The organism is Bacillus sp. SKDU12, assembly GCF_010093085.1.
Classification (GTDB): domain Bacteria; phylum Bacillota; class Bacilli; order Bacillales; family Bacillaceae; genus Bacillus; species Bacillus mexicanus.
Window position 1 is genome coordinate 115,343 of the sequence record NZ_MSRC01000011.1, and the last position, 57,204, is coordinate 172,546.

At 42.0% G+C, this 57,204-nt stretch carries 53 protein-coding genes, 5 tRNA genes, 1 rRNA gene and 3 pseudogenes (1 of these 62 running past the window's edge); 19 read left to right on the forward strand and 43 right to left on the reverse strand.

Annotated elements, in window-relative coordinates; translation table 11 throughout:
- Both BTW01_RS11480 and BTW01_RS11485 read left to right on the forward strand, forming a co-directional pair.
- A pseudogene (locus BTW01_RS11480) lies at positions 1–383 on the forward strand (hypothetical protein) (it extends 530 nt beyond the left edge of the window).
- Positions 384–428: 45 nt separating this feature from the next.
- Positions 429–863 (forward strand): hypothetical protein, encoded by a 435-nt coding sequence (locus tag BTW01_RS11485; RefSeq protein WP_419724067.1) that lies wholly within the window; start codon positions 429–431, stop codon positions 861–863.
- A gap of 28 nt (positions 864–891) precedes the next feature.
- Here the strand turns inward: BTW01_RS11485 and BTW01_RS11490 are convergent, their stop codons facing one another.
- The 3 genes from BTW01_RS11490 to BTW01_RS11500 form a co-directional block, all read right to left on the reverse strand.
- Positions 892–2,145 carry an MFS transporter gene (locus tag BTW01_RS11490; RefSeq protein ID WP_162103167.1) on the reverse strand — a complete coding sequence of 418 codons (1,254 nt, stop codon included), beginning with the start codon at positions 2,143–2,145 and terminating at the stop codon, positions 892–894.
- The gene (locus tag BTW01_RS11495; protein WP_162103112.1) at positions 2,142–3,059 is read right to left on the reverse strand and encodes a bifunctional helix-turn-helix transcriptional regulator/GNAT family N-acetyltransferase; all 918 of its coding nucleotides are present in this window, start codon (positions 3,057–3,059) and stop codon (positions 2,142–2,144) included. Before BTW01_RS11495 ends, BTW01_RS11490 begins: the two co-directional genes overlap by 4 nt.
- Before the next feature lie 92 nt (positions 3,060–3,151).
- On the reverse strand, positions 3,152–3,400 hold the full coding sequence (locus BTW01_RS11500) for a YbeF family protein (protein ID WP_162103113.1): 249 nt from the start codon (positions 3,398–3,400) through the stop codon (positions 3,152–3,154).
- Between the two features lie 272 nt (positions 3,401–3,672).
- On the opposite strand from BTW01_RS11500, the pseudogene BTW01_RS18720 reads away from it, so the two are divergent.
- Positions 3,673–3,795 (forward strand): annotated as a pseudogene (locus BTW01_RS18720) (glycerophosphodiester phosphodiesterase); the annotation flags it as partial.
- A gap of 13 nt (positions 3,796–3,808) precedes the next feature.
- Here the strand turns inward: BTW01_RS18720 and BTW01_RS11505 are convergent.
- Positions 3,809–5,437 (reverse strand): Na/Pi cotransporter family protein, encoded by a 1,629-nt coding sequence (locus BTW01_RS11505; protein ID WP_202923602.1) that lies wholly within the window; start codon positions 5,435–5,437, stop codon positions 3,809–3,811.
- Between the two features lie 357 nt (positions 5,438–5,794).
- On the opposite strand from BTW01_RS11505, the gene BTW01_RS11510 reads away from it, so the two are divergent.
- Entirely contained in the window at positions 5,795–6,055 is a 261-nt protein-coding gene (locus BTW01_RS11510) for a hypothetical protein (protein ID WP_162103115.1), read from the forward strand.
- 41 nt (positions 6,056–6,096) lie between these two features.
- Here BTW01_RS11510 and BTW01_RS11515 read toward each other — a convergent pair whose 3' ends face one another.
- The 17 genes from BTW01_RS11515 to thrC form a co-directional block, all read right to left on the reverse strand.
- Positions 6,097–7,350, reverse strand: a complete 1,254-nt coding sequence (locus BTW01_RS11515) for a cytochrome P450 (RefSeq protein WP_162103116.1) — start codon at positions 7,348–7,350, stop codon at positions 6,097–6,099.
- A 229-nt stretch (positions 7,351–7,579) separates the two neighbouring features.
- Positions 7,580–7,771 (reverse strand): DUF5370 family protein, encoded by a 192-nt coding sequence (locus BTW01_RS11520; protein ID WP_162103117.1) that lies wholly within the window; start codon positions 7,769–7,771, stop codon positions 7,580–7,582.
- Positions 7,772–7,788: 17 nt separating this feature from the next.
- Positions 7,789–8,037: a sigma-G-dependent sporulation-specific acid-soluble spore protein CsgA gene (csgA, locus tag BTW01_RS11525; protein ID WP_003241413.1), complete on the reverse strand. Its 249-nt coding sequence runs from the start codon at positions 8,035–8,037 to the stop codon at positions 7,789–7,791.
- Positions 8,038–8,146: 109 nt separating this feature from the next.
- Positions 8,147–9,535 carry an amino acid permease gene (locus BTW01_RS11530; protein ID WP_162103118.1) on the reverse strand — a complete coding sequence of 463 codons (1,389 nt, stop codon included), beginning with the start codon at positions 9,533–9,535 and terminating at the stop codon, positions 8,147–8,149.
- A 461-nt stretch (positions 9,536–9,996) separates the two neighbouring features.
- Positions 9,997–11,241, reverse strand: a complete 1,245-nt coding sequence (locus BTW01_RS11535) for an ATP-grasp domain-containing protein (protein ID WP_162103119.1) — start codon at positions 11,239–11,241, stop codon at positions 9,997–9,999.
- Between the two features lie 16 nt (positions 11,242–11,257).
- Positions 11,258–11,905: a metallophosphoesterase family protein gene (locus BTW01_RS11540; protein ID WP_162103120.1), complete on the reverse strand. Its 648-nt coding sequence runs from the start codon at positions 11,903–11,905 to the stop codon at positions 11,258–11,260.
- Between the two features lie 15 nt (positions 11,906–11,920).
- The gene (locus BTW01_RS11545) at positions 11,921–12,178 is read right to left on the reverse strand and encodes a glutaredoxin domain-containing protein (RefSeq protein ID WP_162103121.1); all 258 of its coding nucleotides are present in this window, start codon (positions 12,176–12,178) and stop codon (positions 11,921–11,923) included.
- Complete coding sequence (locus BTW01_RS11550; RefSeq protein WP_238391413.1) at positions 12,171–13,325, reverse strand: pyridoxal-phosphate-dependent aminotransferase family protein; 1,155 nt, start codon at positions 13,323–13,325, stop codon at positions 12,171–12,173. Before BTW01_RS11550 ends, BTW01_RS11545 begins: the two co-directional genes overlap by 8 nt.
- Positions 13,326–13,351: 26 nt before the next feature.
- A complete protein-coding gene (locus BTW01_RS11555; protein ID WP_162103123.1) occupies positions 13,352–13,750 on the reverse strand; it encodes a YjbQ family protein in 399 nt (132 codons plus the stop codon).
- 35 nt (positions 13,751–13,785) lie between these two features.
- Positions 13,786–14,874 carry a hypothetical protein gene (locus tag BTW01_RS11560; protein ID WP_162103124.1) on the reverse strand — a complete coding sequence of 363 codons (1,089 nt, stop codon included), beginning with the start codon at positions 14,872–14,874 and terminating at the stop codon, positions 13,786–13,788.
- A 23-nt stretch (positions 14,875–14,897) separates the two neighbouring features.
- Positions 14,898–15,788, reverse strand: coding sequence for a phosphoenolpyruvate mutase (aepX, locus tag BTW01_RS11565; protein ID WP_162103125.1), 891 nt, complete (start codon positions 15,786–15,788; stop codon positions 14,898–14,900).
- Positions 15,785–16,795 (reverse strand): aldolase, encoded by a 1,011-nt coding sequence (locus BTW01_RS11570; protein ID WP_162103126.1) that lies wholly within the window; start codon positions 16,793–16,795, stop codon positions 15,785–15,787. The genes aepX and BTW01_RS11570 overlap by 4 nt, the downstream gene beginning before the upstream one ends.
- Entirely contained in the window at positions 16,792–17,352 is a 561-nt protein-coding gene (locus BTW01_RS11575; RefSeq protein ID WP_162103127.1) for a thiamine pyrophosphate-dependent enzyme, read from the reverse strand. The genes BTW01_RS11570 and BTW01_RS11575 overlap by 4 nt, the downstream gene beginning before the upstream one ends.
- Before the next feature lie 11 nt (positions 17,353–17,363).
- Complete coding sequence (locus BTW01_RS11580; protein ID WP_162103128.1) at positions 17,364–17,867, reverse strand: thiamine pyrophosphate-binding protein; 504 nt, start codon at positions 17,865–17,867, stop codon at positions 17,364–17,366.
- A gap of 38 nt (positions 17,868–17,905) precedes the next feature.
- Positions 17,906–19,129 carry an MDR family MFS transporter gene (locus BTW01_RS11585; RefSeq protein ID WP_162103129.1) on the reverse strand — a complete coding sequence of 408 codons (1,224 nt, stop codon included), beginning with the start codon at positions 19,127–19,129 and terminating at the stop codon, positions 17,906–17,908.
- Entirely contained in the window at positions 19,114–20,376 is a 1,263-nt protein-coding gene (locus BTW01_RS11590) for an ATP-grasp domain-containing protein (protein WP_238391414.1), read from the reverse strand. Before BTW01_RS11590 ends, BTW01_RS11585 begins: the two co-directional genes overlap by 16 nt.
- A complete protein-coding gene (gene thrC / locus BTW01_RS11595) occupies positions 20,376–21,677 on the reverse strand; it encodes a threonine synthase (RefSeq protein WP_162103130.1) in 1,302 nt (433 codons plus the stop codon). The genes BTW01_RS11590 and thrC overlap by 1 nt, the downstream gene beginning before the upstream one ends.
- A gap of 140 nt (positions 21,678–21,817) precedes the next feature.
- On the opposite strand from thrC, the gene BTW01_RS11600 reads away from it, so the two are divergent.
- On the forward strand, positions 21,818–22,708 hold the full coding sequence (locus BTW01_RS11600; protein WP_162103131.1) for a LysR family transcriptional regulator: 891 nt from the start codon (positions 21,818–21,820) through the stop codon (positions 22,706–22,708).
- 178 nt (positions 22,709–22,886) lie between these two features.
- On the opposite strand, the gene BTW01_RS11605 is transcribed toward BTW01_RS11600, so the two are convergent.
- Positions 22,887–23,228 carry a hypothetical protein gene (locus BTW01_RS11605; RefSeq protein ID WP_162103132.1) on the reverse strand — a complete coding sequence of 114 codons (342 nt, stop codon included), beginning with the start codon at positions 23,226–23,228 and terminating at the stop codon, positions 22,887–22,889.
- A gap of 185 nt (positions 23,229–23,413) precedes the next feature.
- Here BTW01_RS11605 and BTW01_RS11610 point away from each other — a divergent pair, with 185 nt between their 5' ends.
- A complete protein-coding gene (locus BTW01_RS11610; protein ID WP_162103133.1) occupies positions 23,414–23,572 on the forward strand; it encodes a hypothetical protein in 159 nt (52 codons plus the stop codon).
- 105 nt (positions 23,573–23,677) lie between these two features.
- Here the strand turns inward: BTW01_RS11610 and BTW01_RS11615 are convergent, their stop codons facing one another.
- From BTW01_RS11615 to BTW01_RS11700, 18 genes and pseudogenes are all read right to left on the reverse strand, one after another.
- Positions 23,678–24,847 (reverse strand): MFS transporter, encoded by a 1,170-nt coding sequence (locus BTW01_RS11615; RefSeq protein ID WP_162103134.1) that lies wholly within the window; start codon positions 24,845–24,847, stop codon positions 23,678–23,680.
- 130 nt (positions 24,848–24,977) lie between these two features.
- Positions 24,978–25,280, reverse strand: coding sequence for an ArsR/SmtB family transcription factor (locus tag BTW01_RS11620; protein WP_162103135.1), 303 nt, complete (start codon positions 25,278–25,280; stop codon positions 24,978–24,980).
- A 298-nt stretch (positions 25,281–25,578) separates the two neighbouring features.
- Positions 25,579–25,941, reverse strand: a complete 363-nt coding sequence (locus BTW01_RS11625; protein WP_162103136.1) for a DUF2294 domain-containing protein — start codon at positions 25,939–25,941, stop codon at positions 25,579–25,581.
- 45 nt (positions 25,942–25,986) lie between these two features.
- Positions 25,987–26,277: a DUF6407 family protein gene (locus BTW01_RS11630; RefSeq protein ID WP_162103137.1), complete on the reverse strand. Its 291-nt coding sequence runs from the start codon at positions 26,275–26,277 to the stop codon at positions 25,987–25,989.
- A pseudogene (locus BTW01_RS11635) lies at positions 26,262–26,811 on the reverse strand (carbonic anhydrase). Before BTW01_RS11635 ends, BTW01_RS11630 begins: the two are co-directional and overlap by 16 nt.
- A 76-nt stretch (positions 26,812–26,887) precedes the next feature.
- Positions 26,888–29,503, reverse strand: coding sequence for a DUF2309 domain-containing protein (locus BTW01_RS11640; protein ID WP_162103138.1), 2,616 nt, complete (start codon positions 29,501–29,503; stop codon positions 26,888–26,890).
- A 14-nt stretch (positions 29,504–29,517) separates the two neighbouring features.
- Entirely contained in the window at positions 29,518–31,026 is a 1,509-nt protein-coding gene (locus tag BTW01_RS11645) for an NADH dehydrogenase subunit 5 (protein ID WP_162103139.1), read from the reverse strand.
- Between the two features lie 534 nt (positions 31,027–31,560).
- The gene (glmS, locus tag BTW01_RS11650; RefSeq protein ID WP_162103140.1) at positions 31,561–33,363 is read right to left on the reverse strand and encodes a glutamine--fructose-6-phosphate transaminase (isomerizing); all 1,803 of its coding nucleotides are present in this window, start codon (positions 33,361–33,363) and stop codon (positions 31,561–31,563) included.
- Between the two features lie 418 nt (positions 33,364–33,781).
- The gene (gene glmM / locus BTW01_RS11655; protein WP_162103141.1) at positions 33,782–35,128 is read right to left on the reverse strand and encodes a phosphoglucosamine mutase; all 1,347 of its coding nucleotides are present in this window, start codon (positions 35,126–35,128) and stop codon (positions 33,782–33,784) included.
- A gap of 18 nt (positions 35,129–35,146) precedes the next feature.
- On the reverse strand, positions 35,147–36,580 hold the full coding sequence (locus tag BTW01_RS11660) for a YbbR-like domain-containing protein (protein ID WP_162103142.1): 1,434 nt from the start codon (positions 36,578–36,580) through the stop codon (positions 35,147–35,149).
- Entirely contained in the window at positions 36,573–37,394 is an 822-nt protein-coding gene (gene cdaA / locus BTW01_RS11665; RefSeq protein WP_162103143.1) for a diadenylate cyclase CdaA, read from the reverse strand. Before cdaA ends, BTW01_RS11660 begins: the two co-directional genes overlap by 8 nt.
- Positions 37,395–37,554: 160 nt before the next feature.
- The gene (gene rsiW, locus BTW01_RS11670; RefSeq protein WP_162103144.1) at positions 37,555–38,181 is read right to left on the reverse strand and encodes an anti-sigma-W factor RsiW; all 627 of its coding nucleotides are present in this window, start codon (positions 38,179–38,181) and stop codon (positions 37,555–37,557) included.
- A gap of 13 nt (positions 38,182–38,194) precedes the next feature.
- Entirely contained in the window at positions 38,195–38,758 is a 564-nt protein-coding gene (gene sigW, locus BTW01_RS11675) for an RNA polymerase sigma factor SigW (RefSeq protein WP_162103145.1), read from the reverse strand.
- 227 nt (positions 38,759–38,985) lie between these two features.
- Positions 38,986–39,057 (reverse strand) — tRNA-Gln (locus BTW01_RS11680).
- 4 nt (positions 39,058–39,061) lie between these two features.
- Positions 39,062–39,146, reverse strand: a tRNA-Tyr gene (locus BTW01_RS11685).
- A 20-nt stretch (positions 39,147–39,166) separates the two neighbouring features.
- A tRNA-Thr gene (locus BTW01_RS11690) sits at positions 39,167–39,239 on the reverse strand.
- Between the two features lie 4 nt (positions 39,240–39,243).
- Positions 39,244–39,319, reverse strand: a tRNA-Val gene (locus BTW01_RS11695).
- Between the two features lie 3 nt (positions 39,320–39,322).
- Positions 39,323–39,397, reverse strand: a tRNA-Glu gene (locus BTW01_RS11700).
- A 181-nt stretch (positions 39,398–39,578) separates the two neighbouring features.
- Between BTW01_RS11700 and BTW01_RS11705 the strand changes: the two genes are divergently transcribed.
- From BTW01_RS11705 to BTW01_RS11765, 13 genes are all read left to right on the forward strand, one after another.
- Positions 39,579–40,034 (forward strand): DUF523 domain-containing protein, encoded by a 456-nt coding sequence (locus BTW01_RS11705; RefSeq protein WP_162103146.1) that lies wholly within the window; start codon positions 39,579–39,581, stop codon positions 40,032–40,034.
- Between the two features lie 12 nt (positions 40,035–40,046).
- Positions 40,047–40,529: a GNAT family N-acetyltransferase gene (locus BTW01_RS11710; RefSeq protein ID WP_162103147.1), complete on the forward strand. Its 483-nt coding sequence runs from the start codon at positions 40,047–40,049 to the stop codon at positions 40,527–40,529.
- A 104-nt stretch (positions 40,530–40,633) separates the two neighbouring features.
- On the forward strand, positions 40,634–41,548 hold the full coding sequence (gene murQ, locus BTW01_RS11715) for an N-acetylmuramic acid 6-phosphate etherase (RefSeq protein ID WP_162103148.1): 915 nt from the start codon (positions 40,634–40,636) through the stop codon (positions 41,546–41,548).
- Between the two features lie 16 nt (positions 41,549–41,564).
- On the forward strand, positions 41,565–42,416 hold the full coding sequence (locus BTW01_RS11720; RefSeq protein ID WP_162103149.1) for a MurR/RpiR family transcriptional regulator: 852 nt from the start codon (positions 41,565–41,567) through the stop codon (positions 42,414–42,416).
- A gap of 25 nt (positions 42,417–42,441) precedes the next feature.
- Entirely contained in the window at positions 42,442–43,806 is a 1,365-nt protein-coding gene (locus tag BTW01_RS11725; RefSeq protein ID WP_162103150.1) for a PTS transporter subunit EIIC, read from the forward strand.
- Between the two features lie 56 nt (positions 43,807–43,862).
- The gene (gene pbp4b / locus BTW01_RS11730; RefSeq protein WP_162103151.1) at positions 43,863–45,191 is read left to right on the forward strand and encodes a penicillin binding protein PBP4B; all 1,329 of its coding nucleotides are present in this window, start codon (positions 43,863–43,865) and stop codon (positions 45,189–45,191) included.
- 27 nt (positions 45,192–45,218) lie between these two features.
- Positions 45,219–47,147, forward strand: a complete 1,929-nt coding sequence (locus tag BTW01_RS11735; protein ID WP_162103152.1) for a glycoside hydrolase family 3 protein — start codon at positions 45,219–45,221, stop codon at positions 47,145–47,147.
- Positions 47,148–47,160: 13 nt separating this feature from the next.
- The gene (locus BTW01_RS11740) at positions 47,161–48,405 is read left to right on the forward strand and encodes an exo-beta-N-acetylmuramidase NamZ domain-containing protein (protein WP_162103153.1); all 1,245 of its coding nucleotides are present in this window, start codon (positions 47,161–47,163) and stop codon (positions 48,403–48,405) included.
- Positions 48,406–48,583: 178 nt separating this feature from the next.
- A complete protein-coding gene (locus BTW01_RS11745) occupies positions 48,584–50,173 on the forward strand; it encodes an AraC family transcriptional regulator (RefSeq protein ID WP_162103154.1) in 1,590 nt (529 codons plus the stop codon).
- Positions 50,174–50,263: 90 nt separating this feature from the next.
- A complete protein-coding gene (gene feuA / locus BTW01_RS11750; protein WP_162103155.1) occupies positions 50,264–51,217 on the forward strand; it encodes an iron ABC transporter substrate-binding protein FeuA in 954 nt (317 codons plus the stop codon).
- Between the two features lie 18 nt (positions 51,218–51,235).
- On the forward strand, positions 51,236–52,240 hold the full coding sequence (locus BTW01_RS11755) for a FecCD family ABC transporter permease (protein WP_162103156.1): 1,005 nt from the start codon (positions 51,236–51,238) through the stop codon (positions 52,238–52,240).
- Positions 52,233–53,243, forward strand: coding sequence for an iron ABC transporter permease FeuC (feuC, locus tag BTW01_RS11760; RefSeq protein ID WP_162103157.1), 1,011 nt, complete (start codon positions 52,233–52,235; stop codon positions 53,241–53,243). Before BTW01_RS11755 ends, feuC begins: the two co-directional genes overlap by 8 nt.
- Positions 53,240–53,992 (forward strand): alpha/beta hydrolase, encoded by a 753-nt coding sequence (locus BTW01_RS11765; protein WP_162103158.1) that lies wholly within the window; start codon positions 53,240–53,242, stop codon positions 53,990–53,992. Before feuC ends, BTW01_RS11765 begins: the two co-directional genes overlap by 4 nt.
- Positions 53,993–54,001: 9 nt before the next feature.
- Here the strand turns inward: BTW01_RS11765 and BTW01_RS11770 are convergent, their stop codons facing one another.
- From BTW01_RS11770 to rrf, 3 genes are all read right to left on the reverse strand, one after another.
- Positions 54,002–54,922 (reverse strand): bile acid:sodium symporter family protein, encoded by a 921-nt coding sequence (locus BTW01_RS11770; protein WP_162103169.1) that lies wholly within the window; start codon positions 54,920–54,922, stop codon positions 54,002–54,004.
- Positions 54,923–55,067: 145 nt separating this feature from the next.
- A complete protein-coding gene (locus tag BTW01_RS11775) occupies positions 55,068–56,504 on the reverse strand; it encodes a SulP family inorganic anion transporter (protein ID WP_162103159.1) in 1,437 nt (478 codons plus the stop codon).
- Positions 56,505–56,991: 487 nt separating this feature from the next.
- Positions 56,992–57,107: ribosomal RNA gene (gene rrf, locus BTW01_RS11780) — 5S ribosomal RNA — on the reverse strand.
- Between the last annotated feature and the right edge of the window lie 97 nt (positions 57,108–57,204).

Consider the following 57,204-nt stretch of genomic DNA (forward strand, 5'->3'; position numbering starts at 1 on the left):
TAAGTAAAAATGATAAAGAGCTTTTGGGATACTTAGATACAAAAAATGATGCTGTGCTAAGTCAATTAAAAGCATATTTTTCTCATCATCCATTTACACTTTCACATTATATGAGTTTCATGTTTTGCGGAAGCATCGTTGTTGTCTATGTAACTAGTTTATTTTCAGGACAAATTAATTACATTGATATACCAGACATGTTTAAGTTTCTCTTATTGATTATTTTTTTGAAAATCCTTATTGATTTGATAAAGCTTTTAACTATATCTAGAAAAGGGCAATTACATACTGTTCTGGATTTTGCACAAAGAGCCGAATATTTGCGGATGAAAGGAGTTATAGATTTTATTCTTACAGAAAGATATAACAAAAAAATACGATAGATTTGTTACCCTAACTAAAAAATACGTAATTATTATACCTAGGAGATGTATGTATTGAATATACACCTACAAACATATAAAGAAACAGAAACAGCAGCAAAGTTCGTTTTAGAACATAAAAAAGATGATAAAGAGCTTTTGCTTTTCCTAAACAAACAGGATTCTATCATGCTGAATCAATTAAAAGTATTCTTTAGCGAACCGCAGCTCACATTCAAACACACCGTCAAAATCGTTTGTTTCGTGACATTCGTAACTTTATATATTTATTTTTTCAGCACTCGTTTCAATGAGTTAATTGAAGTAACTGTACAAATGTTTTTTGCCTTGATCGGTCTTATCTGGGTATTTGGTGTTTTCCCATTCTCAAGAAAAGTTCAAATTTCTGATCGCTTCAAACAAAAATCCGAAAACGCCCGTATTGTCGGAATGATTGATTTCGTATTAGAACAAAAATACAAAAAAAGCATCTCTGAATAATTCCCCAGAGATGCTCTTCAGCCCTCTCTCACACCTTCTCCGCCATAGCCGAACTGTCACGAGCATCCGCCGCAGGCTCCCTCAATATCACATTCATCACACTCGCCAGCACAAGCATCCCGATCGACAAATAAAAAGCCAATGTATATTCACCTGTAACAGTATAGATGACGCCTGGCACATATGCGCCGAGTGCCGAGCCGATTTGATGGGCAAGCGACAGCCAGCCGATCATGAGACCGATCGAGTAGTTTTGAAAGTACTGAGTGGCGAGCATTTGAGTCGGCGCTACGGTAGCGAAGTCCACTAGTCCAAACAGAATTGCAAAACCTAGAAGCAAGTAGGGTTCGTGGCTGTAAATCAGAATCACAATCGAAAGCGCGCGTATCGCATATAAAAAGCACAGGATTTTCCGGCTGCTCCATCGGTCCGCTACAATTCCGGACAGTAAGATGCCAGCGATATTAAAGCCGGCCAACAGACTGACAGCGGCGCTTGTGACTGTCGTTGAAAAGCCGTGATCATGGGAAAACGGAATCAAATGGGTATCCATCAGCCCCACGGTCGTAAATCCGCAGATCAAAAATGGCAACATTAAAAACCAGAATGGCTTCATGCGAAACATCCCCATTACTGAAAGAGCTGTTGTTTTGGGTGCTGTTTCTTTTTCTGATTCAGCCAGCCCGCCGATCGGCTCTTCATTTTTTTCTGAAGGATTGTTTCTCAGCATCAGCAGTGCAGCAGGAAAGACAATCACCATTAACAGCAGTCCCAACACTATAACCGTCAGCTTCCAGCTGAACCAATGAATCAGCATGAGTGAGCCTGGAACGAGAAGCATTTGCCCCGCACCAAAGCCTGCTTCCATGATCCCAAAGGCTAGTCCTCGCTTTTTGCTGAACCAATTGACGACCAGCACACTTGCAGCCACATTCGACGCGCCGCCCACTCCAAGCGAGACACCCAATCCGTAAAGCAGAAACAGCTGCCAAGGCGAAGTGACAAAGCATGTTAAGAAAATGCTGATCCCTGTCAGCAGGGCACTCCATGACAAAACAGCCCGGGCACCCCATTTGTCCACAAGCCGCCCAATCACAGGCTGAGATATGCCATAGACAATAAAACTTATTGTAGAAATCAGTGAAATGGTGCCTCTATCCATTGAAAATTGCTGTTCCCACGGCTCCACAAACGCTCCAAAGGACAGCCGCACCCCCTGAACAGCCAACAAGATCAAAAAAGTGACGGAGACAATGATCCAAGCATAGTGCAATCGTTTCATGACAGCTCCAAATCCCATCGTTCTTCTGTCAGCCGCTGTCCCCATAATGGTGCTTCTTGTTTCACTTCACTTACCCTGAACCCTAATTTTTTATAGAGCGGACGGGCCTCAGCCATGGTGCTTACCGTCCAAAGAAAAATACGTTTAAACCCCATATCTCGGCAGTATGCAACAAGATGCTCAAGCAATTGCGTGCCAAGCCCCCTGCCTCGAAAAGCGGCATCAACCAGGAACCATCTGAGCTGCACTGTCTTTTCATCATGCTTGACCAGCCCGACAGAGCCGGCAAATTTCCCGCCGCTTTCCGCAATCCATATTTTTTCAATGTCGGCATCAAATGTCTCCTGAAGATAAGCTAGAAACGTGTCGTCCCACCCATGGGTCTCAGCATAAAATTGTTGCTGTTTTTCGATGAGAAGCTGAAGATCATCCGATATAAAATAATCTCTAATTGATATCTCTGACGTTTTGGAAGAAAGAGACTGTGAAAGGATTGCCTCAATCTCCGCCATCGCTTCTGCAAGTTTGTGCTGGTCTTTTTGATTGATTTCCCCTAACATCAGTTCCACTTGTTCGTTCGCTTTTTCCTCCAGCTTTTTATAAATCGTTTTCCCCGTTTCCGTAACATAAATATAATGATGGCGGGCGTCATCTTTGCTCTTCTGTTTATAGATCAAATCTTCTTTTTCAAACTGCTTCAATATCCTACTGACATATCCCCGATCAAGCCCTAGGTTCTCCTGAAGGGCTTTTGCCGTACAATTCGGCGTATGATAAATTTCAAATAAAATCCGTGTTTCTGTTAAGGAAAACGGACTGTCATAAATGTGCTCATCAAGGAAGCCAAGAACATTCGTATAAAATCGATTGAACTTTCTGAATCTTAAACCAACAGTTGATTCAAAGGTTTTCAAACCCATCCCCACTTTCTTATATCATTGATTAAGGCAATTATAATCAAATATAGTTGCCAAAGTCAACGATACGTTAAGAAAGCGGGGCCTCTTTATTTTCCAGATGCTTTCCTCTTCCTGATTACCATCAACGTGATGCAAGATAAAGCTAGTGACATCAGACTATAGACAGCAACCCACCCTAAAAATGATTTGTTAAGAATAGTAAAGGTGAGCACTAACGAAATGATCAAACTAAGCATTGGCATTAGATATAGGTTTTTACATATACAAGTACCTGTAATTGACAACACCATAATCCCTAACGGCAAAATAACGAATGCAATATCTAATTCATCCACCCGCAACAGCCTCCCTCCAAATTTTATGTTGTTTGCAAAAAAACATAACTGCAACATAGAAAAGGAGTACATTTAACTTCCATTTTAAAATTGCCCGTTCACATTCACTCCTGATCATGACGGTTTAAAAAAGCGTTAACATACCAGATTAGATGCAGAAAGGCACCCCCTCCTTTTTGATCAAAGGTTGATTTCCAGCTCTTTTTTCAGAAAGAGGGAAACTGCTCCACACTTTCAGCACACATAGAAATTTGTTTCAGGTCCTCACATAGCTGACTGCTGATAATGTCCGGTTGATCCGCAGCCATGGCCGTCTGCTTGACTGGGGAGTGACAGGAATCTTCACAAATTACCCCAATGTCTTTCAGCACGTAAAAAACTGCAAAAAAAACTGAGAACTTAAGATTCTCAGCTTTTTTCCCCAATCACTGCTTCTGCTATATTGACCGCATGATCGCCAATTCGCTCCAAGTTGCTGATCATATCGACAAAGACGATTCCCGCTTGTCCAGTACACAGTCCTTCATTCAAACGGATAATATGTTTTTTACGAAACTTCCGCTCCATTTTGTCAATTTCATCTTCTTTTTCAATGACTTGTTCAGCGATCTTCACATTCTTATGATGCAATGAGTCCAAGGACGCCTTCACAGTAGAAATCGTCAAATCCATCATTTCCATTAAATCCGCCATGGCAGGTTCAGTGACAACCACACGATGCGCTTGCTGGTACTCAATCAGTTCAATCACATTTTCGAAGTGGTCACCGATTCTTTCAATGTCTCTGACTGTGTCCATCAGCATATGATGCTCCTCAGACTCATGCTCAGAAAGAGATTGTGACGAAAGCTCGATCAAATAATCGGTGATTTTCCGGTCAAGATTGTTAACCGCATCCTCTATCTGATAAGCATTTGCCGCATACTTTGGCTGTTTTGTCACTAAAAACTGCTTTGTCACTTCCAGACCCTGCACCGCAAAATTCCCCATTTGCAGCACTTCTTCTTTTGCTTGTCCGAGAGCAATAGATGGAGATTGCTCGATAAAAATTGGATCAAGATGCGACTTGTATTCGATCATTGTATCCTTGCCTGGAATCAGTTTTGTTACAATCAAAGCCAATATCCCGACAAAAGGAAGCTGGATGATCGTATTGGTCGTATTAAAGATGCCATGTGCAAATGCAATCGTCATTTTCGGATCAAGCCCTATCGATGCCTGAAGCGACATGATTAGTGCTGTGAAAGGCTTAAGCAAAATCAGAAAAATCACTGTCCCGATAAGATTAAACAGCACATGAGTGGCCGCAGCACGTCTCGCTGCAACAGATGCACCTAAAGACGCAAGAATAGCGGTAATCGTCGTTCCGATATTGTCACCGAATAACACTGGAAGCGCACCGTTAATATCAATCAAACCATCTGAAAATAAACCTTGCAGGATACCAATCGTGGCACTGGAGCTCTGCACGAGAACCGTAAACAAAGTCCCTATGACCACACCTAAAACCGGACTGGAGCTCATGCTAACTGTTAAATCATGAAAGGCTTCAAGTGAACGGAGCGGCTTCATCCCGCCGCTCATTAACTCCAATCCATAAAACAGAGCTCCGAATCCAAACACAATTTGGCCCGCATTTTGTACAACTTTATGTTTAAAGAAAAACAGTAAAAATCCGCCAATAGCAATTATCGGCAACGCATAAGCCCCTATGTCGATTCCAATAATAAACGCAGTAACCGTTGTTCCAATATTGGCTCCCATAATGACGCCAATGGCCTGACGGAGCGTCATAAAGCCTGCACTGACAAGCCCAACGGTGATAACCGTAGTTCCAGAACTGCTCTGAATTAAAACCGTTACAATGATCCCCGCCAATACGCCCATCAGCGGATTGCTTGTAAAACGGTCTAAAATATTTCTTAATCTATCTCCAGCCGATTTCTGAAGCCCGTCTCCCATGAACTTAATCCCAATCAGGAAAATTCCGAGACCCCCGAGAAATTCGAACAGTAATGTTTGTAAATCAATCGCCAACATGTTCACCTCTGTTTAGACATTATTCAGCAAACTCTCTTCGATTATGTTTCAAGTTCAGATGATTGTAAATAAAACAGCCGTTTAATTTACAATAACTTAACAATCAGTCTCATGACTCTATTAAATGTTTACAATTGTGTAACATTCCAACGGTGAACATGGCAATCGGCTAAACCTTACGCAAAAGCACCGGATTTCCACACTACAGTTATTCTTTCCCACAGGTCTTTCAGTATACTCAACCGCAAAGAATATCAGACACGAACTCCCTAAGAAAATCGGTAAAGGTTTAGCCATAACCAAAACGGGAATGATACAGGAAACACTATTCTTAAAATAGAAAGGAGTATCACCATGAAACAAAAGCTGCTACTTTCAGGTCTCGCTGTTTCAACCGTCGGCATCACTTCTTATCTATTAAAAGACCCGTCAAATCGCCAAAAGGCTAGAGAATTCATTCACAGCATAAAAATGAAAATGACAAAACAGCCGGATATGGAAACGTTCCCAGTAGATAAAGCAGGGCACCCGCATCCTCAAGATATTGAGGACAACAAAATGGTATCCGAAGGCTCTATGTATCCCGTCCAATATTATGATGAAAAAAAGAAGTAAACAAAAAGCTCTCTTCAATATAAGGAAGAGAGCTTTCATATTTACTTTTTCCGTCTGATTCCGCTCATCACAAAACCGCTTTCAGGCAATGACGGCATTCTCGCGAGACTATAATGCAGCGATTGATCTGGAACATTGTATTCAATATGATTGACAAGAAAATCCAAGCTTGCTTTCATAACTTCAATCGTAATGCCTTCCCCCGGACAGCGATGTCCTTTCTCAGCATGCCCTCCGCCTTGAGGAATCAAAGCAAACGGATTTTCTTCCCATTTTTCAAACCGCTCCGGCCGGAATTCATTAGGATGGTCCCAGAGGCGAGGGTCATGATTCGTCCCATATACATCAAGCAGCACCGAGGTGCCCTTCTTAAACTCACAGTGATTCCATTCAAAATCCTTTTTGACAATCGCCCCTAAAAACGGGCCGAACGGGTAATATCTCCGGACCTCCTGCACAAATATTTCTCTTTCCCGGCTGCTTCCTGAACGCAGCCATTCCTTATACTTTGGATGCTGATGAAGCGCTAAAGCTGAAAAGACAAGAAAATAAGAAATGGCAACAATCGGCCGTAGTACATTGATCAATTCAATGGCTGCCATCCGAGAATCCAGCTGTTCTCCATCTTCTTGTGTGTGAAACGCCATTTCATGCAGCGCTGTTCCATCAGAGATTTTCAGCAGACCAGCGCGAACATCTTCAATCATTCTTTCAATCCACTCTTCCGCACGCGGCCTCGCTCTTCTTCCCTTCCAATGCCGCGGGCCCACAGCACCGAACGCGTCCACCATATCAATGAAATCATCCGCTCTCTCTTTGACTTCCGTTTCCTTCAGCGGAACGCCAGCCCAATAGCACGCCACCCGGCATAGAATTTCCTTTGCTTCCTCTAACAATACAACCTGTTCTGCCTTCTCCCATCTCGTAACTGCCGCTTTCCATTCCTCTGTGATCAGCTCAGCCAAACGCTTTTGATGCGGAGGCGTCATTAATGACAGAAAAAGCAGCTTCCGATGGAGATGTGCGTCGCCATCCATCGTCTGAATCGCATTCACGCCAAACAGCGTTTTCTGCACCCGCTTCGGCAAAGCATTCTGCCGCTGAAACCGCTCCGTATCGTAAAATAGCTTCGCCGCCTCTGCGCCAGTCATGCAAATGAAGGTTTTTCCCAATAAACGAGCCTGAAACAGATCAGATTGATACCGTTCTGTTCTGTTTTTAACAAACATATATCCTTCCTGCATCAGCGTCAGGCTATTGTCGAGACTTTTATCATGTGGAATCCGCTCATTCATCCGCTAAGCCGCCTTCCTTTTTACCGTCTTTTTTCAAGTTATTTGATATGTATAAACCCTATATCAGTATTTGTTTACGAAACCCGATTCAAATGCTTTTCAGCAGTCCATCTTTATCGAGCGGAATACGAGATTAGGGTGAACCTGTTCGGCATTCCGGCACAAAAAACAAAAATACCACATAGACGGCCTGATCATATATCCTAATGAGAAGCCCTGCAGCAGGGCTCTAAATCTCATGCTCAAAACAATAATGATTCACAAGCTCTTCAATCAAATCATGATTGGGATATGCCCCATTAAACTCAAATTCAATTTCTTCCACAAATTCCCCTTGATGGTACACATGGATGGCTCCGTTTTGACGGATCACACTAAACTCCGGCTGAAATGTAAATCCGCTTCGCTCAATTGCTCCCATTTCTTACCCCGCCTTTCTCAAAGCAGTAATTCATACACCTCGTTTAATTCCTTGGCCCGTTTTTGATCCTGTTCATTTTGCGCATACTTTATTTCTTTTTCTAATACATGATTCAAAAAAGACATTTCATTATCATCCAGGTCTTTTACAAATTCCTCTTCATTCACATACCGCTTCGCCAGCATCTTCTTGCAAATCCGCTGACAGACTTCATTTTCAAGATGGTTTGAAAGTGATTCACGCAAATACCCCAGTGTAACATCCATTTTATGAACACCATTCCTTCCGCTGTCTTCACCCTATAGCTTGCTGAAATAGGGAAAATCCATACGTGAAAAATAAAAAAGAGACATCCGTAAATGTCTCTTTTTATGGTTATTCAGCTGCTTGTTCGCTTTTTGTCAAATTCGCCTGCGTTCGTTTGCCAATCCTAAATGCATAATAACTAATGACAACAAGCGCTAAGAAAATCACACCTACAACTAAAGAAATGCGAGTGTCATCGTTAAACCACATGCCGACCAGAACCATCAGCAAGAAAGCAATCGTCAAATAGTTTGTAAATGGCGCAAACGGCATTTTGAACGGATGTTTATCTATTGAAGCACCCTTCGCTTTTCTGAATCCGATATGGCTGATCAAAATGATAAACCAAGGAATCATGCCAGGCAGCACGCTTGCGCTGTATACATATACAAAAATCTTCGGCGGCGCGATATAGTTCAGCACAACACCGACAGCCAAACCGATCAGCACCGCAATTGTGCCATACAACGGCACACCATTGCGTGAAATCTTCTTAAAAAATTTCGGGGCTTGTCCATTGACGCCTAATGTGTAAAGCATGCGGCCCGCGCTGAAAATACCGCTGTTACAGCCGGACATTGCCGCGGTAATGACGACAAAGTTAATAATGCCGGCTGCTGCCGTAATTCCGATTTTCGAGAACGTTGACACGAACGGGCTTCCGAGTGAACTAAGCTCATCCCAAGGATACACTGTCACGATCACAAAGATAGCGCCAATATAGAAAATCAAAATGCGCCAAATAATATTTTGAATCGCACTTCTAAGCGTGTTTTGCGGATCTTTCGCTTCTCCCGCCGTAATCCCGATCAGCTCAACCCCTTGATAGGCCGCAATGACAAGAGACAGCGCAAAGAAGAAACCTGAAAAACCGCCTGCAAAGAAGCCTCCGTGAGACCACAGGTTCGACAATCCGATCGCGTCTCCGCCGTTGCCAAATCCGAAGAAAATAATGCCGAATCCCGCAATGATCATTAAGATAATCGTCACAATTTTAATCATCGCAAACCAAAACTCAAACTCGCCAAATGATTTAACAGAAATTAAGTTCGCCGCACCAAGAATCACCATTGCCACAATACCAGGTATCCAAGCAGGTAAATCAGGAAACCAGTATTTCATATACGAACCGACAGCGATAATCTCTGACATGCCGACGATAATCCATTGGAACCAGTTGCTCCATGCTGTTATATAACCTGCCAGCGGATGAATATATTGATGGCCGAATGTCGCAAAAGAACCTGTGCTCGGTTCGACATACAGCATTTCACCCATCGCACGCATAATAAAAAAGATAAAAATTCCGCATATTGCATAAGCCAGAAGGACAGACGGGCCAGTCCATGAAATCGTGCTGGCAGAACCCATAAACAAGCCAACACCGATCGTGCCGCCCAAGGCGATCATCTGAATGTGACGCGCCCCCAGGCCCCTCTTCAATTCTTTATTTGCCATTCCTCTTCCCCCTCTTACAAAATACTCGAAAATGAAAAAGCAGCAGGCCTGCTTGCCTCCGCATCTTCCTCACCAATCAGTTATAACAATCAGAAAATTCAAACTCAAAATTGTTATATAATCTCCTAAATTACTTATTTCATCATAATAAATTTCTCTGGAAAATACAATTGTTTTTTTCAGAGAAACACCTATATTCGTAGTTTCGAATTGTGAACTTTATTTACATTCTTTTATATAGATATAATGTAATTGTGTATATTTCGTCGTTTCTCATAAAAAAAATAAGCTGTTCATCAAGAACAGCTTGCCTACTTAATAATGTACACCCGTTTGACGCTGTCAAAAACCACTCAGTATCTCCGGTGCCATAATTCCATGAATGGAGCTGTAACTTTGCAATAGCTGCTTGACCGTTTTGCTATATGGAGCAGAGTTTATACTTAAACAACAGAATGAATTTATTGATTCATCATATGATCCTCTGTTACGTGAAGATAATATGTTTGTTTGACTAAAGCTAATAGATGCTGGACTTCATTCTCATTTTCTAAACAAAAATAAAGTCTGGCCAGATCAAAACTTGAACTTTGCTTTTCATCAACAACATCACCTTCTTGGTATAACAATTCAACCTCCATTATGCCATCGAGCTTTTCCCAGTCCTCAACGGGAGTAAATTCTTTTATTGTTCCGTTTCGGCAAGGCAGGCTAAAGTATCCGACAGTCCCCTCTATTGGATTGACTAGGAGATTTGGATCTTTACCTATGGAAGCGTTAAGAGAACTTTCCCATAAAGAAATATTGAATTTTTTTTCTATCATGTGGCTGATCCCTCCGCCCCCAATACGCATTGCAATCTCACCGACGATCAATTCACCTGAAGGAGTTCTGTATATTTCAAGATGCCCGGGACCGTCTGTGATACGAAATGCTTGAGCAACAGACTTCTGAAGTTCTAATATGTCAGCATAAAGCGGATCATCTTGACTTAAAATGAATGATCCTTGAATTTTAGCCATTCCTTTTAGCAAAGGCACTGTATATTTTGATATTGATACAAAAAGAAGCTCTCCGTCAGCGTATAAAGTATCGCAATGAAACTCTTCCATTTCTATACATTTTTCAGCAATCATAAGAGAGTTATTCTTCTTTAGTTCACCTAAACCGCCCGATGTTGAATACAGGCTTTCATACTGATGTAAGGAATCGATTATAAAAGTATTTAGGGCACCCGAACCAAGAGCCGGCTTTACAATTATAGGCCAGCCTAATTTCTCGCCTGCTGCAGGGATGTCTTCTACCTGACTTAAGCACAAAAAATCTGCAACAGGAATCCCTTCCGTTTTAAGTTTTGTCTTCATCGCCAATTTGTTCGTCATATAAAGAGATGTTTCAAATCCAGGACCGGCTATTCCGAAATAAGAGCGAAGAAACCCACCTGGTAATATACTTTTTTCGGTTGTGGTAACAATATGATCAATCGGTCCGGCTTTTAATATTTCAAGCATCAAACTCTTCATAACCGTTACATCTGTTATATCCTCAACGATGTATACATGATCCGCCCAATGTGAATAAAGAGGGGCATAACACGATCTCGTAATGACAGATATATTGATCGTATCATCATTTGTTTCCTTATCTTTTTGAAAAAACTGAATGGGCTCTGGTTTATCGGAATTAATGAGTAGAATACGAAGCATCAGAATAAACTCCTTTTCAATACAATATATTGTAAGTAATCTGATTTTCCAATGTATCCAAAAGCATCCAACTAGGGTGATCATATTTCATATCACCTATATTGATCAAATAACGAGATGCAGTGTCTAATGTGATAGGCTTACCGTTTATAATGCGTTTTCGTTCGTAATAAGGATGATTCTCTTTCTCCTGAACTTCAAACAGTACATTTTGATGGTTATGCCCATAAAAAATCCACGGTCTGCTCCAATATTGAATATGGCTGGGCCTCCAATAGTCTTCTTCCTCCATCCAGTCAAATGTATGACCGTGCGTTAATCTGACTATTGGAGTTAAATAAATGTCTAAAGGCATGTGAGTCAAAAAGTTATAAAAGTCTATCGGAATTTCTTTCTCAGGGATCAGACTTAATATCCTCTCCTCTTGATTGCCTTTTATCACTCGTATACCTTTTAACAAATCAATTAACTCCCAATCCAAATCTAACACTTGTTCTATGGACTGAAATTGAAAATCTTTCAAATCCTTTTTAGGAACCTTAACTTCAAAAACATCTCCCAAACAAATGATCTCATCTATAGAAGAAAAGGTTTGGATATGCTCCAAAACCTTTTCAAGATTATTACGTTTCCCATGTATATCTGTTATGAAGGCATAGCGCAAGAAGCAGAATCCCCCTTAACGATTTTGGCCAAACTTTTTTTCTATATAATCCAAGACATGCTGGTTGTATTCCAGTTTGCCTGGAATGACCACATTATCTTCTTCATCAATTAAAGCGGGTATATAAGGAACGCCTGTTTTTTCTATTAATTCTGTCCGCAAAGCCCGATCCTTCGGAAGGTTTACATTGATATACGTTACATTCAGCTCAGTTAACTTCTCTCTTACCGGTTTGCAATAAGGACATGGCTCCCTCTGATATAATTTAAGCATTTTGTATGACCTCCGCTCCTAATGCATCACTCAAAGCCGTCATGCTGGTCCCAGGCTGAACCTGATAACCCATTTCTGTTAACACCAACTCTATTATCCCGAATATGCCGAACAAATCGATTTCATCAACAGCTCCAATATGCCCAATCCTGATCATTTTTCCTTTAAATTCACCTTGGCCGCCTGTTATCGTAAGCCCATAATCTTTATTTAGTTTTTGTAATAATAGAGTTGCGTCAATTCCCGATGGAGCCAACGCTGCTGTCACTGTATGACTTCTCACATGAGGAGATTGTACAAAAAGGTGAAAACCTAATGCTTCCAATCCTTTTTGCGTTGCTCTGGCGATACGGGCATGCCTCCTCGTCGCATTCGAAAGGCCTTCTGCTTTCAATAAATCTAGTGACTTTTTCAATGCTAATAATAAAGATACACCCGGACTTGATGGCGCCATAGGATAAAACTTTTTAAATCTTTTAAATGAAAAATAGTAAGTGGAAGGCTGAACATCATCAATCAACTTCCAAGCTTTCGGCGAAATAGCAACAAAAGCGAGGCCCGGCGGCATCATAAATCCTTTATGAGAGGCTGCTAATACGATGTCTAATCCCCAATCATCCATAGATAGCTCATGAGAAATGAGCCCGCTTATGGCATCAACAATTACCAGCACATCTGTATCTCTGAACAATGCCCCGATGGCTTTTACATCATTAACTGCTCCTGTTGAGGTTTCACTATAAACAGCGAGCACTCCCTTTATATTCGGATGCTGCTTATACGCTCTTTCAACTTCTTCAATATTTACAGAAGTTCCCCAAGGAGCGTTTACAGTGACCACCTCTAACCCGAAGACTGTACAGATATCTGTAAAACGCTCTCCAAAGTAACCATTAGAAACGACTAAGACTTTATCTCCCCTGTTAAAGGAGTTTGATACAGCTGCCTCCATCGCCCCCGTACCTGAAGATAACAAAATATAAATATCTTGTTTTGTCAAAAAAAGTTCTGGGAGTTCGCGATTAATTTCATTGATAATATCTTCCATTTGCCGAGATCTGTGATGAATCATTTCCTGTGCTCCCGCCAATAAAATGTCCTGCGGAACTTGCGTAGGTCCCGGCGTAGCCATCCGTAACTTCCTCATCTCAAACAACTCCCCTCTTATATTCATTACCGATCTACATAGATTTTTCGTTCTGCTTCCCTTAAATCAAAATCAAATAATACGATCCTATGGCTTTCCGAACAAGCCAGCTTATGATTTTTGTATGGAACCATCACACTTGTCCCCATCATTGAAGACCATACATGTGAAAAACCATTCGGGTCACCGGTCGTGTTAAAGTGCTCGTATTTTTTATTTTTTGAAGCAATTGATTCTAAACATTGAAGCAAGTCTTGTGTGGTGCCTGGTTCATAACGCATGACAGTGAGACCTACTGTACTGCCGGTTACACAAACCTTTGCTACCCCTGAAGGTGGCTCTAATTGAGATAATGCATCTGTTACTTGTTTTGTAATATCATAACTTTGATTAAAGCCTTTTGATTGAATCGTGATTTCAACCACTTTATTTTCTCCTTTATTTTCTATTTTCCGAAAAATTACAGGGCGTATCTTTCGCTGAATTCTGAACCTTCCAAAACACCTGACCCGCTTACTTCAAAAGCAGAAAGCTTTCCCGCAATCTCAAGACACTGATTTATTTTTCTCTCCAGTTCATTTTGGTGTACAGGGCGAATAAAATGGTTCCACATGGTGTTTCCTTCCGTAAAAATCCTTTCTATATGCGGTACGATTAATTCTTCATGATTGCTTACCCGCTTAATTTCGCAATCTGTTGAAGGGAATAAATCAGGATAAATCATAGACTCAACCAAAAATGATTCTCCTCGTTCTGCAAAAGGAATAACCTTCTTAAAAAAAACCGGGTCAATGGCCATTTTATGTTCAGTTGACCACAGATTTTCTTTTACAGATTCAATTTGATGAGAGAGACCGAAGTATTCGACAAACTCCGGATATTTAGAAAGTGTGCCGAGTCCCAAATGAGGATAATCCGGCCACCCTGCGGCCCGTAACTTTCCGTCTTCGATCCAAAGAAACGTCTTATCACCGCTTATGAGCTTGTATCCATGTTTACTCACTAATTCGAGCAATAAAGTTGATTTGCCTTTCCCTTTTGAACCTATGATGAGGGTTGCCTTGTCATCTTTTAACGCGCTGGTTGCATGGACAACCGCCACCCCATGGTTCTCTTCATTTTTCAATACTAAATCTCTAATAAACTCAATCAAAACCAGCTCATCCTGCTCTGCATGCTGTAACTGTGTAGAAATAATGATTTTCTTGTTTTCTCTGTCAAATGAGAGAATCGTATCTGTTTTTGTACATTTCACATATTCAATTCCTTCAACAGTTACTCGTTTACAAGGAATGGTAAAATACTCAGTCGCACTTTTTCTGATATAAATATCCTCACCGTTCTGAAAGTCTATCGCTTGAACTTCTTCTTTATGAGGAGTGATGTACACATCAGCTAAACGATCTTCTTCATGCCTTCCCCTGTTAATAAAAAAGTGTGTACTGAAAAAATCAAAAACATGGTCTAATGATAATGACGGTTCAATAAAGAAATTGATTTTCGAATGTAAATAGGCTAGTGAAACAATATGATATTGATCAGACATCATTCTAAAATGACTCCTCTCGTATTTTATTTGGTCGTACTGATGGCAGAAGCGCCGGAGTTATACATATCTTCCTGTTTTCTCATGTCATACATGCCTTGAAGTTCAAAAACAGTTTTCATAGGCACAATGTGTTCTTCTACACCAACAGTATTTCCATCAAGAAGAATCTGAGAAAATGTCTCCTGCATGGCCTTAATAGAGCTTCTAAGACCATGGTTGGCATAAATGACCATGTCGATGCCTAATGGTTTCATTTCGTCCACAGTTATATGCGGGTATGTCGTAGGTACAATCACAATAGGTACTGCTCCAGTAAACTGTTTGACGAATTCTTTAATTTCGTTTGGCTGGTTTTCTTTTGAATGGATCAGAATAGCATCAGCTCCTGCTGCCTCATAAGCATAGGCTCTTTTTAATGCCTCCTCTAATCCTTGGCCCGCAATTAAAGCTTCTACCCTAGCAATAACAACAAAATCGGGATTTTTTTGAACATCTTTTGCCGCTCTGATTTTATTTGAGAATTCATCAATAGAAGCTAATTTCTGCGATCCCTTTACGAAACTATTTAACTTAGGGAACAGCTTGTCCTCTATGCAAATACCCGCAATTCCGTTCCTCTCATATTCTTTCACCATACGTATCACATTGTTCACACTTCCATAACCAGAATCGCAATCACAAATGATTGGAATCGATGTAGATTCATTCATCCCGATCGCAGCTTGCAGATTTTCTGTCATCGTCAAAATATTAGCATCAGGAACAGCATATGATGCCGAAATTTCTAATCCGCTGGCCCATATTGCGTCAAATCCAGCTTGTTCAGCAAGTTTAGCGCTTAAACCGTTATGCGCCCCCATGACTCTCACAACTTGATCGGAATATAGCAACTCACGTAATTTTTTAGCTTTCATTTTGCACTCTCCTGTCTAAAATTTTGATTGATAACTGATTCAACCGAAGACATGTCAACTTTTTTAGGTAAGCTTTTTCCGAGTAAGGCTGATACTTCTAAGGGGTCAAGATTGACTTCTTGGCATTTTTGAATGACTAAATCATAGAAATAGTAGTGGATATTGCTGATTCCGCTTATAATCTCTGGAGTGGAAATTCTCATTGGTGAAGATAAAATGGAAGATAGTACATATTCAGCTGCAGTTAAAATGGGATCTAGTTTGTATGGGATATCGAACTTGTCCCAATGATGTAACGCACTTACAAATTGTTCTGTTGGAAGGTTTCCCGCACCTCGAGCCATTCCGCATAATGATGTATCTATAAAGGCTGCCCCCGCATCCATTGCTGCAAGAGCATTTGCAAAGGCTAATCCAAGATTGTTATGTCCGTGAAAACCAACTGGACAATCAGCCTGATCACATGCAGCAGCTACCCTGTTTCTAACACCATCCGGCGTTAAATTTCCGAAAGAATCAGCCATATAAAACACATCTGCACCAAAAGCATGCGCTTTTTTCGCTAGCTCAGCCACGTCTTTCTCTTCAATGTAACTGGCTGCCATTACATTAAAACTAACGTGAAAGCCTTGATTTTTCAGATATTCAATATACGGTAAAGCATCTTCGGCATTATGAGGATACGAAGCAACACGAATCCATGGAATCTGCTGCGGGTTCAGATTATTCAATAGATGGAGCTCACAGACTGATGGGACAACCATCGCCGCTAATTGTGAATGGCTCGTCTTCGGCAGCTCATCTAAAAGCTCAGGTGTACAGTTTGCTAAACTCCCGACAGACTTTTCTTTATTGCTCCCCGAACCCCCTACATAACCGATTTCTATGATGTTCACATGGGCTTTATCCAAGTTTCTGATAATTTGACCGATGTCTTCAGCAGAGAAAAACCAGTTATTGAAATTACCGCCGTCCCGAAGTGTACAATCTATTACTTGCATATTCATACTGACACCTCATTTTCTAAAGTGATTTCATGTGTAAAACGCTGAACGATTTCTTGCGGTGTCCAATGCACTCTTTTACCGATTTTTTCACTTCGTGGTTCAACTTTAATATGGATGAGTGCCGGACCTTCGTTAGGCAAATCAAAGCTTTCCTTTACGGAATTGATTTCAACGGCATACTTATACCCCACCTGTAAAGCGATATCTGTTACATTCATTAGCGGAACCGTCTTTTGCCCGCCCGTACTTTCATGCATACCGTTATCCAAAACAACATGTATGAAATTTTTAGGCTTTTGATGGCCGATCATCGTAATAATCCCCATATTCATTAAAAACGAGCCATCTCCATCCAGCACAACAAGAGGAACATCAGGATACACGGCAGACAATCCTAATCCGACAGGAGCAGCCATCCCCATAGAGCCAACCATATAAAAATTCTTGGCTCTGTCATCTATGTTGTACAAATCACGGCTTATATGACCGCATGTACTAACCAAATATGCTGACGGAAACTGTTCTAAAACAAGCTGAATTGCGTCATGTTTATTCAAACTGACTCCTCCTATATTTCATCTTTAATTAATATCGCAACAGGGCGGTTTGTCTTCTCGATTAAAAAAAGCGCCTCTACTATCGTGTCTTCAGCATTTTCATAATCCAGCTCTTTGTAAGGGATGTCCACTGAATGGAGTAAATCAGTGAGTTTTTCACCGATTATGTCATGTTCAACAGCATCATTACCGTATGCCCCTCTCCAGCTAATGAGCAATAAAATAGGAATGTCATATATGAAGTTAAAGGACGTAAGTACATTTAAGCAGTACCCTAAGCCTGAATTTTGCATAAGCATCACGCATTTTTTCCCGCCTAGATACATACCGGATGCAACACCTAAAGCTGAATCTTCTCTAATGGAAGGGATAAACGTAATATTCTGTTTTTCTGCAGTTTCATTTGATTCCAGCAGCCTGAAAAAACCTTTTAACAACGAACATGGCACTCCGGTAAAATGGGTATAGTTGTTTTCTGTAAGTGTACTCAGCATTCTTTCTGCAGTTGAGTTCAAATCCAATTCTCCCCTTACATGAATGAAATAAGTAATGATTATTTATTCATAATCTCAGCTTCATAAAATTGAATGAATCTATGCTTTCTGTTTCCGATACGATATGCTGTTAAGGCAAAACAGATCGACAAAGCTGCAACTAAAAAAATTGTTCTTCCGCCAAAAAGGCTGAGGATCATGCCTCCAAGCCACGGGCCTATAAACTCGCCTATATTATAAAAATTCTGCGCTCCATAATAAGCTCCCCTCATACTGTCAGGGGCCAACTCATCCATTAAAACATTCATTGATGGAAAACATAGGATTTCGCCCATCGTTAATATAAACATAGAAATACAGAAAGTAAGCCAACCGGTTGAGAAAGCAAAACCAATATTCCCGATGATACAACACCCGGTTCCAACAGAAATTGTTGTCATTGATTTATATCTCTCAAAAAGCCGTGTTAATGGCAGCTGCAATATAATGACAGTTGCAGCATTAATGGTTATTAAAATTGAGAAAATCTTCACGCCGTTTACGAAATCAAGATTGAGGTACTGAAGCAAGGTACTCTCCATCTGAGAATAACTAAATAACAAGAATATCCCGCCTGCTATATAATAACGAAGAGCAACATCCTTTTTTAGCGTCTTTACAATAAACGACAAATGAAATTCTTTTTTTGAATTTCTTTTATGTTTCAAAAGCAATTTATTCATCATAATAAATAATAAAAGAGCATAACAAAGGTATACCGCGCCAGTAATCGTGAAAGGAGTTCCGCTGCTCACAAGTCCCAGGTATGTTCCTAATAGCGGGCCTAAAGCACCGCCAACATTAATAGCCAAATACCGTAAAGAAAAAATACTGAGCCTCTTCTTGCTATCTGCTAATTCAACCATTAAAGCTTTCGAAACCGGCTCGAAAAAGGAATGACACAGACCGCTTAAAATATTTAACAAACTGAACCATAAAATGGTATGAACAATGCCAAAAAGAAAGAAAACAATACTCCAAATAAAAATGGAACATAACATAACACTTTTTCTGCCGATTCTGTCAGAGAGAGTACCGCCAATGATTCCGCCTATCGTAGTTGCAAAATATCCCAAGCCAATAACCAAGCCAATGACACCGAAACCCTCTCCTGTTTCTTGATGGAGATAAATAGCCAAAAACGGCGTTGTCATTGATTTTGCTGCTTTTGTGACAAGAGTTCCCACAAGCAGAAACTTAATGACCGGATGTAATCCGAAAAACTCTCTTATTTGAGAGACCACGTTGATTGGCCTTCCCAAATCATATGTTCACTGCACCATGAGGCAACTTGATGAATTCTATTAATCAGTACATCTTCCGAATCCCCTTTGATTAAGTAACTTGATACCACATCTACACTAGAAGAAGCACCTTGAAAAATCTCCCCTTCTTTAGCAGATATCTTTTGCTTTGTTACCCAATTCTCAAAAGGAATTGAAGGAACTTTGACCAGCCGCCCATGTTTAGGAGGAATTAAAATCCATCCGCTTAACTGTTTCGGCCCTCTTTTAAGCTGTGAATCATTTGGAATATCATAGGACAGGCCGCATTGTTTTTTCACGCAAACCTCATTCAAGTCAAAACCAAATCCTTGCTGTGTAGCCTCACGTATTAACCCACCTCCAGTCCGGCTGGCAATTTCGCAAAACACTAGCCTATCATCCGGAGTATGAAACACTTCCGCGTGAAAAGTAGTTGTTTTTGGAGATGGCAGCGCCTTTAGCGCTTTTTCAACAATGTCCGTTAGTCTGGAGGTCAATGGATTGTCAGCACCAAGCTGATAACTGGCTAAAAATTGTTCCTCTTGGAAAGCCAAACATCCGTTTATATACCGAGAGGGCCAATTTAATGTCATATGTCCATCTATCAACATCCCATCAATATGGTACATATCACCTTCAACAAACGTTTCCACTTCCATATTTTCACTGAGTCCTTTAGATAGATATTTCATCATGTCTGATTCATTTTTCAGCACCTTTGCACCGACAGATCCCGATCCGTCTATTGGCTTGACGACTACAGGAAAACCAAACTGCTGTACAAAAAGGTACAGGTCAACCGAAGATTCAATTTTCCGATAAGGAGGAACAGGAACCCCTGCTTCTTCCAAACGCTGCTTCATTAACACTTTGTCCCGAAATAATAATGCACTCTCATAAGACTGTCCTTCCACTCCTAAATGAGTCCGGAGTTTACCTGCTCTTAAAAGATCATACTCAGACATTGCAATGATCGTATGAAATCTATATGTTTCATGTAACTCCAGCGCTCTGATTTCAATACATCCATTAATGGGGTACTCATCAAATGACTCGATCTGATCATAGTTTTTACATTCGTTCAATCGTTCAGTTGACGTTAGCATGACAATAGGTTCTTCTAAATCCTTCAGCCATAAATCATATGGAGATTTAGAATATGAGGTTTTATTCAGTATTAAAGTGCTAATCGCTTTTCCTCCTCTCTTGTACTGTCTTTGGTTCATCAATGACTCTTTAATAAACCATTTACATCACGAATCGACTCCATCGCTGATTTCACCTTTTCAAATTGCAACTCGACAGATTTAATATTGTTTTTAAACTTGCCGTTCAACTCTTTGCCAAAGTGATAATCGTGAAGAGCCCCAGTATCTTTTAAGATATTGCCCGTTAAAATACACAAAACTGATTCATCTTTGTCTATTATCTGCTGTGACCTCAATTGGCGGAGTCCTGCTGCAGTCGAAGCAGAGGCAGGCTCGCAGCCCACTCCTGTTCTGTCGATTATTGCTTTTGCATCAAGAATATCCTCGTCTGTAACAGAAACAGTGATTCCATTTGTATCTTCCAACACCTTTTTTGCTTTTTTCCAGCTAGGAGGATTTCCTATATTCAATGCAGAAGCTCTAGTATACGGAAATGGTTCTGGATCAAGGGTTTCTTTCTTTTCACTAATCATTTGATGAAATGGACTGGCGCCCTCTGCTTGTATGATGGCTACCCGAGGTATCTTGTCTATGAAGTGCAGAGCATATAAATCACGGAGCCCTTTCCCTAAAGCCGTCGCATTGCTAAGAGCACCCCCAGGAACAATAATCCAATCAGGCAATTGCCAGTCTAGATATTGAGCGATCTCATAAATAATGCTCTTTTGGCCTTCAATTCTGAAAGGATTAATAGAATTGCATATATAAAAACCAAAATCACTGCTATACTTTTCCAAAAACTTGATCCCGTCATCATAAGTTCCCGGAATACTGAATACATTTCCGCCGTAAGCAGCTGTCTGTAATACTTTGTTAATTGAAATTTCTTTATTCGGCACAAAAACGTAGGAGGAAGCATTTGCAAGAGAAGCATACATTCCCAATGATGAAGAAGTATTTCCAGTAGAAGTACAAGCGTATTTTTCATAACCTAAATGTTTGCCATGTGAAACAGCAACAGTCATGCCGTTATCCTTAAACGAGCCGCTGGGATTTTCACTTTGCGCCTTTACATATACATGTCTAACCCCTGTATATGCCGATAGCATCTCAGAGCGGTATAACCCTGTGTTCCCCTCATATTTTGTAACGATGCTCTCAACAGGCAAGTCTGGATAGATAAGTTCTTTATATCTCCAAACTCCGCTTGCAAAAACAGACATGCGTTCAGATAGACGTTCATGAAATACATGCTTTAAAAAATCGGTATCGTAATGAGAAAAATCATGAACAATATCTAGCAGTCCACCACAAGAACATTGATACTTAAAATCATCAGGAGACATTTCTTGGCCACAGTCAATACAAATTAGTTTCATATTTTACTAGACATCAAACTGTCCTCTCACCACCTATAAAGTATTTATATGTGGATTTATAATAATATAGACAAATGGAAATTTCTAATATATATATTTTTTGTAATCATAATTATTTTTTATGAATGGAGAGATGAACGGTGAATCTTCATGCATTGAGGCTGTTCTACACTGTAGCTGAGGAAGGAAATGTCACAGGCGCCGCAAAAAAACTAAATATAAGTCAGCCGGCTGTAACAGCTCAGATTAAAAAACTAGAAAAAGAAATAGGACTAACTTTGTTCCACCCTAGAGGAAGAGGAGTCTTTTTAACGCAAACAGGGCTCCAGCTTGCTAAACAAGCAAAAAGATTATTTTCGCTCCAACATGAGATTGAATCCTATCTGGAACATATAAAAGAAGGCTCTGTAGGAACACTGCATATCGTGACAACTAGTTTGCCAGCTAATTTTTTACTCCCAAAGTGGATCAGCCGATTTAAAAGAGAATACCCTGATGTCGATGTAGAAGTTACCACAGTCAACTCAACAGAAGCCATAAATCAACTAGTAAATTATAAAGCTGACATCGGTATTATTGGCGGAAACAGGACATTTAATAAACACATTAGCAGTTCATTATTATTGGAGGATGAAATGTTATTTATTTCTAATAACAAACATAAATATGCAGAACAAACCATCTCGCTAGCGGAAATGGTAAAAGAACCGTTTGTTTTTCGTGAGGAAGGGAGTTTCTCTAGGGAGTTATTGTTCTCTTTATGCAACCTTTTCAATGTGAATAAGCCATGTACCGGATTACAAATGAACGGACTAAATGAAACCATTAACACTGTCATAGAGGGATACGGCGTAACATTTGTTTCTTTCCTTGAAGTCAATAGTTATTTATCAAGAGGAGATGTGAAAAGAATTAATGTGGAACATGTAGAGGTTACTAACCCTATTTCGCTATGCTGGAGAAATGATGATGTCATCTCGACAACAGCATTTAATTTTATTGAATTGATAAGAAAAGACAAAATGGAATAATATTATTTCTTTATGATAAAGAACGCATGTTGTTTTTATGACCAAAAGACCCCTTTGGCCTGTTAACCAAAGAGGTCTTATTTACAATTTCAACTCATTTTATTGAATCTAAAAATAAACGCTTCATCTGGATTAGTAAACTATCTTATATATCAAAAAACATTATTCTTTTGTAAAATCACCACAATGCCTTTTTTTCTTCCTCCTGCTCAATAAACAGATAATGTTCAGGTCTGCCTAAAACAGAAAACAGCACCAAAAGCAACTTCCATCCCCTGAGCGGACTTCCGCATCTAAACTTCAATGCTTCTCCTTCTGCCAAAGTAAACCTCAATGTTTGGCTTGTACACCAAGCAATTTTCACTTGAATAATATGTTCACCAGGCTGCAAATCAATTCGCAGCCTCCCTCCATCTTTTATATTTCCCATTTCAGCTCCATCAATTTCCACAGAATAGCCTCTCAATTTATTGATGTACTGCGATGTCCTGCTAATTTCAATGTACGTCTCTTGATTCACAATGACACTTCCTTAAAGTCATAATCTAACAGGAAAAAAGCGGCAGTTCGACTCGCCCTTACCGTTATTTCTCATTCCTAGTATATTATAACTATAATGAAATGGGTACATGATAAACGAAGATAAACAAGTATAGTTGAAGATGATAAAATTTGAGAGCCTTATCAAGAGAGCAGAAGCTTTGAATGGGCACACGGTTTAACAAACATCACAGTCGCATGCAGTACAGCAGAGCAAGCGATCAGGAGCAAGCACTGGAGCTACTTCCGCAGTACGCATCTGTCATCCGCATCGTTTCGCTCTTTCAGAGAGATGATGTCTTTGATATTACCGCGAATACTTAAGTACTTTTTCCGATCAAGACAATCGTGCCTGATTGAGCATAATAAAAAACACCCGCTTGGATTACGAGCGGATGTTAGATTTGTTGAAATGAAAGCATCGCATTACTAATTTACATTTTTAGGAATCTGTTTCGGTTGTGCATTAAAAATCATCAATGATGCAATAATGGCAATCATCACTCCTATCGCGCCAACCCAGGTAATCGAAGCCAATGATACGTTTTCTACAAAAACTCCCCCTATTCCTGCACCGGCTGCCATGGCGAGTTGCATCATGGACTGATTCATGCTGAGCAAAACACCTGACATTTCCGGTTCTATTGTAGCCAGATGAAATTGCTGTGTCGGACCGCTGGACCATGCGGCAAACGACCATAATATGAGAATCAACAACACTCCGATATAGGAATGGGTGACAAGTGACAGCAGAATCAATGTAATAATGTGCAATGTCATCCCGCCAACAAGTGTGAAGGGCACTCCCCATCTGTCTGTGCTATATCCCCCAAACTTCGATCCAACCAAACTCGCAATACCGAATATAAGCAAGACACCGCTAAGCAGTTTACCGCTTATTCCTGAAATGTTCAAGAGATACGGTGACAGATAGGTATAAGCAACAGAATATCCCCCGAGCCAGAAGAAAGTGATTGATAATCCCATCGCCACTTTCCGTTTTTTGAAAAGAGCAAGCTGCTGAAGCAAGGGTACAGGCTTATCCCCTTCAGTATGCGGAAGAGTCAAAAATATAACGATCATTGCGATCAATCCTAACAAAGCAATGGCACCAAATACAGACTTCCAGCCGAATGCTGTTGCTATCATTCTTCCAAGCGGAACACCAATGATTAAAGAAGCGGTAAATCCCATCACGACAGTAGCGATGGCACTGCCTTGTTTCCCTTTCGATGCAATCTTAGCGGCAATTGTTAGTGCGGTGACAACAACCACACCTGCTCCCACCGCCATCATAATCCGCGCTGCAATAAACCATCCATAACCAGGCAGGACAAGGGCCAAGATGTTGCCGAATACAAACAAACCGAGGGCATACATCATCAATTTGCGTCTATCCACTCTTGCTGTCAAAGCCATAAGTATGGGTGTGGAAAGAGCGTATACAAGTGAAAAGATCGTAATAAGCTGACCCGCGGCAGCCAAGGTGATCCCGAGTGTATGAGCGATCTGATCCAAAATTCCGGAAATGATGTACTCTGAGGTTCCAACTAAAAAGCTGACAATGGCTAAAATATAAATTTTCCAAGTGCTAGCCATAAAAATATTCACTCCTTTACCATTAATAAAACAACATATCACGAAATATCGATATGTTAATTAAAAAATAAATAAATCGTAATATGTCGATATGTATAGCATAAAAATAAACATCTTTTGATGTTTATTTTTATATCTCTGTTTTAAGAAAGTCAGCAAGTTTCCCAATGGCTTCTTCATCTCTTTTGTAATACGTGTACTTTCCGATTCGTTCGGCCTTAATCAGACCGGCTCTTAAAAGGATGGTAAGATATTGAGATGCCGTCGATTGGGTCATTTTCAATTTGTCGGTTATTTGACTGACACATACCCCGATTGAGTTCATATCAATCCCTTCATGGGGCGCAAAATGACGATCAGGCTCCTTCAGCCATTGTAAAATTTTCAACCTTGATTCATTTGATAAGGCTTTGAATACTTCAATTGGTTCCATACGGATCATTATATCGTTATATCACGATATGTCAAATCATTTTTGGTGACTAGCTTTTTTAAGCTTATTTCTGACTCATTCTGTGAAATGAAGCTAAAGACAGCGTATCAAACACTAAAAAACTTCTGTTTCCGCTAAAGCTTTAGAAATTGGCCTTATGTTATCGTACACTTTTGGGAACCCGGCTGCGGTTTTGTTACTCTTGGCGTCCGCTTAGATTGTGAATGATGGCATAACTTAAAAAGAAGCTGAGTTGACTATATTTAATCAGCTTTCAACATCTTTGGAAACTTGTGCATCAAAGAGTCTTCTCTAAATCATGACACAATTTAAATACCATCACTCGTTCACCTGTACGTGAGCTTAAATCAGTATGAAAACTTGTCACTTCTTCTCCGGTTATCGTCAGGATAATATCCTTAAGTTCTTCTATACCTGATTCAACTAACTCCGAACGAGTTTGTTTGATAGATAACATCCCCTCTTTTGATCCGCAAACTGCGTATTCAGCCGGTGTTAAAATCCCTTTTAAATTCACAATGATCATATCCCGCAGTATGTCGGTTTTGACAGATACAGACCCGCGCCCAAGATAATCCTTTTCCCATTGAGTAATGGTCTTGCTGATCTCTGATTCAATAAAACCTTTCGACTTCCTCATATATAAAACATCTCCTGAGCATATTCTATTTATTATATCGTCTCATTAGTATTCTCTTATCACATGTCCTTCATATACACCTTCAATATCCAAATCAGTTTTACCGTTTCTTAAGACCACTATCATTTTTGATAACATATTTTCTTCCATCATAGAGTGTATATGCAAAAACCGAACGCTTCCAAAGTGATTTTTCTCAACTTCTTCATAAGATGTGAAATGATAAAAATCAATTGCTTTTCTCATTACTTTTTTCAAGCATTCCATATTTTCACGATCAAACGAGCTCATTTCCTCTATTGTTCTCGTGATAAAATCAGTTAAATTAGTTCCCATACATTCTCCTTAGATGACAAGCAATAATCAGATGAAGCTTGATGCTGTTTTAATAGCAGGAACCTCCACAATTGAGGATTCTCCATCTTTATGATCAACGATTAAACCCTTTACTTTAACATATGACGGCACTAGTGGATGTTTCCGAATGATATCAACACTTTTTTCAATACAGTCACTGCTGTTTTCATTTAACCATTCATCGACCGTACCGCCTAAAAATTCAGGCTTGCAATGTTGGAAAAGATAATCCAATGTTTGTATTTTGTCTTTCATTGTTTTAAGTTGAGTTAGTCTATTACCTCTAGAAGTCCTCTTATCTTTTGTTCCTACAACAAAAACTTCCTCGACGTTTTCCTGATAAATGGCAAAGATAACAGACCTCATGATTTCTCCATAAGGGTGTGAGATACGGGCACCATAGCTTTGTATCGTCAGCATATTTTCCGCTGGAGTGTCAGTCACTTCTTGCAAAATAGGCTCCAAGCCGTTTTCAATGTCCGTCAAAAATAATACTTTTTTATTTACAATCATACAGCACACCTCTTCTTTCTGTTTATCATTTTTATATGGAGTAGCGAAACTATCTGATAAATGTTTATATGAATCGTTACCAGCTTTCCCAACTTCCTTCTGGATCAATACTAGCCAGTCGAACCCAACCATTTTTCACTTTTTGCAGAAATACTGGGTCATGATTTAATAACCGTTCTACGTATTCTCTCGGTGCTTGAATAACAATCAATAAACGAAGAGGAGAATGATAAGCCTCGTGATCTGATTTCATGACGGATTGCCAAGGCAGTCCTGTTAACAAGTCACTTGTGTTCCCCTGCATCACGCCGAGACCTGCAGTAACAGTTTGAGTCGCTTTATTTCCGCTGCCGTAATAATGGGGTGCTACCGTTGATGCGTAATATTGCAAATTAATCCATTGGGCCACAGTTCCAGGACCTGCAATAATATTTGCCAATAGATCACCGTTTTTATCCTGCTTCCAATCATAATTATGAAGAAAGGCTCTTCCTTCCAAATCACAATCCTGTGTTAGTTCACGTTGGCCGATTATAAAAGATGCATTACGAGCCAGTCCCCATTCAGGACGTATCTCACTCCAATCTTCCGCAAATCGATGTGCTTCAGCCTTCGGATTTTTAAGTTTCGATTGGAAATTCGGCAATTGAGCCAGACGTTCCGCGTTTACATGATGTCTCACTTTCGGCATAACAGCTTCAATTTGTTCAAATGCTTCTTGTGCAGCTTCAGAAAGCTTTGGTACATAAAGCCAATGTAATTCATCTACCGTTGTATAATGTTCAGCCGCTGCAAACACCGTACCCTCAGGGATTTTGATTCCTTCAGTGAAAAGAGCTTCTCTTACTTCTGAAAGATTACATAAAGCAGCTAAAACTCTTGCATTGAATCCGCCGGCCGCTCCGCCGCAGGCACCACAGTCAAGAGCTGCCGCATAAGGATTATTCGTACTTTGGCTTCCATGCCCGCATATCACGACTAATGGTGCGAAATGATCTGTTATCCCCATCATTTTTAAAGCTTGGCGGGCATAGTTCACTTTTTCTTCTTCAGTAAAACCCACAGGTATTTCTGCCTCTGTATCATCATAATGAAGCGAGAGTTTTGTATCAGGTTTGCGCAACCAAGTCTCACGGAGATGACGAATGGAACGGCCCGCTTTTCTTGGCACAAAGCTGCGTGCTGCCATTTGCAGACTAAGCCAAGGCCCGCTTAGCTCAGGCAGAAGTAAGCTCGAAAGTACATTCTGTTTCATCGTTTTAAATGTATGGCTTATGGAATAAACCGTTTGCTTGCGTTGGTTGTATTTTTCGAGCATGTTCTCATCTGCAAACTCTTTTATTTTATGTTGCGGTTTTTGAATAATCGGCAAGGAGGCATGACTGTGTTTACTGCCAAGTTCACAGGTTGCAATCGGCAACCCGAAAAAACCGGCCATACCAATCGTTTCAAACGGCCCTTCTTTTTCTAGATGACGACGAAAAGGTTCTGATCGTACATCAATGCAGAATGCTAATTGAGCTAATGCAGACTTTTTATCGTTGTTTCTTCGTTGTTTCGAAATAATCTTCTGGCTTAATCGATCTGTGTATGTTTGTTCCCAAGCTTCCAGCCAAAGTTTTCTGCGGAGTTTTTCATCAAAACGATAGGCAAATGTTACATATTCGTTTCGTTCACTGGCCGGCATCTGCGACCATTCCTCTAATGTAAGGCCTCCCCAATGAATCCAAGCTGCTAAAAGGGGCGTAATCGAAATCTTTTTCTCAGGCCGCTCATTTTTCAAAGGCAAATACGGCTTTATAAGAGCACACTCCATGGATATTCGAACCGCTAAATATTCTGTTAGGAGTGAACGTTCATGGTTCGATTGCTGGGAGCGCCAAAGCATCATCCCTGCCCATCCAGGCAAGGAAAGCAAATGACCTTCAAGATAAGTCTGGATTTCTGATGCTGGGATTTCCAATGCGGATAATGATTCTTGTAAAGCCATATGTGCCTCTTGCGGCCAATCTTTTAATCTTTTACGCTCCTGTTTAAGAAGTGCTGGATCGTATTGAATAAGATGCTGCCAGGCACGATAGAATCCTTCCTCACGATTAGGCATTGTCCAACCGGCTTGAGAATCATCAAGATATAATTTACTCCACTTAATAACATGCTGATCAAGTATGTTGACTAACCTTTCACCATCTTGATTCTTTATATAAGAACTGATCGGCTGCATAAAAACATTCTCGACATGATCCAATCCGCTGCATTCATTCACCAATTTCTCCAGCTCATGTGATGATAAGAGATTGGACGGCAATGGATCTAACTTTAAACCAGCACGGCAAAATCGCTCTGCTGCATCCCGCGGGATGGTAAAGGAATGTGAATCAAGCCAGCTCTGCAGTCCCAGTTCCACAAACTCTTCATCAATCTCACCTTTATTCCTTGCTGAACGAATCATAGACGCACTAGGGTATATATCAACATCACGAGTGTTTTTCAACCAGCTCATCACCTGATCAAAAGGTTGGTTTTCAAGCCCCATCCATGGATTGCGGGCAGCAAATGCAGAAATAGGCCAAAGCGGCGCAATCACTCGGCTGGCAGACTGAATGAAAACGTTAAGCTCACTTTCTTGAATCTCAGTATCTGTATTTTTCTTTTTTATATTTTCTTTCGTTAATACGGATGTCATGCCCATCTCAGATTAGCTCCTTATGATAAATATTGTTTAAGGTAGTCTGGGTGACTCTCTACTGTCTTTGGTTTTGCTTCTCCTAACCGCACTAACCAAAGATAGAGTACCGCAGAGAAAACAGAAGAACGTTGACGAGCAACCCATGCACCTAAAGCACCGCCAAATAGCAATAGACATACGACAATGATGACAGCTGACATTGGAGGTTGAACACTTTGTAAAACGGTTGTATGCAGCCAATGATAGAAAAGGTTATGAATGATAAAATATACGAGGGCTGTTGCTCCTAAAAATGTTAAGCCAACAATTCGGCCCATTTTCCCCTTTCCAAAAGCTACGAGCTGAGTCCAAGAAACAGACAATGACCATCCTAAGATCAGCGCGCTAATGAGTTGATACCCCTCTCCAGGAGCAGCGAGCCAAAAAGCAACCCCTATCACTAAGGCTAACGTACGACCAGCCATGATCCATAAATAGGTTGATCTCTCATTAGTGCTCACCGATCCTTCATGACGCTGTACTGCTGAACCAACCTGTAAAAACAACGTAGCTTTGAATAAACCATGTAAAATAAGATGAATAATGGCTGCTACATAGGCTCCTAATGCACACTGAATGAGCATAAACCCCATTTGCGCAATCGTAGAGCCGACTAACTGGCGTTTATAGTCAACCTGAACTAAACTAATACCAGTTCCAATCAATACGGAAATACCAGCAAGCAGAAGTAAAATAAATGATGCTATACCTCCATGAAATAGAGGTGAAAATCGAGTTAGTATCATTCCGCCGGCATTTACTAAACCTGCGTGCATAATCGCAGAAACAGGAGTTGGAGCAACAATAGACTCAATTAACCATCGTTGGAAAGGCCATTGAGCTGCAGGAATGATCACTGCTAATACAATTAGTAAATGAATTCCTGTTCTCTCCCAAATCCCCAAATGACCTAAACCTTCATTTGTTAAAATTAAGAATAACCGCCATTGACCTGTGACTTGAAAAAGCCAAATCATCGCGAAAAACAAAGAAAACCAACTTAACAAAAATAACCGGCCAGAAATCTTGGCCGCTTCACTAGCCACATGCCAAGCACTGTTTAACCTGATAAGTAAGGTTAAACCGATAAGAGTTGCTCCCCAGAACATAACCATCAAGCGGAGATCGCCACTTAACCATGTCATTGAAGCAGCACCTGTAGTAAAAGTAAAAAGCGCAAAATATTTTCGATAAGATCGATCTCCCAGTAAGTAACGTACAGAAAAACGCTGAATGACGAAACCAATTGCAAGAACAAAGAAAGTCATTAGACAAGCTAAGGAATCTAAGTGCCAAGGACCAATATCTCCATTCACACTACTATCAGCAAGAAGCAGGAAGGAAAACAAAAGCGGTAAAGCCAAGATACCAATATGAATGCGGACATAACTCAAGGGCACTCGCGGATGTAAAAACAATAGGCCGCTTAACCCAGAAACAATAAGCATAATAAAAAATAATGATGACAAATGAAGCGAAAACAACATTTAAATTCTCCCCTAGGTGAAATTTCCCTGATATTTAATATTTAGTAACGTATTTTTTCAATAAAAAAAGCCGACAACTTCAAAACACAATGATAATCTTAATCATTGAGTCTCGAAAATTGTCGGCTTCACTTCAACTAACTTCAACAAAGTTTTTTGAAGAGCTACCTTAATATTGGTCATTTTACTTTATACAATATGTTAAGTTCCGTCTAAAGGAACAAAATCGTCGTTCATTTAGTACCTTGCATATAAAATATATCGACTTATGTAATTAGGGTCCTTTTTCATGCTTTCAAGATTTAAAATAAAATATTAAAAGAATGCTAAAGGCCTAATTATTTAATAAACATCTGCGCCGATTATTAAGTTAAGTATAAGATATGCTAAATTTTAAACATTGTCAACTATAACTCATATGCTAATTCAGCGTGATTGAAATTTGGCGTTGGAATACGGACAATTTGTTCACTTATAAACGATAGATGGACAAAAAACCCCTTTGGCTAAAGTAACCAAAGGGGTTAAAACACTTTATTCCACAGTAACACTCTTCGCAAGGTTACGCGGTTTATCAACATCACAGCCGCGATGCAGTGCAGCATAGTAAGCAATCAGCTGCAATGGAACAACAGATACCAACGGAGCAAGCGCTGGGTTTACTTCCGGCAGTACGAATCTGTCATCCGCATCGTCTAGGCCTTTCAGTGAGATGATGCATGTGTTTGCACCGCGAGCGGCAACTTCTTTAACGTTTCCGCGGATGCTTAGGTTTACGTGCTCTTGCGTTGCCAAGGCGAATACTGGTGTACCTTGTTCGATCAAGGCAATTGTGCCGTGCTTCAGTTCTCCTCCGGCAAAGCCTTCAGCCTGAATGTAAGAAATCTCTTTCAGCTTCAGTGCGCCTTCAACACATACGAAGTAGTCAAGGCCGCGTCCGATGAAGAAAGCGTTTCTGGATACAGTCAAGTATTCACGGGCGATCATTTCCATTTCGTCTTTTTGGTCGCAAAGAGCTTCCATTGCATTTGCAGCAATACCGAGTTCTTTGACGAGATCAAATCCGATATCGATGCCGCTTTTTTCAGCAGCCACAGATGCAAGAACCGCTAGAACTGCGATTTGTGCAGTATATGCTTTCGTTGATGCAACAGCGATTTCAGGGCCTGCGTGAAGAAGCAATGTGTAATCAGCTTCACGAGAAAGCGTTGATCCCGGTACGTTTGTGATTGTCAGCGCTTTGTGTCCGAGCGCTTTGACTTGAACAAGAACTGCGCGGCTGTCTGCTGTTTCTCCGCTTTGTGATAAGAAAATAAAGAGCGGTTTCTTAGACAGAAGCGGCATATTGTAAGAGAATTCACTCGCTACATGCACTTCAACCGGCACGTTTGCCCACATTTCAATATATTGTTTACCGACAAGTCCTGCATGGTAGCTTGTTCCGCAGCCAATGATATAGATACGGTCCGCTTCCGCTACAGCGGAAGCGATATCGCCGGGCACAGACAGTTTGCCGTTTTCATCTTGATACGTTTGGATGATTTTGCGCATAACAACAGGCTGCTCATCCGTTTCTTTCAACATGTAGTGAGGGTACGTACCTTTTTCAATATCACTTGCATCCAGCTCAGCGATATAAGAAGCACGCGTAATGACGTCACCATCAAGGTTTTTGATGACAACTTGATCATCAGTGACGATAACCATTTCTTTATCCATCAGCTCTACGTACTCGTTGGTTACTTGAAGCATTGCCATCGCATCAGATGCTACAACGTTGAATGTATCTCCAAGACCGACTAATAGAGGGCTTTTGTTTTTCGCTACAAAAATCGTTTCTCTGTTGTCGTTGTCGAATAAAGCAATCGCATAAGAACCTTTTAACAGTGTAAGTGTTTTGCGGAACGCTTCTTCTGTCTCAAGACCTCCATTGACCAATTGCTCGATTACTTGAACAACTACTTCTGTATCGGTGTCACTTTTGAGCTCTACATCTTGTAAATACTCTTGTTTCAGCTGAACATAGTTCTCGATCACGCCGTTATGAACAAGTGTAAAGCGGCCCAGTGCGCTTTGATGCGGGTGGGCGTTCAGATAGCTTGGTTCGCCGTGTGTTGCCCAGCGAGTATGGCCAATTCCAGCTTTCGCTTCTACATTGGCATCCACAACTTCACGAAGATCCGCAATGCGTCCTTTTTCTTTGAACACATGGACTCCCTGATCGTTGGCAACTGCGATACCGGCAGAGTCATATCCGCGGTATTCAAGCTTTTCTAACCCTTTCAACAAAATTTCCTTCGCATCAAGCTGACCGATATAACCTACGATTCCACACATATTTTCTTCCTCCTAAGATTGTAAAAGGAGACGAAGAAAGTCAAAATTCAAGGGGACTTTCAATCGTCCCCTCCTACATGTTTTTGGAAGATCATGTGATTTCTCTTTGTTCAAGGAGTCACCCCCTTAGTTTGAAGAAATCCTTACGGCTGTGATCTGCACACTCAGCCGGGAGGCATCCGCCGAAAATTCGATAACCTCCGTCCTCGTCAACTAAGCCTTTTTTCGGGCGCTTAGTTCGGGCGCTATTATTATAGGTGAAACAATCATCCCGTCTTTTAAAACAAGCACAAGACAAGCTTGATTTTACAGCATGTGACATAAACGGTCAATTGTTTTTTTAAACAACCTTGCCGTATGTCTCACAATTATCATATGTAAATCTCGCTTGTCTTGTTCGCTCTAAAAATAGACTTCGTTACTCTAATCCCATTTCTGACCGGACGACTTCAACAATGCGATTGACATACTCATCGCACAATTCTTTCGTCTTGGCTTCAGCCATTACGCGAACGAGCGGCTCAGTGCCTGAAGGGCGTACCAATATCCGGCCGTCACCGTTCATTTCTTTTTCAACTTCAGAAATAACAGCTTTTACTTTTTCGTTTTCTTCGACTTTATATTTATCAGTCACTCTCACATTAACCAATAGCTGGGGGAACTTCTGCATCTCAGCCGCAAGCTCTGACAGCGGCTTGCCGGTCGCTTTCAAAGTATTCATCAGCATAATAGCAGACAGCAATCCGTCGCCTGTCGTGTTGTAATCAAGGAATATAAGATGCCCTGACTGCTCACCGCCGACATTGTAGCTGTCTTTTTTCATCGCTTCTACGACGTAACGGTCACCGACAGCCGTCTGCACGCTTTTGATGCCTTCTTTTTCAAGGGCCTTATAGAAGCCGAGGTTGCTCATTACCGTTGAAACCACTGTATCATCCTTTAAACGGCCCTCTGATTTCAGGTATTTTGAGCATATGTACATGATTTGGTCGCCGTCAACGATATTTCCCTTTTCATCGACAGCGATTAGGCGGTCGCCGTCACCATCGAATGCAAGGCCGAGATCGGCATTTTTCTCTTTGACAAACGCGCTGAGTGCTTCAGGATGAGTTGATCCGACGCCATCATTAATGTTTAACCCGTTCGGAGAAGTCCCCATCGTTGAAACATCTGCATCTAAATCAGCAAACAAGTGCGTCGCCAACGATGACGTTGCGCCATGTGCGCAGTCTAGTGCCACATGAATGCCTGTAAAATCTTCATCCGCTGTTTGTTTTAAGAATTGCAGGTATTTTTGCCCGCCTTCAAAATAATCGTTTACAAGCCCAAGATCGGCTCCTACCGGTCTTGGCAGCTTATCTTCCGGTTCATCCATCAGGCGCTCAATTTCATCTTCCTGTTCGTCAGAAAGCTTGAATCCGTCTCCCCCAAAAAATTTGATTCCGTTATCCTGCACTGGGTTGTGAGAAGCAGAAATCATGACGCCTGCCTCTGCATCCATCGCTTTCGTTAAATAAGATACACCAGGTGTAGAGATGACACCCAGACGCATGACTTCTGCGCCTATAGATAAAAGTCCGGCGACAAGGGCTCCTTCCAGCATATGGCCGGAAATACGTGTATCGCGGCCTATCAGCACTTTTGGACGTTGTTTGTCTTTTGTCAAAACATATCCGCCGAAACGTCCGACTTTAAAGGCCAGCTCAGGTGTAAGCTCACTATTAGCGACACCTCTTACACCGTCTGTTCCAAAATACTTGCCCATTTTATAATCGCTCCTTTTTTATTCTGATGATGATTGTGAATCTGCAGCAGATTCATCCTCACCCTGTTTTTGATCTTCGTCTTGTTTTTGATCATTGCTGTTTTTATCATTGTTCGTTGTGTCTTTTTGCTTGTTGTTATCTTGGTCATTCGTTTGCTTATCTGTGTCATCCTGTTTCCCTGATGTATTGCCACTATCATTAGTATCGCTTTTTTTAGACGTCAGCTTAATTCTGGCGTTCTTTTGAGCCAAGGACCAGGTTACATTTTGAGGTCCATTCACTTCAAGCTTTACGCTATGCTCCCCGTCATTTAAATCTGAAACATTCACATACAAATCAATATCTGATTTCTTGAGTTTATTTATATTTGCGGGAGAGCCTTTAGCCGTCACGTCTAACGCTTGCGATGCAGGATCTAAAAATTCAATGTTTTGCGAGCTGCTCAATCCTACAGTCTTGATCGTCACATTCTCAAACTTCTGATCCGCTTCACTATCTACTTCTATATGCAAAGTTACCTTTGACGGCGAGATTTTTTTAACGCCGTCAGGAAGCGGAATATCCGCCTCGACATCGGAATCCTTGTTGATTTTGCTTAAATCTAAGCTGACACCGTCAATAAATTCAAGAGAATCCAACACATCCTGCGAGCCGTAAACCGTTACCTCACTGGGGTTGGATTCAATATTCGCTATGCTGACACCGTCAGGTAGGCTTCCCGTCCGTTCAACTTTAAAGGGCAGTTTTTTACTCGGGCTTGTCACTGGAACGGTAATCTTGATGACAGAGGGCTCCACATCGACAGGAAGCGCATTTCCATCTTTATCATAGACAGTCACTTTCGCTTCCTTTTCGATCGTTTCATCTGCATTTTCCAAGTTCACTGAGGCTTTCACAAGAGAAATACGATCAATTACATTTTTAGACCCTATAATCTGCACATGTTTCGGACTGACAATCGGCTGCTCTGGAGAATAGCCTTTTTTCATCTTGCTTTTATTGTAGTACTCCACTTCTACAGGAAAACTTTTCATCGTCCGTTCCTGAATGGTCACTGTCGTAACAGAAGGATTAATTGAGATTGTCAGCCCATCCGACACGTTTTTAGCCTTAAGCTCGACTTTATGTGTGCCGGTTTTTAAATTTCCCATATCAGCATATATTTCGAAATTTTTGGTCTGCCTAGCCTTTTTCACGGCGCTTGTCGAGCCTTTTATCGTAACATTAACCGTTTGCGGAACACCTGTTACAACGTAATTTTCATCATCATAATACGCTTTAACCGGAATATCAGTCAGTGTTGCTTCATCAGTCGTTGATGTCGGAAAGAAAGATTCACCCGGTTTTTTCGGGGTTGGTGCCTGATTGCTATTAACCGCCACATAAAGCAAGAGCGCGAAAAGCAGCGCAATAATTTTCACAGCCCAGCGGTTGTTTAAGAATTTATCCATTTTTCTTACCCCTCCAATACCAGCGGTTAGAAGAAGTGTCTTTGGTGTTTTTCTTAAACTCGGCTTCAAGCATTTCTTTCAACGCTTCTTCCGTCAGTTCTCTGTGAAGATCGCCATTCCTCGCCACACTGACGCCGCCGGTCTCTTCAGACACAATAATTGTCATACTGTCTGTTACTTCACTGATCCCGACAGCTGCTCTGTGCCGCGTGCCCAGTTCTTTTGAAATGAACGGGCTTTCAGAAAGCGGCAAATAACACGCAGCGGCGGCGATCTCATTATCCTTCATGATCACCGCACCATCATGAAGCGGGGTGTTCGGAATAAAAATATTGATCAAAAGCTCTGAACTGACTTTGGCATTCAAAGGGATGCCAGTCTCAATATAATCTCCCATTCCGGTATCCCGTTCTATGGTCAGCAGGGCACCTATACGTCGTTTCGCCATATAATTGATTGATTTCGTGATGGCTTCAATCGTTTTCTGCTGCGCTTCCTCTACAGGTGTGCCGCTCCTTGAAAAGAAGCGCCCGCGGCCAAGCTGTTCAAGCGCTCTTCTCAGCTCAGGCTGAAAAATAATTATAATTGCTAAAAATCCCCATGTTATCGCTTGGTCCATCAGCCATTGAAGCGTACTGAGGCCCAAATATTGGCTGGCCATACGGACAAGCACGATCACGACAATTCCTTTTAACAGCTGAACCGCTTTCGTGCCGCGTATCACCATAATCAATTTATATATCACATACCAAACAAGGAGAATATCAACGGCATTGCCGAGGTACTGCAAAAAAGGGATATCCTCAAAAGCCATTTCCTCGTCCTCCAAGAATTCAGTCATTTCGTATTTTGTGTTTAACGTGTTACGCATATGTACTTTACATAGCGAGCCCATTATACCACATTTCGATTTGGCAAGTGAAATGTGCCACCCCTCTCTGCCCATAAAAAAAAGAGCAAAGCGGCTGTTCGCTTTACTCTTTTTCATCCGAGTGTAATACCTTGACGACACTTTTACCCGCAGACTTCATCTTGTACCATGTCCAGTCGAATAATTGATTGATTTCTTCAATCTGACCGGTGACTTGTCCAGCAGAGGCCATATACTTTTCGCCGTTTACAACGGTTACATCCCCGTCTATTTTGCCTTTAATGATCAGCTTTCCGTTTTTAACAGTCACATCGCCTTTGACCGTCTCACCTTCCGGCACAGTCACGATGTGGTTTTGCACCACAAGATTCGGCTGCTTAGATACGCTGAAGTTTTGGTCATTATGCCAGCTGTTAAAAAAACCTCCGCCCATCAAAATGATGAATACCGCAGCAGCTGCGATAACAGGATGGGTTCTGAACCATCTTTTCACAGAGGCTCTTTTCTTCTCCTTCGGCAATTTCGCCATGACATTAGCGGTAAAATCCGCGGGGGCTTCAACATGCGATGTGCTCCGGACGAGCGCGATCGATTTTTCCATCTCGTAAAAATGCTTTCGGCATTTCTCGCATGTCTCCAGATGTTCATTTAATATCTGTTCATCTTTTGGAAGGATATCTCCATCAAGATGCATATGCATAAGCTGCACAATTTGTTCAGGACAGCTCATTTCATCACCCCACTTAAAGATCTCTTAATTGTTTTCTAAGAGCCTCTCTGCCCCTATGGATACGTGTTTTCACAGTTCCCACAGGAATGTTCAAGATCTCGCCGATTTCAATTAATGAGAGTTCGTCGATATACTTTAATACGATGACTGTTCTGTATTTGTCAGGAAGCTTTAAAATTTTCTGCTGAATCGTGTTCGAGAGTTCCAGGGACACTACTTCATCTTCTGGCAAAACTCCATCTGCGGCAATTTGCGAATACATGGTCAGACCTTCTGTACCAGCCACCTTTGCATCGAGGTAATAATCCGGCTTCTTTTTGCGAATACGGTCAATTGTTAAATTGGTCGCGATTCGATAAAGCCAAGTTGAAAATTTCCGGTTAATATCAAAACTGTCGATATTAACGTACGCTCTGATAAAAGCCTCTTGTGCAATGTCTTCCGCCTCATGCACATTGCCAAGCATACGGTAGCAAAGCTGATAAATCTTATCCTTGTAAATATCTACGATGTCCGCAAATGCATCTTGGTCGCCTTTTTTGACTTGTTTAATTCTTTTTTTAATCATTATTTCCATATTTATCTAACCTCTGCCTTCACCGGTCTGTATGTATACGAGCTTCGTTTCAAAAGGTTTCAATTTTTTATAAAATAAGTTTAACAAATTTTTGGCAGGGTGTAGATGGTAATTCGTGAATAAACTACCTTAACATATTTTTAAAATTATTATACAGACTGAACAGTTAGAAGTTGAAATTATTTTAAAATAGAAAAAAGACACCTTTTGGTCAAAGGTGTCTGTGACTGGGCTAGCTGGATTCGAACCAACGCATGACGGAGTCAAAGTCCGTTGCCTTACCGCTTGGCTATAGCCCAATAATGGTGGAGGGGGGCAGATTCGAACTGCCGAACCCTGAGGGAGCGGATTTACAGTCCGCCGCGTTTAGCCACTTCGCTACCCCTCCATATTCATGTGAGAAAACAGTGCCGGCAAGAGGACTTGAACCCCCAACCTACTGATTACAAGTCAGTTGCTCTACCAATTGAGCTACACCGGCAAGATGGTGGAGGATGACGGGCTCGAACCGCCGACCCTCTGCTTGTAAGGCAGATGCTCTCCCAGCTGAGCTAATCCTCCAAATGGTGACCCGTACGGGATTCGAACCCGTGTTACCGCCGTGAAAGGGCGGTGTCTTAACCGCTTGACCAACGGGCCGTTTGTGTTCTCGTCGAGCTGACAAAAGTTATTATATACAGGTTAATGCATGTTTGTAAAGAGAAAAATTATTTTTTTTATTTTCAAACTTTTTAACTCCTTTTTTAACTGAAAAAGCCTCCCGCCATTCCTCATTTATTTTATGATAGAGACAAGCAAAGGCATGAGAGGGGAAACCACTATGATTCTAGTCAGTTCTTGCCTTGGGGGCATTGAATGCAGATATAACGGCTCACATGCAGCATCAGAGAAAATCAGAAAACTTGTCGATCAAAAGAAAGCAGTCATGGCATGTCCTGAGCTCCTCGGCGGCTTCTCAACTCCCCGTGAACCTGCTGAAATCATCGGAGGCACCGGTGAGGATGTTCTTAATGGGACCGCAAAAATCGTGACAGCTTCCGGTGAAGATGTAACCAAATTATATATGGAAGGCGCATCTAAAACATTAGCTTACGCAAAAGAAATCAATGCCTCTGCCATCATATTAAAAGAAAACAGCCCATCATGCGGAAGCGGTTTTATCTATAATGGCACATTTACCGGAAAAAAAACCCCCGGCAGCGGAGTAACTGCCGCTCTGTTAAAACAAGCAGGCTACCGCGTTATTTCCGAAAATCAGCTAGACGATATATTGTAAGGAGGTCTCCACATGACTCTAGACATTTCTTTATCCTTCTATAAGCCCGAACACTTATCAGAGCTTGAATCATTCAAGCTAAATAATGATGACAAACGCTTTACCTCTCTCCCCAAAGAGGTGCTGACTCAGGCCCTGAGCATACGGGACCGGTATCCGGTTGTCATCTTAAACGACAATCTGCCAATTGGTTTTTTCATTTTACATACATCAAAAGAAACGCTTGAGCCCTATTCTAACAATCCATTTGCCTTACTGCTAAGTTCTCTTTCTTTAAATGCTGTTCATCAAGGAAAAGGCTATGCGAAAAAAGCAATGCTTCTGCTTCCCTCTTTTGTGAGCGGTTATTTTCCATGGTGCGATGAAATGATTCTGGCCGTCAACCATCTGAACACTCGCGCAAAGCACCTTTATATGAAATGCGGGTTCATTGATAAAGGCAGGAGAAGAATCGGACCGCTTGGAGAACAGCTAGTTCTTCATTATTTCTTATAGACGTATTGAAATAAAATTTCAATACTATAAAAACATAGTTGAAATATCACAACAGAAATGAATATACTGAATATTGAATATACGATAAAGCAGGGGGCATCCTCATGTCAAAACCATTAGACCTTCACCGTCTTACAACGGAATCCCGCAATAGCCAAACAACCGACATTCACAAGGCAAACACTCTCGGTATCCTCAAAATGATTAACAACGAAGATTTGAAAGTCGCTGCTGCCGTACAGCAGGTTCTCCCCGACATTCAAACAGCTGTAGACTGCGCGTACGACTCGTTTCAAAATGGAGGCCGGCTCATCTACATAGGCGCCGGTACAAGCGGAAGACTCGGTGTCATGGATGCCGTCGAATGTCCTCCCACCTATAGTGTAAGCCGAGACCAGGTCATCGGAATCATGGCTGGCGGCCCCAAAGCATTTTTGCAGGCGACCGAAGGAATTGAAGATAGTGAAGAAGCAGGAGCTGAGGATTTAAAAAACATACACCTCACTTCTAACGACACTGTCCTCGCCGTCGCGGCAAGCGGCCGCACACCATATGCGGCAGGCGCCCTAACATATGCCCGCAAAGCCGGAGCACACACCATCGCCCTTACCAGTAATAAAAATTCCGCCATCAGCAAGAATGCCGATCACAGCATTGAGGTTGTCGTTGGACCTGAAGCTATTACAGGATCAACACGTATGAAAGCGGCAACCGCTCATAAAATGATTCTAAACATGATATCTACCGCTGTAATGGTCAAAATCGGCAAGGTTTACGAAAACTTGATGGTAGACGTCAACGTCAGTAATAACAAACTAAAAGAACGTGCCATCAGTATCATCCAAAGCCTCACCAATGCCCCATACGACACAGCCAAGCATACTCTGGAACAAGCCAATTATCACGTCAAAACAGCAATCGTCATGCTCAAAACAAACACAGATCAGGAACAAGCAAAGACATTGCTCGATGAAGCGAACGGTTTCATAGACAAAGCAATCGAAAATGACCATCCATGATAAGGAGAGAGCAGGAATGGCAACAGGCGGTTTAACGATCATCCAATCAATGAAGCACAAGCTCCCTCCATCCGAACGCAGAATTGCGGATTATATCCTAACTCATCCCCACAAAGCAATAGAAACCACTGTCAGCGAGATCAGCACATTAGCCAATTCAAGTGACGCTGCCGTTATCAGGCTCTGCAAATCACTCGGACTAAAAGGATTTCAAGATTTAAAAATGAGAGTAGCAGGCGACCTGGCAAAGCCTGCTGTACAAGGCTACCGGGACATTGCGCCTTACGAACCGCTGTCCTCCATTTCTGAAAAAACAGCCGGCAACGCCATTCAAGCCATACAGGATACTTCAGACCTGATGGACTACAAAGTGCTTGAACGAGCGGTTTCCCTGCTTCTCAAAGCCCCTACCGTGCATTTTATCGGTGTCGGAGCCTCCGGCATTGTCGCCAAGGACGCCCAGCAAAAGTGGCTTCGCATTCATAAACAATCAACCGCGTTCACAGACACTCATCTTGTGGCGTCATTAATCGCAAATGCAGATAAGGATGACATCGTATTCGCCATTTCATTTTCGGGTGAGACGCAGGAAATCATAGAATTGCTCACAATGGCTAAGGAAAAAGGCATCACAACGATCAGCCTCACACAATTCAGCCAGACATCCATCTCCGCACTGGCTGATGTCCCGTTGTACACAGCACATTCCAACGAAGCCTTGCTTCGAAGCGCAGCCACTTCCTCCCGCCTCGCCCAGCTTTTTATGATTGATGTTTTGTTTTTAGGCATGGCGGCTGAGCAGTATGAAGAAACAACCGGTTATATCGATAAAACGAGAGCAGCCATACAATCTATGAGAAAAAAATAGGACGTCTTGAAGAGGAGGGATTTTGATGAGCAAAGAAAACAACTACCATCATCTCGCAAAGAAAATCCTTGCGTTATGCGGAGGAAAACCAAACATTTCCTCGTATACGCATTGCATGACACGCCTTCGTATTACGCCTTACGATGAAAGCAAAGTTGATGTTCAGGCTTTAAGAGAGATGGACGGCGTATTTGGGGTCGTGGAAGCGGAAACCCTTCAAATCATCCTTGGCACCGGGATCGTCAATCATGTCACAGCCGCTTTCTCAAGGCTTATGTCAGCAGAAGGAACCGATATCAAAGAAGCGGCTGAAAAAAAGAAAGCCGATATAAATAGAAAAAATGCCACTCCGTTTAAACGTTTCTTACGTAAAATCGCCAGCATCTTTATCCCTCTCATTCCCGCCCTCGTCGCTTCCGGTTTAATCACCGGGATTACAAAAGCAATCATTCAAGCCGGATGGCTCTCTGCAGAATCACAAATCGCTATTATCCTGACAGTCATCGGATCAGGATTGTTCACATATCTCGGCATCCTCGTCGGTATTAACGCTTCAAAAGAATTCGGCGGGACACCCGCTCTTGGGGCTCTGGCAGGAATCTTGATTATAAATCCGGAGATCGCAAAGATCAGTTTATTCGGAGAACAGCTTCTCCCGGGCAGGGGAGGCCTGATCGGAGTTCTTTTCGCAGCCATATTCATTGCATACACCGAACAACACATCCGCCGTTTTATTCCACAATCACTCGATATCATCGTCACTCCAACCATTTCTCTGTTAATCACCGGAATTGTAACGTATGTCATATTTATGCCTTTAGGCGGTTTCATTTCTGATGCTATTACATCAGGCCTTCTGTCCATTCTCGACCTCGGCGGTATAGCTGCGGGCTTTATTCTGGGCGCAACCTTCCTCCCGCTTGTCGTAACCGGTCTGCATCAAGGATTGACGCCTGTACACATGGAGCTAATCAATTCAATCAGCAATGATCCTCTGCTCCCTATTTTGGCTATGGGAGGTGCCGGGCAGGTAGGCGCCGCCTTTGCCATTTTCGTGAAAACGAAAAAAACAACCTTGAGAAAAGCAATCGGCGGCGGGCTTCCGTCGGGGCTGCTCGGCATTGGAGAACCCCTTATTTTCGGAGTGACGCTGCCACTTGGCCGTCCGTTTGTAACGGCATGCTTAGGAGCTGGAATCGGCGGCGCCTTTCAAGCTTATTTTCAGGTTGCTACCATCGCCATCGGGGTCTCCGGGCTGCCGCTTTCCTTTCTCGTCATGTCCTCACAGATCATCCTATATCTCATAGGACTCTTTATTTCCTATGCGGCCGGCTTTTTATTGACCTATGCATTTGGATATAAAGAAGAAATGGCTTCACAGTTCGACTAATTGGTTTCTATTCTAGGGATAGTAAGCAAGATAGAAACACAGAAAGGAGCAAGCCAGTGAAAACAAAAACACTGTCCTTACTCAGTGCCATTTTAACCCTATCTATACTGGCGCCGCCAAACGAAACCTTCGCGCAAACAGCAGACAACCAATTCAAGCCGAAAAACATAAATACAGAAACCGGACGATTCTCGCTGAAGAAACTACGGAAGGTTGATCAGATGATAGAACGGGATGTTGCGGCAGGATTTCCAGGCGCCGTTCTCGTCGTCGTGAAGGATGGCCGCATTATAAAAAAGGAAGCATACGGCTACAGTAAAAAATACGAAGAAACAGAGCTGCTGCGCCGTCCGGCCAAAATGAAAACCCGCGCGATGTTTGACTTGGCCTCAAACACAAAAATGTACGCAACGAATTTTGCATTGCAGCGCTTAGTCAGCCAAGGAAAACTCGACGTTTATGAAAAGGTATCTGCTTATTTACCTGATTTCAAGGATCTGCCAGAAGACCTTGTGAAAGGAAAAGACAAGATTCGTGTCATTGATGTCCTCCAGCACAAATCAGGGCTCCCCTCGAGCTTTTACTTTTACACGCCCGAAAAGGCAGGCAGGTACTATTCACAGGAGCGGGACAAAACAATCGAATATTTGACGAAAATCCCGCTCGAATATCAAACAGGGACAAAACACGTATACAGTGACATCGGATATATGCTTCTCGGCTGCATTGTCGAAAGCCTCACCGGTATACCGCTTGATGTCTACGCGGAGCAAGAGCTTTACAAGCCGCTGAAGCTGAAACATACCTTGTACAATCCGTTGAAAAAAAGCTTTAAACCAAAACAGTTCGCAGCTACTGAACGTATGGGCAATACACGGGACGGCGCTATTTATTTCCCTAACATCCGTACACACACGCTGCAAGGAGAAGTGCATGACGAAAAAGCGTTTTACTCAATGAATGGCGTGTCCGGCCATGCCGGATTGTTCTCAAATGCTGATGATATGGCTATTCTACTGCAACTCATGCTAAACAAAGGCTCCTACCGAAACGTGTCTTTATTTGATCAAAAAACTGTCGACCTATTTACAGCGTCTTCAGCAACAGATCCAACATTCGCTCTAGGCTGGCGGAGAAACGGGAGTAAAAGCGTGGAATGGATGTTTGGCCCTTATGCCAGTAAAAAAGCTTTTGGGCATACCGGTTGGACAGGAACAGTTACCATTATTGATCCCACTTATCATTTAGGCATAGCATTGTTAACAAATAAAAAGCATTCACCAGTTGCTGATCCAGAAAAAAACCCAAATGTGTTTGAGGGTGATCAGTTTCCAACAGGCAGTTACGGGAGCGTCATTGCCGCGATCTATGAAGCGTTGGAATGAATGATTCGACGATAGGAGGAAGTGTTTATGAAACCTTTTTTTCCGCTTATCCTTGCAGCCGTTCTTTTTCTTTCATGTTTTCTTGGCGCCAGTCAGACAAAAGTCGCCGCATCCAGCCGTTCAGCCGGTGCTAAGCAGATTGTCAACCACATGACATTAGATGAAAAACTCGGCCAAATGCTGATGCCAGATTTCAGAAATTGGCAAAAGGTGAGCGAATCGTCTCCTCAGGCCTTTACAGAAATGAATGAGGAAGTCGCCAGCCTCATCAGGAAATACCAATTTGGCGGCGTTATTCTTTTTGCAGAAAATGTAAAAACAACAAATCAAACTGTACAGCTGACAGACGCTTACCAAAAAACGAGCCCCAAAATCCCGCTCATGCTGAGTATTGATCAGGAAGGCGGCATCGTAACGAGATTAGGGGAGGGCACTCATTTCCCAGGGAATATGGCGCTCGGTGCAACCAGAAACAGAATCAATGCCTATCAGACTGGCAGCATCATTGGAAAAGAGCTTTCTGTCTTAGGCATTAATACAGATTTAAGCCCTGTCGTGGACATTAATAATAATCCTGATAATCCAGTGATCGGCGTACGGTCATTCAGCTCAAATCGGGAACTGACAGCACGACTCGGTTTATATACGATGAAAGGGATACAGCGGCAGGATATCGCTTCTGCCCTCAAACATTTCCCGGGACATGGAGACACGGACGTTGACAGCCATTACGGGCTGCCGCTCGTTTCCCATAATCAAGAACGGCTCCGTGAGATCGAGCTCTATCCTTTTCAAAGAGCAATTGATGCAGGTGCTGATATGGTGATGACAGCGCATGTTCAATTTCCTGCCTTTGACGACACCACTTACAAAAGCAAACTCGATGGATCGGACATTTTAGTCCCGGCGACACTCTCGAAAAAAGTGATGACAGGTCTTCTTCGTCAGGAAATGGGCTTTTCCGGTGTCATAGTTACTGATGCTCTCAATATGAAAGCAATCGCAGATCATTTCGGCCAGGAAGAGGCTGTCGTCATGGCTGTAAAAGCTGGCGTTGATATGGCGTTGATGCCTGCCTCAGTTGCTTCTTTGAAGGAAGAACAGAAATTCGCACGTGTCATACAAGCTTTGAAAAAAGCCGTGAAAACCGGGGACATTCCTGAACATCAAATCAACAAATCAGCTGAAAGGATCATTTCCCTGAAAATAAAACGCGGTATATATCCAGATCGAAACGACGACAGCATAAAAGAAAAAATAGCCAAAGCCCAGAAAATTGTAGGAAGCAAGCGTCACCTGAAAGCGGAAAAAAAAATAGCGAAAAAAGCAGTAACCGTATTAAAAAATGAACAGCGCACCTTGCCGTTTAATCCTAAAAAAGACAGCAGAATCTTAATTGCCGCGCCTTACGAAGAACAAACTGCTTCGATTGAACAAACCATTCGTGATCTTATCAAGCGAAAGAAAATCAAACCCGTTTCCCTCAGCAAAGTCAATTTTGCCAACCAAGTATTTAATACCGAGCATGAAAAACTGGTAAAAGAGGCTGACTATACCATTACCGGCTCCTATATCGTGAAGAACGATCCCGTCGTCAACGACGGTGTCATCAACGACACCATATCAGATTCAAGCAAATGGGACACTGTATTCCCAAGAGCTGTGATGAAAGCCGCGCTGCAGCACAACAAACCATTTGTCTTAATGAGCCTGCGCAATCCATACGATGCCGCCAATTTTGAAGAAGCTAAAGCACTTATTGCGGTCTATGGCTTTAAAGGATACGTAAATGGCCAGTATCTGCAACCCAATATTCCGGCAGGAGTGATGGCGATATTCGGTCAGGCAAAACCTAAAGGCACACTCCCAGTTGACATTCCATCAGTCACGAAGCCGGGAGACATCCTTTATCCATATGGCTACGGATTAAATATCAAAACAGGAAAACCGCTCTAATAAGGAGGGACACATGAGAAAAACAATATTTGCTTTCCTCACAGGGTTTATGATGTTCGGAACGATAACAGCGGCCTCACCATCACCGGATGCCAGAAATCAAACGGCTAAAAAACCTAAAGTTCAAACCGGCATAGACATGCTTTTTCCAGAGTATAAAAAGCAGCTCAAAGGAAAACGAATCGGCTTAATCACCAATCCAACCGGCGTAAACGCTTCTCTGAAAAGCAGTGTCGATATCCTTTACGAGAACCATGATATCAAGCTGACAGCTTTATTCGGCCCAGAGCATGGCGTCCGCGGCGACGCTCAGGCGGGGGACGAAATCGGCTCTTACATTGATGAAAAAACTGGGGTGCCCGTATACAGCCTCTACGGAAAAACGAAGAAACCAACGCCAGAGATGCTGAAAGATGTCGATGTCCTCATATTTGATATTCAGGATGTCGGAACCCGGTACTACACGTACATTTACACAATGGCATACGCAATGGAAGCCGCGAAAGAAAATGGCATTCCATTTATGGTGCTTGATCGCCCGAACCCTCAAGGCGGGAAACATATTGAAGGACCGATTTTAGAACCTGAATATGCTTCATTCATCGGACTGTATCCCATTCCCTTAAAGCACGGAATGACCATAGGCGAATTGGCTTTACTGTTCAACAAGGAATTTGGCATCGATGCCGATCTGACCGTGGTAAAAATGAAACAATGGAAACGCAAAATGGATTTTGACGATACCAGACTGCCTTTCGTCCTCCCGTCACCAAACATGCCAACAGTGGAAAGCACATTTGTTTATCCTGCAACAGGGCTGATTGAAGGAACGAATATATCCGAAGGACGCGGAACGACGAAGCCATTTGAATTAATTGGTGCTCCCTTTATCAAAAGCACAGAGCTTGAAGATACATTAAATAGCCTCAGCCTGCCGGGAGTCACCTTCAGGGCAGCTTCCTTTACACCGACATTTTCTAAACATCAAGGAACGCTTTGCCACGGTGTTCAGCTCTATGTGACAAACAGAGAAACGTTTGAAGCGGTCAGAACAGGCCTATCACTTATTAAAGCTATACACGACCTCTATCTTGACAATTTTGAGTTTCTCTCAACAGGTTCATTCGATAAATTGGCAGGCAATGGCTGGATGAGGGCAAACATTAAAAACGGTGATTCTATCGAAAACATCATGAACAGCTATGAAAAACCACTCCAACAATTCAGTAAAACGAGAAAAAAATATCTTATCTATTAAGACATAAGCATCGTATGTTACACGTGTAACATATTCTTACTAACCAAAAGACCCTTAGAGTAAGGGTCTTTTCATAACAAAATAACCACCCGCTTTATATAGGAAACCATTCATTTATTTGGTACAATTTTATTGAAAATGATTATCAATTGAACGTTTCTGAAAAGGTGGTCTGCTCTTGCAACCTACAATGATTTATCATCCCACTCAAATTAAATATCTAAAAAAAACAGGTGATCTCTTCACAGAACAGCAATTAGCCGATTCATTCGTACTGATTTTTAATGTAAATGGAAACGGACATATTTCAATCGGAACAAACGTCATTCCTTTGCAAAAAAAGACACTTTATGTTTGTCCGCCTCACGAAACTTTTGGTTTTACACCCGGAGTGGAAGAACGTATAGATGCCTGTCTAATCAGGCTTCAAAGCTATATGAAGGAAACTGGACAAGATATCCTAACACCGTGTACAGAAACGGAATTAGCCAAACTGAAGCTTGTGAATGTTTCACATATCGAAAACCTCGCCGTCCGGCTTCAAGAGCTTGCGGCGCTATGGAATGAATCGTCTCAGCTTTCTCAGCTCAAATGTGTGATTGAAGTACAAAGCCTGATTTATGACCTCTTCACTGTCAGTTTATCTGAACAGACGGATACTCATTCAGCAATCAAAAAGACAAAACAATATATCGAAACCCATGCCGATACAAAAATGACACTAACCCAGTTGTCGCAAATGGCAGGAATCAGTGCCAAACACTACAGCGAAAGCTTTAAAAAATGGACAGGTCAGAGCGTAACAGAATTCATCACAAAAACACGAATCACCAAAGCAAAACGGCTTATGGCAAGATCAAATTGCAAATTAAAAGAAATTGCCCATCAAACCGGCTATCAAGATGAATTTTATTTCAGCAGAATCTTTAAAAAACACACAGGCTGTTCACCTACAAGCTATATGAAAAACCGCCGGATAAAAATAGCCGCATATGGAAGGGATACAATGGGCCATCTTATTCCTCTCCATCACATACCATTTGCGGCCGCGCTGCATCCAAAATGGACATCATACTACTATCAGCAGTATTCAACCGATATACCTGTCCAGCTCAGCGCATACCGATTTAATGAAAAATGGGAAGAGAACCTGCACACGTTATCTCAGGCTCAACCAGATGTCATTTTCAGCATGGATTCTATTTCTCCAGAAGAACAAAATCGACTGAATCGTATCGCCGAAGTCATGTATCTTCCTTCAAAAGAAAGCTGGAGAAATCACTTTCTGCAAACTGCCTCATTCTTAAAGGAAGAGTTCGAAGCGGAAAAGTGGCTCACAGCTTATGACCAGCAGGCATCAGCAGCAAAAAAAGCACTTCTACACGCTCAAGGACTGCGTTTTCTGTTTCTGAGGATGCATAAGCAAAACTTCTATCCAGCACATTATCGAAGTATCCGCGAAGTCTTCTTCGGAGATTTAGGATTTCGCTCAGCAAAAACAAAAAAAAGACCTTCTGATCAAGCGATCACATTAGAAAATATCACAAATGACCAAGCTGACTGCATCATGCTTTTTCTATATAAAGAGCCTGAGACCATTGCTTATTATCAGCAATTGCAGCAGACAGATGAGTGGCAGAACCTAAGCGCAGTGCAGAATAATCGTGTTTACCTCCTATCCTTGGATCCTTGGAATGAATACTCGGCTTGCGGTCACGAACGAATCGTTCAGCAAACTATTTCTTTACTATCCGGTAATCATCCATGATAATTGCGAAATTTGTCCATGGTGTTATATCTATTCATTCTCTATAATTCCAATTGATAATAGTTATCAATTGAACAGGGGGCTCTATAGATGAAAAAGATATCTCTAACCTTATTAATCTTGCTTCTCGCACTGACAGCGGCAGCCTGCAGCAGCAAAAACGAATCGACTGCCAGCAAGGCAAGCGGTACAGCATCTGGGAAGAAGAAAATTGAATACTTGGATAAAACATATGAAGTAACTGTACCGACAGACAAAATAGCCATTACGGGAAGCGTTGAATCGATGGAGGATGCCAAACTGCTTGACGTTCATCCGCAAGGCGCGATTTCATTCTCGGGCAAATTCCCGAATATGTTCAAAGACATCACTGATAAAGCCCAATCAACCGGAGAAAAAATGGAGCCAAACATTGAAAAGATTCTAGAAATGAAGCCAGATGTCATCCTTGCTTCCACAAAGTTCCCAGAAAAAACTCTGCAAAAAATAAGTACAGCCGGAACAACGATCCCAGTTTCTCACATCTCTTCAAACTGGAAGGAAAATATGATGCTGCTTGCCCAGCTGACTGAAAAAGAAAAGAAGGCAAAAAAAATCATTGCAGATTATGAACAGGATCTAAAAGAAACAAAAACAAAAATCAAAGAAAAAGCAAAAGATTCAAAAGCACTTGTCATCAGAATCAGACAAGGCAACATTTATATTTACCCTGAACAGGTATACTTCAACTCCACACTTTATGGTGATCTAGGTCTTAAAGCGCCAGACGAAGTAAAAGCGGCAAAAGCGCAAGAGCTGATTTCATTAGAAAAATTAAGTGAAATGAATCCAGACCATATCTTCGTCCAATTTTCTGATAATGAAAATGCAGACAAACCTGATGCCTTAAAAGATTTAGAGAAAAATCCAATCTGGAAAAGCCTGAAAGCAGTCAAAGAAGATCATGTGTACGTCAACTCAGTGGATCCTCTCGCACAAGGCGGCACAGCGTGGAGCAAAGTCCGCTTCCTGAAAGCGGCTGCTGAAAAATTGACACAAAATTAATTCAGAGTAGGTTTTTGTATGTATTCAAAACAGTGGACACGTATCATATTGATGACTTCTCCATTTGCTATTGCATTGTCGCTGATGCTTTCCATCCTGTATGGAGCAAAGCATCTAAGCGCAGATGTTGTTTTTACATCGCTTATTCATTTCGATCCGGGAAACACAGACCATCAAATCATATGGCATTCCCGGATTCCAAGGGCTGCCGGCGCTCTGCTCATAGGGGCAGCCCTTGCTGTTTCTGGAGCGCTTATGCAAGGCATTACACGCAACTATTTAGCTTCGCCCTCGATTATGGGCGTTGCAGATGGTTCCGCGTTTATTATCACGCTCTGTATGGTTCTGCTCCCGCAATCGTCTTCGTTTGAAATGATTATTTACTCATTTATCGGCTCGGCATTAGGAGCCGGGCTAGTATTCAGCCTTGCCGCCATGATGCCTAACGGGTTTACCCCCGTACAGCTTGCCATTATCGGCACCGTCACAAGCATGCTGCTCAGCAGTTTATCAGCGGCCATGTCAATTTATTTTCAAATTTCACAGGATCTCAGTTTCTGGTATAGCGCCAGACTTCATCAAATGAGTCCGGATTTTCTGAAACTGGCCGCTCCATTTTTCCTTGTTGGCATCATATTAGCCATGTCTCTCAGCAAAAAAGTGACCGCTATATCGTTAGGCGATGACATTTCTAAAAGTCTGGGACAAAAGAAAAAAACCATTAAACTCATGGCGATGCTTTCAGTCATCATGTTAACCGGCAGTGCCGTAGCGCTGGCCGGAAAAATCGCGTTTGTCGGATTGGTGGTTCCGCATATCACAAGATTTCTCGTCGGTTCTGATTACAGCAGACTGATTCCTTGTTCCTGCATCTTGGGCGGAATCTTTTTAACCCTGTGTGATCTCGCAAGTCGATTTATCAATTATCCATTTGAAACACCGATTGAAGTCGTGACGTCCATAATCGGCGTACCTTTCTTCCTTTATTTGATTAAACGAAAAGGAGGGGAGCAAAATGGTTAAAAAATATGCCCTATTCATCACTTTGATTCTCATCGTCAGCTATTTCAGCTTAACAAGCGGATCATTTTCTGTTCTTCCGGCTGAGCTGCTCTCCACTCTTTTTCAGATCAATCCAAATCCGCAGTATGACATTTTGCTGTTCGATTTAAGACTTCCGCGAATTGTCATGGCGGCCATTATCGGACTCGGTCTTGGCATTGCGGGCGCAGTCATCCAAGCTATCACACGTAACGGTCTTGCAGACCCGGGAATTCTCGGGATCAACGCGGGGGCGGGAGCCGGGATTGTGACGTTTATGCTCTTGTTCCAAGGCCAAAAGGAAGTGACATCCATTGTTGCGGCAATGGGAATGCCGTTTTTCGGTTTGATAGGCGGACTGGTCGCGGCGATTCTGATTTACATATTTGCGTGGCACAGAGGCCATTTAGATTCAGGGAGAATTATTCTGGTAGGAATCGCAATCAATTCAGGATTCAGTGCTTTGTCGCTGTTTTTATCATTAAAAATGGACCCGCAGGATTACCAAATGGCCATGGTATGGAAGAACGGAAGCATCTGGTCTGCCAACTGGACGTATATCACAGCCGTTCTTCCATGGATGCTGCTGTTTATCCCTATTCTTCTCGCCAAATCCCGCTTGCTCGATACCATTCGTTTTGATGAAGACACAGTCAGAAGTCTCGGCATTTCATCAAATAAAGAAAAAACCATCCTGCTCGTCGCCTGTGTAGCAATCATCAGCGCCTGTGTCTCCGTAGCGGGCAGCATGGCTTTTGTCGGCTTAATTGCCCCCCACATTTCGCGGAGGCTGGCAGGTGTTGAACACCGTTTCATCCTGCCGCTGAGCGGTTTAATCGGCATGCTGCTTGTGATCAGCGCAGACTTTATCGGAAAACAGTTTTTCCAGCCCGCGGAGGTACCCGCAGGCATCATTTTAGCGATTCTCGGTGTTCCTTATTTCTTATTTCTGCTTTTTAAGCAAAAAAAGGGAGAAAATGCATGAACGGATCTCTTTCTGATCATAAGGCCGTCAACAGGAAGTTCACGCTGTACCTTCCTCCTTCCTATAGCCAAAACAGCGGGAGATTTCCTGCTGTTTACGTGCAGGATGGCAGTTCTTTGTTTCAAAACCAAATCGAATTATTAGAAAACAGATTTCAACAACGCAGGCTGCCTGAGCTCGTGCTGATCGGTATCGAACCCGACAACCGTCTTGACGAATACACCCCTTGGCCAGCAGCAGCGCTCAATGATCAGTTCCCTGACTTCGGGGGATCCGGTTATCACTATTTGTCTGATATTACAAACCGCTTTATTCCGTTTATTGAAGAAAACTGCAACGTCACTAGGGAACCGCAATCAAGAGGAATGATCGGAGCCTCATTAGGAGGCCTCATCTCAATGTTCGCCTTATTAAAGCATCCGACAGTATTCGGAAACATAGGCTCTATCTCTGGGTCATACTGGTACGAAAACACAGCGGAAACCATTCATATATCCTCGTTAAAACCTGGCACCGCCCGTATTTTTATGTCTGTCGGCAGTAAAGAAGGCCATGAAAAACAAACCATTCAGCGAAAAATGCTGCAAAATACAAAACAAGTACATCAAAGTTTAAAAGAAAAAGGCTTCACTGAAAACCAGCTATGTCTTTCAATTGAAAAAGGGGCGGCGCACCATCATAAATACTTCAGTCAACAGTTCACCACCGCGCTCGAATGGTTATACGGAAAAAACCGCTCAATCCAATGAGCGGTTTTTTCATGCTTTCTGCAATAAAGGTTTCAATTCAAAACGATTCAGCATATATCCATACAAGGCCGCCAGCATCTGCTGAAACAGCATGCCGATGACAACGGGAACGGCGACCTGAGACGGAAAGAACGTAACGGCAAGAACTGCGCCGGCACTGATATTTCTCATGCCTCCCGTAAAAATAAGAGCTACGATTTCCTCTTGGCTTCTTTTCATCATTTTTCCGATCAGCCAAGCCGCGGCATAGCCTGTTAACGCGATAAAGAAGACCGTTACAGCTATTCCAGCAAATCTCAAATCAATGGCTTTGAAGTAAGGAGCAATCGCTGAACTGTTAATCGCAATCACTGCCATCAGGCAAAGCTTTGAAAAAGGAGACAGTGCACTGCTCACAGATGCCGTTCTTTCTGGAGTTGATATCTGATTAAACAGCATACCCAAGAAAGAAGGAATCACAACCATCACAATCAGTCCTTTCATCATTCCCCACACATCCATATGAACCTGTGTGCCAGCCAGCAATGAAAGGCTGAGCGGAACGATCAAAGGTGACAGCACTGTATCAACCAAAATAATCGAAAGCGTCAATCCGACATTCCCCTTGTACATCGCTGCCCAAATCAAACTTGTAATCCCAGTAGGAATCACAACAGCTAATGTTAAACCAGTGATCGTCAAAGAATCACCATTAAAGATAAGATGACCGCTTCCCCAAGCAAAAAGCGGCATGAAAATATGAAGAACAAATAGTGCAAGAATCATAGGAAGAGGATGTGACAATGCATGTCTCAAAGATTGAAAGTTTGCGCTCAAACTGCCTGCAAACGTGATAAAAGCAAAGATCCAAGGCACCGCACTTTCATACCCATTTAAAAATTGAGACAGCAGCACACCCAGCACCACACTAGTCGGCGTTAAAAGCGGCATTACCCTCCCCAATACACGGTTCAGCTTCTGAAGCATCATATGCAAGTCTCCTATTTAGAATGTCTCTTTTCTCTATTATATCAATGCTGTTCAACACCATGTCACATAAAAAAGCCCAGATCTATCCAATCTGGACTTTCATACATTACGCCATCTGTTTTATAAGAGCTTTGCTCGCATCATTCAACCCTTTTAATTCAGCTTCAATGCCTTGCTCTTTAAATTTCGCAACAATCTTACCAAGTGCAGCTGATCCTGAATCATCCCATACATGGGCCTCAGTTAAGTCAATCACGACTCGCTCAATATCCTCTTGATAAATAAACGCATTTGTAAGATCAGTCACTGACGCAAAAAAGATTTGTCCCTTTACATGATACGTTCTCAGCTTTTGATCCTCTGTGTGAGAAACAATTTTCAGCTTAGAGATTTTTGCTACAAAAAACACAGCACTTAAAAGAACACCAACGAATACACCTTTAGAGAGGTCATTCGTCACAACAACAGTAAGCACGGTTACAACCATGACAATCGAGTCTGTAAGCGGCGCTTTTTTGAGACCTTTTAAAGAAGACCAATCAAATGTGCCGACAGAAACCATTACCATAACAGCCACTAACGCAGCCATCGGAATTTTTACGACGACAGTACTCAAGACGGCAATTAAAAACATTAGAAAAGCACCGGCAACAAATGCCGACAAACGTCCTCGTCCGCCTGCTTTTGTATTAATGACAGATTGTCCGATCATAGCGCAGCCCGCCATACCGCCAAAGAAACCAGTCACGATATTCGCAATCCCCTGTCCGCGGCTCTCTTTATTTTTATCACTGCCTGTATCCGTCATTTCATCAATAATCTGTGCTGTCAGTAAAGATTCCAGCAATCCGACAAACGCTAAAGCAATCGAATAAGGAAAAATAATTCGCAGTGTTTCAAAGGTAAACGGAACATCAGGGATTAAAAACTGCGGCAATGAACTAGAAATATTACCCATATCTCCGACCGTTCTTACATCCACATGGAAAGTGACCGCAATAATCGTCATCACAATAATCGCGACAAGCGGAGACGGGATCGCAGTCGTAAATCTCGGCAGTACATAAATAATAACCAACGACCCGGCAAGCATCGCATACATACTCCAAGAAGCACCTTCAAACTGAGGAAGCTGCGCAGAGAAGATCAGGATTGCCAATGCATTCACAAAACCGATCATTACAGAACGGGGAATGAATTTCATTAATCTCGCAATTTTACTGATGCCTAAGATCACCTGAATAATACCAGTCAAAATCGTAGCCGCAAATAAATACTGAAGCCCGTAATCAGCAACCAGCGACACCATCACAACAGCCATAGAGCCAGTCGCGGCTGAAATCATGCCTGGCCTGCCGCCAAAAATAGAAATAATAATGGCTATACAAAATGACGCGTAAAGGCCAACCATCGGATCAACACCAGCTATTATAGAAAAGCCAATCGCTTCAGGTATTAATGCCAACGCAACTAAAACGCCAGCAAGAATGTCTTTTCGGATATTCCCGAACCATTGCTGTTTTAATGTAAAACTATTATTCAAATATAACGACTCCTTTTTAAAAAATAAATCCGCATCCTATCTGTGTACTGGAAGCCTTCTTTACCTTACGGGAAAAAATAAAAAGAAAAACGAACGAGGAAAAAGAGGAAACGTTGAGTATATTATATTGAGGCAAGGAGTTATTATACAAAAAATATTATATTGAATTTTCATCAAATACACAAGATGGAATGCTGAAGAAAAAAATGACTTAAAGTAGGTTTGAGCCATTTTACTGCTTTATATCATTTCTAATGAGAGACAAAAATCGTTTTAAACAGTGGAAATATCTTTTTTCTCATTTGAAGATGGATCTATGCCTATCAATTCGTGGATCGCAGCCTCATAGTTATCAAGGGGATGTCTTCTCCGTAATCAACCCAAAGGCTGAGCCATGTCCATCGCACATGATCCGCCGCCTCCACAAATGAAATTGCAAGTCAGAATACAAAAAAGGCAGCTCATCTGAGCAGCCTTTTTTCAAATTGCTTGGCGGCGTCCTACTCTCACAGGGGGAAACCCCCGACTACCATCGGCGCTGAAGAGCTTAACTTCCGTGTTCGGCATGGGAACGGGTGTGACCTCTTCGCTATCGCCACCAAACAAATGCCTTCAGGATGAAGGTACTGGGCGTTTCTCACAGGATGTGAGAGCCCTTAGCGGAGTTTCCTTGCTTTTCCGCCTAGAGAGTGTTCTCTCA

Coding starts and splice junctions, on each gene's coding strand:
- glmM (WP_162103141.1), bottom strand. CDS start 35,128: ATGGGCAAGTATTTTGGAACAGACGGTGTAAGAGGTGTCGCTAATAGT.
- BTW01_RS11535 (WP_162103119.1), bottom strand. CDS start 11,241: ATGCTTCGTATTCTACTCATTAATTCCGATAAACCAGAGCCCATTCAG.
- BTW01_RS11630 (WP_162103137.1), bottom strand. CDS start 26,277: ATGGGAACTAATTTAACTGATTTTATCACGAGAACAATAGAGGAAATG.
- BTW01_RS11645 (WP_162103139.1), bottom strand. CDS start 31,026: ATGTTGTTTTCGCTTCATTTGTCATCATTATTTTTTATTATGCTTATT.
- BTW01_RS11740 (WP_162103153.1), top strand. CDS start 47,161: ATGAGAAAAACAATATTTGCTTTCCTCACAGGGTTTATGATGTTCGGA.
- BTW01_RS11510 (WP_162103115.1), top strand. CDS start 5,795: ATGAAACAAAAGCTGCTACTTTCAGGTCTCGCTGTTTCAACCGTCGGC.
- feuA (WP_162103155.1), top strand. CDS start 50,264: ATGAAAAAGATATCTCTAACCTTATTAATCTTGCTTCTCGCACTGACA.
- BTW01_RS11570 (WP_162103126.1), bottom strand. CDS start 16,795: ATGAATATGCAAGTAATAGATTGTACACTTCGGGACGGCGGTAATTTC.
- BTW01_RS11545 (WP_162103121.1), bottom strand. CDS start 12,178: ATGCTTAAATTATATCAGAGGGAGCCATGTCCTTATTGCAAACCGGTA.
- BTW01_RS11490 (WP_162103167.1), bottom strand. CDS start 2,145: ATGAAACGATTGCACTATGCTTGGATCATTGTCTCCGTCACTTTTTTG.
- BTW01_RS11735 (WP_162103152.1), top strand. CDS start 45,219: ATGAAACCTTTTTTTCCGCTTATCCTTGCAGCCGTTCTTTTTCTTTCA.
- glmS (WP_162103140.1), bottom strand. CDS start 33,363: ATGTGTGGAATCGTAGGTTATATCGGTCAGCTTGATGCGAAGGAAATT.
- BTW01_RS11625 (WP_162103136.1), bottom strand. CDS start 25,941: ATGAGGAAGTCGAAAGGTTTTATTGAATCAGAGATCAGCAAGACCATT.
- murQ (WP_162103148.1), top strand. CDS start 40,634: ATGTCAAAACCATTAGACCTTCACCGTCTTACAACGGAATCCCGCAAT.
- BTW01_RS11515 (WP_162103116.1), bottom strand. CDS start 7,350: ATGAATGAGCGGATTCCACATGATAAAAGTCTCGACAATAGCCTGACG.
- BTW01_RS11660 (WP_162103142.1), bottom strand. CDS start 36,580: ATGGATAAATTCTTAAACAACCGCTGGGCTGTGAAAATTATTGCGCTG.
- BTW01_RS11725 (WP_162103150.1), top strand. CDS start 42,442: ATGAGCAAAGAAAACAACTACCATCATCTCGCAAAGAAAATCCTTGCG.
- BTW01_RS11620 (WP_162103135.1), bottom strand. CDS start 25,280: ATGGAACCAATTGAAGTATTCAAAGCCTTATCAAATGAATCAAGGTTG.
- BTW01_RS11520 (WP_162103117.1), bottom strand. CDS start 7,771: ATGGGAGCAATTGAGCGAAGCGGATTTACATTTCAGCCGGAGTTTAGT.
- BTW01_RS11770 (WP_162103169.1), bottom strand. CDS start 54,922: ATGCCGCTTTTAACGCCGACTAGTGTGGTGCTGGGTGTGCTGCTGTCT.
- feuC (WP_162103157.1), top strand. CDS start 52,233: ATGGTTAAAAAATATGCCCTATTCATCACTTTGATTCTCATCGTCAGC.
- sigW (WP_162103145.1), bottom strand. CDS start 38,758: ATGGAAATAATGATTAAAAAAAGAATTAAACAAGTCAAAAAAGGCGAC.
- BTW01_RS11755 (WP_162103156.1), top strand. CDS start 51,236: ATGTATTCAAAACAGTGGACACGTATCATATTGATGACTTCTCCATTT.
- thrC (WP_162103130.1), bottom strand. CDS start 21,677: ATGAAACTAATTTGTATTGACTGTGGCCAAGAAATGTCTCCTGATGAT.
- BTW01_RS11485 (WP_419724067.1), top strand. CDS start 429: ATGTATGTATTGAATATACACCTACAAACATATAAAGAAACAGAAACA.
- BTW01_RS11720 (WP_162103149.1), top strand. CDS start 41,565: ATGGCAACAGGCGGTTTAACGATCATCCAATCAATGAAGCACAAGCTC.
- BTW01_RS11550 (WP_238391413.1), bottom strand. CDS start 13,325: ATGAGGAAGTTACGGATGGCTACGCCGGGACCTACGCAAGTTCCGCAG.
- BTW01_RS11640 (WP_162103138.1), bottom strand. CDS start 29,503: ATGGGCATGACATCCGTATTAACGAAAGAAAATATAAAAAAGAAAAAT.
- BTW01_RS11530 (WP_162103118.1), bottom strand. CDS start 9,535: ATGGCAAATAAAGAATTGAAGAGGGGCCTGGGGGCGCGTCACATTCAG.
- BTW01_RS11560 (WP_162103124.1), bottom strand. CDS start 14,874: ATGATGTCTGATCAATATCATATTGTTTCACTAGCCTATTTACATTCG.
- BTW01_RS11590 (WP_238391414.1), bottom strand. CDS start 20,376: ATGAACCAAAGACAGTACAAGAGAGGAGGAAAAGCGATTAGCACTTTA.
- aepX (WP_162103125.1), bottom strand. CDS start 15,788: ATGAAAGCTAAAAAATTACGTGAGTTGCTATATTCCGATCAAGTTGTG.
- BTW01_RS11610 (WP_162103133.1), top strand. CDS start 23,414: ATGGGCACACGGTTTAACAAACATCACAGTCGCATGCAGTACAGCAGA.
- rsiW (WP_162103144.1), bottom strand. CDS start 38,181: ATGAGCTGTCCTGAACAAATTGTGCAGCTTATGCATATGCATCTTGAT.
- BTW01_RS11615 (WP_162103134.1), bottom strand. CDS start 24,847: ATGGCTAGCACTTGGAAAATTTATATTTTAGCCATTGTCAGCTTTTTA.
- csgA (WP_003241413.1), bottom strand. CDS start 8,037: ATGGATGTTACACTGGGGTATTTGCGTGAATCACTTTCAAACCATCTT.
- BTW01_RS11710 (WP_162103147.1), top strand. CDS start 40,047: ATGACTCTAGACATTTCTTTATCCTTCTATAAGCCCGAACACTTATCA.
- cdaA (WP_162103143.1), bottom strand. CDS start 37,394: ATGGCTTTTGAGGATATCCCTTTTTTGCAGTACCTCGGCAATGCCGTT.
- BTW01_RS11705 (WP_162103146.1), top strand. CDS start 39,579: ATGATTCTAGTCAGTTCTTGCCTTGGGGGCATTGAATGCAGATATAAC.
- BTW01_RS11765 (WP_162103158.1), top strand. CDS start 53,240: ATGAACGGATCTCTTTCTGATCATAAGGCCGTCAACAGGAAGTTCACG.